This is a genomic window from Streptomyces sp. NPDC001902 (assembly GCF_042891295.1).
In the GTDB taxonomy this organism is placed as follows: domain Bacteria; phylum Actinomycetota; class Actinomycetes; order Streptomycetales; family Streptomycetaceae; genus Actinacidiphila.
The window spans coordinates 1-55829 of sequence record NZ_JBIATA010000011.1 but is presented as its reverse complement, the minus strand read 5'-3'; the positions used below and the strand labels follow the sequence as shown (position 1 = coordinate 55829).

Here is a 55829-nt window from a genome sequence, read left to right as displayed (position 1 = left end):
GGCCTGCTGCTCGTCGTCGTGAACGTGGTGCTGCTCGCGCTGGGCGTGGCATCGACCTTCTGGTTCTTCGGGCAGGACATCGGCATCGCGGGGCTGTCCGTGGCGCTGCCCGCCATGAGCCTGTGCACCTTCCTGGTGCTCTTCACCGACTCCCGCGACGTCCGCACCGCCGTGATGTCCGCCTTCACGGTCCTCTACTTCGGTTTCGTCGCGGCCTCGTTCAACGACGAGGTCGCACAGGCGATGGCGGACACCTCCGGCTTCCTCGACGACGTCTACGGCAGCTTCAACACCTTCATGATCGTGATGGTGGGCTTCTACTTCGGCGGCAAGACCGCGGAGAAGGTCGTCGAGAAGAAGCAAGCCGGCCGGCAGGCCCCCGCCGCCCCACCTGCGGAGCCCGCCGGGGACGAGCGCGGCACCGTCACGCCGCTGCCCGCGCCCGCCACGGCCGTGGACGCCAACCCGGCCTGACCGGCCCGGACGCCGCAGCCGGCTGCCGCCGCACTTCGGCGCGGAGCGTCAGCCGGGGACGATCAGGTCGATGCCGTAGGCCGCCACCGCCAGGCACGCCGCGAAGCACAGGGCCGCCACGGCCAGGGCCGTCTTCTCCTGGGCGTCGCGCGACTGCCCGTCGCGCGGGCCGCCGCCGCCGGCGCGGCCCCACGCGGCGACGCCCAGCGAGAACATCACCACGACGGCGATCGTGATGCCGAGGCTGGCCCCGAACACGCTGCCGAGGTTGCCCCACTGGATGTCCATGCGGATCCGCTCCTCACCGTTGCCCGGCCGAGTGGCCGGCGGGGCTCGGCGCCGGTGCACCGGGCCGCGTGTCGTTGACGTTCTCCGCGTTCACCGGGCGACGGCGCGACAGGAGGTAGAAGCCCGCGGCGGCGGCGACGGCCACACCCGCCACGAGCGCCACGCCCAGGTCGCCGTGGTCCGCGACCCAGGCCGCGACCCCGCCCACGGCCGCCGCCGCGGGGAGCGTCAGCACCCAGGACACGGCGATCCGCCCGGCGACCCCCCAGCGCACCTGGGCCAGTTTGCGGCCCAGCCCGGCGCCCAGGATGCTGCCGGTGCAGACCTGGGTGGTGGACAGCGCGAAGCCCAGGTGCGAGGACGCGAGGATCACGGAGGTCGCGCTCGTCTCGGCGGCGAAGCCCTGCGGGGACTCGATGTCGGTCAGCCCCTTGCCCATGGTGCGGATGATCCGCCAGCCCCCCACGTACGTGCCGAGCGCGATCGCCAGCCCGGCGCTCAGCACCACCCACCACGGCGGACCGGAACCGGGGGCGAGCAGTCCCCCCGAGATGAGCGTCAGCGTGATGACCCCCATCGTCTTCTGCGCGTCGTTGGTGCCGTGGGCGAGCGCCACGAGTGAGGCGGAGCCGATCTGGCCGGCCCGGAAGCCGCGCTTCACCTCGTTGCCGCGGGTCCGTCTGGTGATCACGTAGGCCAGGTACGTCGCCAGCATCGCCACCACGCAGGCCACGACGGGTGAGGCGACCGCGGGGATCACGATCTTCTCCAGGACCTCGCCGGCGTTGACCGCGGACGTGCCCGCGCCCACCCAGACCGCACCGATCAGCCCGCCGAACAGTGCGTGCGAGGAACTGGAGGGCAGGCCGAGCAGCCAGGTGACGAGGTTCCACAGGATGGCGCCCACCAGCCCGGCGAAGATCATGACGGCGGACACCTTGGCGTCGTCGACGATGCCGTTGGAGATGGTCTTGGCGACCTCCGTGGACAGGAACGCCCCCAGCAGGTTCAGCACACCGGCCACCGCCACCGCCACCCGTGGCGTGAGCGCGCCCGTGGCGATCGACGTCGCCATGGAGTTGGCCGTGTCGTGGAACCCGTTGGTGAAGTCGAAGGCGAGCGCCGTGACGATGACGATGACGATCAGAAAGGAGACAGTGGCCACCGCATACCTCCCACCCGGGTGCGGTGCAGTTCACCGGGCCCTTCGTAGCGATGTCGTGTCGGGATTCCAGGCTAGGCGAGGTGCCGGTGGGCCGCATGGCACGGGCCTCCGGACGGGCACGCCGCCGGAAAATGCCTGGCGGCGGGTGGCCCGTGGCGGGCACGATGCCCGCATCATGGAGAACACCGAGATGCCGTACCGCCTGATCAGGGCCGCGCACACCGAGGACGCCGTGACGGTCTATCAGGCGTACCGCCCCGAGATCGGTGACCACGCCGCGCAGCACGGGCGCTTCCCCGCGAGCTGGAGCCGCTCCCGGATGACGTGGGTCAAGCCGTCGTTCCTGTGGATGATGTACCGCAGCGGCTGGGGCCGCAAGGACGGGCAGGAGAGGGTGCTCGCCCTCGACATCAGCCGCGACGGCTTCGACTCGGCGCTCCGGCAGGCCTGCCTGTCGCACTTCGACCGCTCGGTTTACCCCGACCGCGAGACCTGGGCCGAGCGCGTGCGCACCACGCAGGTCCGCGTCCAGTGGGACCCGGAGCGGGACCTCTCCCTGCGTCCGCTGCCGTACCGCTCGCTGCAGCTCGGGCTCACCGGCCGGGCGACGCGCGACTACGCCGACCACTGGATCGTCCGGATCCGGGACGTCACCGCGCTCGCCCACCGCGTCCAAGGGCTCGTGCGCTCCGGCGACCACGAGGCCGCGAAGGCGCTGCTGCCGCAGGAGCGGCCCTATCCGGTCGACGCGGCGACCGCCGCCGTGATCGGCGCGAGGACCGGGCTCAGCGGCCGTCCAGCTCCGCGATGAGCCGCTTCGGGGCGACCACGCGGTAGCTCTCCTCCACCCAGTCGCACAGCACCTCGGCGGCCGGCGCCGCCCCGGTGAGGGGGACCGTGACCCAGCCGGCCCCGCCGAGGCCGTAGCCGGAGGGCTCGGCGCCGGGGACCGACAGGGCGTGCTCGTGGACCTGGGGGTCCTTGAGCTTGACGTTGATGCCGGGAGGATGGCTGCCGTCGCCGACACCGAGGAAGACGAAGACCTTCTTGTTGACCTTGACGACGCTCTCGCCCCAGGGGAACTCCTCGGCCGCGCCGGGCAGCGTGAGCGCGAAGGCGCGCACCTTCTCGCGCACGGCGAGCGGGTCGTGGACGGTGGTCACGGGGCCTCCCCGGGGCGGGCGCGGACGGCGGGCGACGGGCACGCGTACGCCCCGATCGTAGGACGGGGGCGGCCCGGATCCCGGGCAGGCGGGCCCCGCGACGCGCGAGGCGCCGCGGGGCCGGGCCGCGGGGGCCGTACCGGCCCGCTCATGAGCAGTACTGCGCCTCCTTGCCGATGGCGCGGTACATGCAGTCCGCGTTCTCCAGGAGCAGCAGCACCGCCTCGCGGTTGCGGCTGGTCTGGGCGGGGATCACCTCGTCGGGCGGGTAGAAGCCCGAGGAGCCGTTCGGGCCCGGGTACATCTCGAAGGTGTACGCCCAGATCCCCTGGTCGCCCCAGAGCCAGTCGTCGATCGACCCGTCGGTGATGTAGAGGTCGCTGGACTGCTCGGGGGTGTAGCCGTTGGTGGCGGCCATGGTGCGGCCGAAGGTGGCGAAGGTGTTGTACTGGTCGGCCGTCATGCCGGTGGTGGTGTTCGCGGTGGTGTAACCGAAGGGCCACAGCACGAGCTGGCTGTAGGTGTGGAAGTCGATGCCCGCCGTGATCTGCTGCCTGCCGCCGACGACCCGGCCGCGTACGAAGTCCGCGACGAGCCTGACCTCGGGTGCGGACTCGGGGGACGCGCCGCGGTAGGTCTCGCTCGACTTGGTGCCGGAGGAGCCGCCGCAGCAGCCCCACCGGTAGTTCCAGTTGCGGTTGAGGTCGGTGCCGACGGCGGAGGAGCCGGAGTTGGGCTGGCGGTTCTTGCGCCAGCTGCGGTAGGAACCGGTCGCGATGTCGTACTCGCCGCCGTCCGGGTTGAGGTCCGGGATGATCCAGATCTCGCGGGAGTCGACGACTCCCTTGATGCGGCTGTCGGTGGCGTAGGTGTCGCCGAACTGGTGCAGCAGGTAGAGCGCCATCTCGACGGTGAGGTGCTCACGGGCGTGCTGGTGGTGGGTGAAGAGCACCTCGGGCTCGGCCTCGTCGGTGCCGACGTTGTCGCTGATCTTGACGGCGACGATGTTCCGGCCGCCGTAGGAGGTGCCGATGACCTGCTGCCTCATGATGGCGGGATGTGCGGCGACCAGGGCGTTGATCTCCGCGGTCATCTCCGCGTGGTTGTGGTAACCGGAGTCGGAGCCGGGGAAGTCCAGCACCGAGGCGCCCCCGTCGGCGCCGCGGCCGCCGTTGCTCCCGGCGGGCGGACCGGGGAGCGCGGTGAGGCGGTAGCCCGCGGAGCGGAGCGCGGCCGCCTGGGCGGCGTTCGCGGTGACGACGGTGGAGTGGGTGCGGGCGGCGTCAATGGATACGCCATGGGCGGCGAGCGCGGTACGGGCGGCGACGGTGCCGGTGCCGGCCACATCGTACTGCCGGACGATCTCGTCGGCGGCGGCCGCGACGGGACGGCCGCCGGCGGTGGACGGCGAGGCGTCGGCCTGGACGGCGAGCGAGGTCGCCAGGGCGCAGGCGAGCAGTGCGGCGGTGACCGTCGCCCGTCGGCCCGTTCGGGGGATGTGCATGGACGTCCTCCTGGGTGTGGGGGTAGCGCAGGAGTTCGACCCGATCGTGCGGGCGTGGCATGCGCGCGTCAAGATGTCCACGGTGCCTTCGGCTGTGAACGCCCGGAACCCTCCGGTGGATTGGCCGGTGGCCCGCCCCGAGGGCCCTGCGCGACGCCGGTACGATCGGCGCAATGCCCGGACGTAGCGCAGAGGCAGGCGCGCCGTCTTGCCAAGACGCATCACGCCGGTTCGAATCCGGCCGTCCGGGCAGTCGGTGACGCATGGGGCCCGTAGGGCAGAGGCAGACCCGCCGCCCTCTCAAGGCGGATACGCCGGTTCGAATCCGGCCGGGCCCCCGATAGGATCATCGCAATGCCCGGATGTAGCGCAGAGGCAGGCGCCCCGTCTGCACAACGGGATCACGCCGGTTCGAATCCGGCCGTCCGGGCAGCCGGGGGCATATGGGTCCGTAGCGCAGAGGCAGGCGCCGCCGCCTCAGCAAGGCGGATACGCCGGTTCGAATCCGGCCGGATCCATCCCTCTTCGTCGCGGCGGGACATCGGGCAGGAGCCATGGGGGAGACGGGCGACATCACGGAGGCGGAACTCGCCGTCTTCGACGCGGTGGTGGGCAAGCTGCGCGCGCTGCCCGTCGACGATCCGGTACGGCTGAGGGCCGAGCAGGTGGCCGCGTCCTTCGCGCGTGACGGACGGCTGCGGCGCAGGAAGACCCGGCGGGACGGCCGGGCCATGGCGGACGCCGACGTCGTGGCGGCCACCGCGACCGGTGCGCGGGCACGCCGCGAGGACGCGCCCCTGGACGAGGTGACGCAGGGAGGCGCCGCAGGGGAGTTCGCCAAACCCCGCCGCTGCTACGTCTGCAAGTCCTTCTACCGGCAGGTGGATGCCTTCTACCACCTGCTCTGCCCTGCCTGCGCCACGGACAACACCGCACGCCGGCGCCTGCGTACCGACCTCGGCGGCAGGCGCGTGCTGCTGACCGGCGGCCGCGTCAAGATCGGCTTCCAGCTGGCCCTGATGATGTTGCGCGACGGGGCCGAACTCCTGGTCACCAGCCGCTTTCCCCGGGACACGCTGCGCCGCTTCACCGAGGCACCCGGCAGCGAGCAGTGGCTGCACCGGCTCACGGTCGTCGCCGTGGACCTGCGCGACCCCCGCCAGGTCGTCGGCCTGTGCGAACGGCTCCGCGAGACAGGTGAGCCGCTGGACATCCTGGTCAACAACGCGGCCCAGACGGTCCGGCGGCCACCCGAGTCGTACGCGGCCCTCACCGCGGGCGAGCGCGCGCCGCTGCCCGCCGGGGCGCGGCCCAAGGCCATGCTCACCGCTCCGGGTTTCGGCACCGCCCCCGCGCTGCCGGCGGCCGCCGGTCCCACCGCCGAACTCCTGCTGGCCGGGACCGACGAGGCCGGGCTCCTGCCCGACACCGCCCCGGAGAACTCCTGGTCGGCGGAGCTCGGCGGCCTCGACCCGGCCGAGGTGCTGGAGACCCAGCTCGTCAACTCCCTGGCCCCGGCACTGCTCTGCGACCGCCTGCTGCCGCTGCTGCTGGCCTCCCCGCGGCCGCGCCGCTACATCGTCAACGTCACCGCGGTCGAGGGGCGCTTCACGGTGCGCAACAAGACCGCCGGCCATCCGCACACCAACATGGCCAAGGCCGCCCTCAACATGCTGACCCGCACCAGCGGACCCGCACTCGCCCCACAGGGCATCCACATGTGCAGCGTCGACACCGGCTGGATCACCGACGAGAACCCGCTGCCGAAGAAGAACCGGCTGGCAGACCGGGGCTTCCGCACCCCACTGGACGTCGTGGACGGCGCGGCCCGGGTCTACGACCCGATCGTGCGCGGAGAGGCCGGGCACCCGCTCTCCGGCGTCTTCCTCAAGGACTACCAGGAAGCCGAGTGGTGAGATGACGGACGACCGGCCCCCGTACGCGGGCGTCCCCGAGATCGTGCCGCGCCCGCACGCCGACCTCGAGCCGCTGCTGGGCTGGCTGCGCGGCGGCGAGGGCGTGCCCGAACGCCGGGACTTCCCGGCCGGCACCGCCCTGCCCGATGGGCGCCTCGACCTGTGCAAGCAGGCGCTGGGCCCGGAGGGGGCGGCCGCCGTCGCCGAGGCGCTGCGTCAGGCACCCGCCACCGGTGCTGTACGCCACCTGCTGCTCGGCACCGACGGACTGGGCGACACGGGCGCCGCCGCCGTCACCGAACGCACCAGGGGCACCGGAGTCGAGACGCTCTACCTGGGCTGCAACGGCATCACGGCGGGTGGCGCCTGCCGCATCGCGGACAACCTGCGGGCCTCACCGCAGGCCGTCACCGGGGTCTGGCTGAAGCGCAACCCGCTCGGCGGCGGCGCGGGGGAGGCGGGTGCCGGACTCGTGGAGTCGGCACAGTCGTTGCGCACCCTTGACCTGGTGCAGACCGGACTCGACCCCGCGGGCCTCGCCGTGCTGGCCGACGCGCTGGTCGTCGCCGCCCGCTCGGGACGCGCCGTGGAGCGGCTGTTCGTCGGCGGCAACGCGCTCGGCACGGCCGGAGCCGCCTGCCTGGGGACCGTCATCACAGCGGGAGCCGTCGCCGAGTTGTACGTGTCGGCCGCCGGTCTCGGCGACGAGGGAGCCCTCGTGCTCGCCGAGGCCCTCGCCCGGGCGCCGCACGGCCGGCTCACCCGGCTCTCCGTGGCCAGCAACGGCATCGGACCGGTGGCCTGCGCCCGCCTGGTCACCGCCGCGACGGCCGCGGGTGTGGAACTCCTTGACCTGGGGCGGGTCAAGGCCGCCCGGGCCCTGGGCGCCGCGGACAACCAGGTCGACGTCGAGGCGGCCACGGCGATGGCCGCGGCACTGGCCTCGGCGCCGCACCGGCTGACCCATCTCGTGCTGGCCCACACCGGAATGCGCAGCGGGGAGGCGCACCGTCTGCTCGACGCCGCCCCGGCGGCGGCGACCGCGACCCGCTACGTCCTCGGCAAGGGCATCGCGACCAGCGTCCGGCGGCGGCTGGACGCGCTCAGCGCGCACCTGCCTTCGCCGGCCGTGCCCGAGGACGTCGCCGCCGTGCGCAGCGTCCACCGCACCCCGCGCTGATCAGCGGGGCATGCGGGCGAAGGTCTCGATCCAGAAGCGCTGCGTCTGCTCCGAGGCGCCCACCAGGTAGGTCGAGCGCAGCTTGGGCGGCAGCAACGCCACCAGCCGGGCGACGGCCTTGCGGTGCCGCTTGAGCTGGGACAGCTCCGCGTTGGCGATCACGTGGTGGACGACGTCGCTCTCGTCGTTGCCCTCCCCGGACTCCTCCCGGGCCCGTCGCAGCCGTGCCTCCCAGGCGTCCACGTCCCGCGCCAGTTCCCGCAGCCCGGTCACCGAGCGGTTGGCGAGCCGGTCGACCAGCGCGGTCAGCGGCACCGGGGCGTACTCGCCGTCGCCGAGGTAGACCGTGGCCATCTGCAGCGGCAGACCGCGTTGGTGGAGCTTGATCAGCCGCTCGATGGTGCGCTTGGTGATCCACGCGCGGCCGTCGTCGTCGATGTCGTGCTTCCACCACTCCAGCACGGTCTCGGCGAGGCCGCCGTACCGCGCGATCAGCCACTCGTTGGCCGGGATGTCGCCCGGTTCGACGGTGAGCGAAGCCGTGAAGCGGGTCGCCTGGGCGATGTTGTTGCGGGACACCATCAGCCGGCGGCCCAGATGGTACGGCGGGTTCTGCACCGCTATCTGGGCACGCAGGTTCTCGATCGGGCGCCCCGCCAGCGACCACTCCTGCGTGATCTCCATCAGCTTGGCGAACGCGGCCTTGTCCTTGGGCCGGTTGTACTCGTCCCAGACGATCGCCTTCGGCTCGCTCCCGGTGAACTTCTGCGCCAGCAGGGTGTCCAGCGAGCCGTCCCGGTCCGGGACGGGCGCGCACAGGTCCTCGACGTTGGTGACCGGCAGCGAGAAGTACAGCGGGTCACGGCCCAGGTCCTCGCGCAGCGTCTCGCGCACCACCTCGGTCTTGCCGCAGCCGGGCGGCCCCTGGAGCAGCACCGTCCACCGGTTGCGCAGCGCCGCCCGCACCACCGAGCGCACCGGGTCCGGCACGGTCGCCGGGTTGTGCACGCCGAGCTCCGTGGCGATCCGGTCCAGGATCTCCGACGTCCGGTCCTGCCCCGGCCTGCCGTCCGGCCGGGGCTCCGCCAGGCGCAGCCGCTCGCCGTTGACCAGCGGCAGCCCCCAGCGCAGCGGGAACCCCTCCCGCGCGTTGGCGAGGACGTGGTCGAGGGTGCGCGGGGAGAGCAGTTCGCGGACCGCCGGGCCGAGCGACGCCCACAGGGCGAAGACCCCGTTCAGGTCCCAGTCCCGGTACTTCTCGGCGAGCTTGCGCCGCCACGCCGTGTCGTTGGCGGTCACCCGCACCGTGACCATGCGGTCGAGGACGGCCAGGTCGCCGCGGCGCGCGGCCGTCTCGGACAGCGACTCGTTGTCGCTGAGGAACACCCCGACGCAGCCCAGCGCCCGCAGGTCGTACTCGCCGAGCGTCCAGTTGCAGGCGATCTGCATCAGTTGCGACTGGATCGTCTCGCCGGCCTGCAGCGAGTCGTCGATGAGCAGCACGAACGGGCGCCCCGGCCGCAGCTGGCTCATCACCAGCTGGCGCAGCACCAGTTCGTCCGAGTGCGGGTCACGGACCGGCGCGTTCACCAGGAGGTCGTCCGGGGTGAGGTTGGCGGCGGGCACGTAGACCAGCTCGGCGTGCGGATGGGCCTCGGCGACGTGCGAGAAGAACGTCGAGGTCTTGCCGATGCCGTGCTCACCGAAGACCTGCCCCGTCTGCCCCATGTCGATCATCGCGTCGATGAACGACTCCAGCCGGGAAGCCTCCGGCCGGCCCTCGGGCGGCCGCGGATAGGTGGCGTTGGCCCGCCAGGGCCGGGGGCCGGCCGTGGCGGTCGCCGCGGTGGTGGTCATCTCGCTCCTGTCGTGACGCGGTGGCAGGCCATGGGCGGGGTGTGGGCGTCGGGCCAGTCGTCGCCGCCCTCGGTGATCAGCCATATCCACTTGTCGGGCTCCTGCGGCGTGATGTGCGGGGCGTAGCCGTCGGTCAGCACGACCACCGCGTCCGGACGCTCCTCGAAGCGCCGCCCTCGGACTTCCGTACGCCCCTCCACGTAGTCGGCCACGGCCTGGAAGCTCGTGCCCCCGCCGCCGTACACCCGCTCGCCGGGGGCGAAGGGCATCACGACGCCGTCGAAGGAGAGCCAGTGGGCCTCCACGCCGTCGATCCGCCCGACGAGTTCGGTCAGCCAGGTGATGACGGAACCCGGCATGGACCCCGAGGTGTCGTAGGCGATGACCAGCACCTTGTCGCGCACGGGGCCGCGCCGCGACAGCATCGGGTCGTGGCCGAGCGCCGCCAGCAGCGCGCCCCGCTTCTTCGGGTAGACCAGCCGCTCGCCCTCGCGCAGCTTCGAGGCGACCACGTCGACCAGCCACCGCTGCCACCAGTCCACCCGCCGGGTCCTGACGGTCTCGCCGCGCAGCGTCCCGGCGCCCAGCTGTCCCCACAGCCGGGCCGTGCGCTCCGAGGCGCCCTCGGTGCGGCCCATGAGCTCCAGCAGCTCGCGCTCGGCTCCGGTGTGCCCGCGGCGCGCGGCCAGCAGCGAGTTCAGCAGGGAGGAGGAGACCAGTGCGTCGATGGTGCCCTGGTCGCCCGGTACGCCCTCAGCCTCGAGGTGCACGCACGACGACGTCAGGGGCACCGGTGGGTGCTTCATCCGCTTGAGCTCGGTGTAGACGCCCATGTCGGTCTCGACGAACTCCGCATAGGACAGGGCTGTCAGCCCCTGCTCCGTCAGATCCCGCTCGTACGCGGCGTGGACCTCGTGCGGATCGACCCCCGTCGGCCGGCCGTCCCGCAGCGGCAGGGCCTGCCGTCGCAGGCGGACCAGCGCCACGTGGTTGATCGCCACCTCCGCCGCGGTGGAGAAGACCGGGTCCTCCCGCAGCGCGGGCTCGGCGAACAGATGCCGGTGCACCACGTGCCGGGCCTCGTGGAAAAGGACGAACTTGACCCCGTCCAGCCCCAGGTCGACGAAGAACGCGGGGTTGTACAGCAGGAGGACGGAGCCGTCCCCCGAGGCCACCACCGCCGCGGTGTCCACGGCCGTGGTCGGGATCTGGTGCGGGCACTTGGCGTACAGCCAGGACGCGACCGCCGACTCGGTCAGCCCGAAGTCCAGCAGCGCGGCCTCCTTCAGCCGCTCGGCCTCCGCCACGACGACCGGATCCGCCGGATGCCACTGCTCCAGCGCCCGCCGGTCGGCGAGGTCGACCACGGGTCGTCGCCCGCGCTCGTCGAATCCCATGCAGGCCCCCCACGTTCGTGCCCCGGACCCTCCTGGCCCCTTGGTGACTCAGTGTTACCAGAGGCCACTGACAACGGGCCGTCGGCGCCCTCCCCGGCGCCCTCCCCGGCGCCCTCCGCGATCGCCCCCGCCGTCGCGATCAGCTCCGGCAGCGTGCCCGTGAACGTCGGCAGGAGCTGCGTCAGCACCGCCCACGCCTCGGTGTTGCCGCCCAGCTCCGTGCGCACCAGCGGCCGCAGCGCGTCGGCGGCCTCCGGCAGCAGCAGCGGGAACGCCCAGCGGCCCATGGCCAGGACGCGCAGGGCGTCGCGTGCCGGACGCGTGCCGGTCGCGTACGCCCCCGGGCCGTCCACGACGCCCGCGTCACGGAGCCGGTTGGTGAACTTGCGGTGCGTACCGAACTGCGTGCGCAGCGCCGGAGGGCAGTCGGGGCGGATCGCCAGTGCCCAGCGGGCGTATCCCGGCAGCGGCTGCTCGCGGTCGGCCCCGGCCACCACGGCCCAGTCGTCCCGCCCCACCGTCAACGCGGCGGCCCGGCCCTGGGACATGCCGGTGACGGCACGCAGCACCGCGGTCAGCGCCTGCGGGCCGGACGGCAGCGCGAGCTCCGGTGCCGGATAGTGCGAGAGGTCCGCGGGAACCTTCAGGCGGCGGGAGCGATCCGGTCCGTACGGGACGCCGTTGATGATGTCGTAGCGCATACGGTCGTCGGCCTGCGGGTGGTGGTACACCAGCGAGTTGACCCGGGGATCGTCCTCCTGCAGCATCCACCACAGCACCGACACCGGCAGGTCGCGCCACCACGGGCGGCCCCACGGCGAGTACTCAGGTGGCTCGGCCGCCGCCGCCGGATCCTCCTCCGGGACCCCCGTCCGGCTCCGCGCACGCGCCGCGGAATCCGGGTCGACCAGACCCAGCAGGAAGCCCAGTTCGCCGGCGGACACCGCCTCGTTCAGCATGCCGCGATCTTCTCACCCGCCACCGACAGGGGCGACTCAGATTCCGCGGCGCAGCACCCCGTCCAGGACCGCCGACCACTCGCGGACGATGCCCGCCCGGCGGGCGCTGTCGTCGCTGAGGAGGTTCGCCAGCCCCAGGCCCCGGGCCATGTCGAGGGTGGCCTGGACGGTCTCCCTGACCCCGGCCACCGCCTCGTCCGCGCCGAGCATCTCCACGGCGAGCCGGTGCGCCTCCCGCCCGATGCGCGCCTCCAGCGAGGTGACCCGGGGCCGCAGTTGCTCCTCGTTCGCCGCGGCGACCCACAGGTGCAGGGCGGCCCGGAAGATCGGCCCCGTGTAGAGGTCGACGACCATGCCGACCACGGCGTGCGTGCGGGGCACGCCCTCGCGGGGGAGGGCGTGCGCGTGCTCGCGCAGGGCGACCAGCCACTGTTCGGCGACGAACTCGATCGCCCCGGTGAACAGGTCCTCGCGGGTGGGGAAATGGTGCTGGGCCGCACCCCGCGACACCCCCGCGCGCTCGGCGACCACGGTCACCGTGCTGCCCGCCCAGCCGCGTTCGGCCAGGCAGGCGACGGCGGCCCCCAGCAGCCGCTGCCGGGTGGCGCGGCTGCGGTCCTGCTTGGGCGTACGGGTGCCGGCTCTCACAGCGCCCATGGTGCGGCCCGCCGTTCGAGGAACGCCCGCATCCCCTCCGCGGCCTCGGGCGAGCCGAACAGCCGGGCCGACTGCTCGGTCAGCGCCGCGGCGTCCCGGTCGAAGACGCGCAGCACGGCGGCCGTCGTCAGCGCCTTGGACTCCGCGAGCCCCTGCGGCGACGCCGCGCGCAGCCCGGCGAGGATGCCGTCCAGCGCCTCCTCCGGCGCGGCGACCAGGCCGGTGCGGACGGCCTCCGCGGTGTCGAAGACCTCGCCCGTCAGGTAGTGCCGCGCGGCGGACCGGGCGTCCATGCGCGGCAGCACGGTCAGCGAGATCACGGCCGGGGCGAGGCCGAGCCGTGCCTCGGTGAAGGCGAAGCTCGCCCCCGCCCCCGCCACCGGGACGTCACAGGCCGCCAGCAGCCCGAGGCCGCCCGCGCGCACGTGACCGGTCACGTGCGCCACGACCGGCTTGGGCAGTTCCACGATCGCGCGCAGCAGCGCCACCAGCCGCCGCGGCCCCTCCGGCGACGCCGCCTCCTTCAGGTCCGCGCCCGCGCAGAAGGTGCCGCCGGTGTGCGTGAGCAGCACCGCACGCGTGGCCGGGTCCTTGCCGGCCCGGGCCAGCGCGTCGGACAGCTCGTCGACCATGCGTGCGGACAGCGCGTTGCGGTTGTGCGGGGAGTCCAGCGTGAGCGTGGTGATCCCCCTGTCGTGCGCGCTCCGTACGCAGGGTGCCGCGGCGTCGTCGGTCATCAGGTGCTACCCCTTTCCCGGGCGCGCAGTTCACGCCGGAGGATCTTGCCGCTCGCGGCCCTCGGTATCGCGTCGGTGAACTCCACCCGGCGCACCTTCTTGTACGGGGCGACCTGCGCCGCCACGTGCGCGATCACGTCGTCCGGCGTGAGGCCGGAGCCCTGCTGCGGCACCACGTACGCCTTGGGGATCTCGTTGCCGTCCTCGTCCACCACGCCGATGACCGCGGCGTCGGCCACCCGCGGGTCGGTGAGCAGCACGGCCTCCAACTCGGCGGGCGGCACCTGGTAGCCCTTGTACTTGATCAGCTCCTTGACCCGGTCGACGACGTGCAGCCACCCGCCGGCGTCCACCCGGCCGACGTCGCCGGTGTGCAGCCAGCCCTCCTCGTCGATCATGGCGGCGGTCTCCTCGGGCCGTCCCAGGTAGCCCTTCATGACCTGCGGACCGCGGATGTGGATCTCCCCGGTGCCGTCGGCGGCGGCGTCCCCGCCCTCCTCGCCGAGCGGCACGATGCGCATCTCGGTGCCGGGCAGCAGTTTGCCGACCGCGCCGGGCGGCGCGTCCCGCGAGTCCAGCGGCACCACGTGCGTGCCCGGGGAGAGTTCCGTCATCCCGTACGCCTGCAGGATCGGCGGCAGTCCCAGCCGCTTGGAGCAGGCCTGGGCCAGTTCCGCGTCGAGCGGGGCCGCCGAGCACAGCACGTACTCCAGCGAGCTCAGGTCGTGCGCGGCGACCGCCGGGTGCTTGGCGAGCGCCAGCACGATCGGCGGGGCCACGAACAGGCCCTGTACGCGGTGGGTCGCCACCGCCTTCAGGAACTGCTCCAGGTCGAAGCGCGGCAGCACCACGACGGTGGCGCCCTTGCGCAGCGGGGCGTTCATGAGCGCGGTGAGCCCGTAGATGTGGAAGAACGGGAGCACGGCCAGGATGCGGTGCCCGGGGCCCATCGAAAGCGTCGGGTCCAGCTGGGCCAGGTTGGTGGCGATGTTGCGGTGGGTCAGCATCACGCCCTTGGGCACGCCGGTGGTGCCCGAGGAGTACGGCAGCGCGGCCAGGTCCTCGCCCGGGTCGAAGGCGATCTCCGGCTCGGGGGCGGTGGAGCCGAGCAGGTCCAGGACCGAGCGGTGGCCCTCGGCGCTGTCGCAGACGAGGATCTCCCGCACGCCGCCGGCCTGCTCCGCCGCCTTGCGTGCGGTCTCCAGCAGCGGCGAGACGGTGACGATCCACGAGGCGCCGCTGTCCCGCAGTTGCCGCGCGAACTCCTCGGCCGTGGCGAGCGGATGGACGGTGGTGACGGCCGCCCCGGCGCGCGTGGCGCCGTAGAAGACCGGCGGGTAGGCGATGGTGTTGGGGCTGTGCAGGGCGAGGACGTCGCCCTTGCGCAGGCCCGACTCGGCCAGCGCCGCGGCGATGCGGCGGGTGAAGGAGTCGAGCTGCGCGTAGGTGAGCGTCGTGCCCTCGACCCCGTCGACGAGCGCGGGCCGGTCGCCGAACTCGGCGGCGTGGCCCAGCACGGCCTCGTGGATCGGCAGGTCGATGGCGGGAACCGCGGGGTACTCGCTGTGGAACACGGCCGGCTGTGCCATGGCCGTTCCCCCCTCCTCGGTAGGACGTGCTCAGTAGGACTTGGGCAGACCCAGCGTGTGGTGCGAGACGTAGTTGAGAATCATCTCCCGGCTGACCGGCGCGATGCGACCCACGCGCGACGCCGTGAGGAGGGAGGCCAGCCCGTACTCGGCCGTCAGCCCGTTGCCGCCGAGGGTGTGCACGGCCTGGTCGACGGCCTTCGCGCCCGCCTCGGCCGCCGCGTACTTCGCCATGTTGGCGGCCTCGCCGGCCGCCATGTCGTCCCCGGCGTCGTACAGGAACGCGGCCTTCTGCATCATCAGTCGGGCCAGTTCCAGCTCGATGTGGGCCTGTGCCAGCGGGTGGGCGATGGCCTGGTGAGAGCCGATGGGGGCCTTCCACACCTGCCGGGTGCGGGCGTAGCCCACGGCGGCGTCGAGCGCGAAGCGGCCCATGCCGATCGAGAAGGCGGCCGTCATGACGCGTTCGGGGTTGAGGCCCGCGAACAGCTGCAGCAGCCCCGCGTCCTCGTCGCCCACCAGGGCGTCGGCGGGCAGCCGCACGTCGTCCAGGTAGATGTGGAACTGCTTCTCGGGCGCCGACAGTTCCATGTCGATCGGCCGGAACTCGAAGCCGGGCGTCTCGCGCTCCACGACGAACAGGCACGGCTTCAGCTTTCCCGTACGGGCGTCCTCGGTGCGGCCCACGATGAGCGTCGCGTCGGCGATGTCGACGCCGGAGACGAAGACCTTGCGGCCCGTGAGCAGCCAGTCCGAACCGTCCCGGCGGGCCGTGGTCGTCAGGCGGTGGGAGTTGGAACCGGCGTCGGGCTCGGTGATGCCGAACGCCATCCGGATCGAGCCGTCCGAGAGGCCGGGCAGCCACCGGCGCTGCTGCTCCCCGGTGCCGAAGCGGGCGATGACCGTGCCGCAGATCGCGGGGGAGACGATGAGCAGCAGCAACGGGCAGCCCGCGGCGCCCAGTTCCTCCAGCACGATGGAGAGCTCGGCCAGGCCGCCGCCCCCGCCGCCGTGCTCCTCCGGCAGGTTGACTCCGAGGTAGCCGAGCGCACCGGCCTCCTGCCACAGCTTGTCGGTGTGCCGCCCCTCGCGGACGGCGTCGAGGAAGTACGAACGCCCGTACCGGCGGCCCAGGTCGGAGACGGCCTTGCGCAGCGCGCGCCGTTCCTCGCTCTCCAGCAGGACGTTGTCGAAGGTGCCGGTCGGTCCGTGCACAGCGGGCGTACCGCTCATGGGGAATCCTCTTCCTGAACGACGGCGAGTACGGCTCCGACGTCGACCTGGCGGCCGGCCTCGGCGTGCAGTGCGGTGAGCACACCGTCCGCCGGGGCGGCGATGCGGTGCTCCATCTTCATGGCCTCCAGCCACAGCAGGGGCTGCCCCGCGGCCACCTTGTCGCCGACCGCGACGTCCGCGACGCGGACGACCGTCCCCGGCATCGGGGCCAGCAGCGAGCCGGGCGCGAGCTGGGCCTGCGGGTCGGGGAAGCGCGGCAGCGCGGTGAAGCGGTGGCCGCCCGACGGGCCGTCGACGCACACCTCGTCCCCGTAGACCGCCACCTCGAAGGCCCGGCGCACCCCGGCGACCTCCAGTACCACGTGTCCCGGCCCGTGCTCCAGCAGGCGTACGTCCGGGTGGCCCTCGGCGGCGAGGCCGTCGCGGCCGAGCCGGTAGCGGACCTCGTGCTCCGCGCCACCCGGCTCGGCGCGGTAGGTCTTGGACTGCGGCGCCGACCGCACGTTGCGCCAGCCGCCCAGCGGGTGGCGTCCCGAGGCGTCGGCGAGGGCGGCGGCCAGGGCCGACAGCCGCAGCGCGGCCCCGTCCTGCGCCGGCGCCGGGCCGAGCCGGTCGAGGAAGGCCGTCGACAGCCGCCCCGCGGCGAAGTCCGGGTCGCGCAGCACCCGTACGAGCAGGTCGCGGTTGGTCATCAGGCCGTGCACGCGGGCCCGCTCCAGGGCGTGCGCGAGCAGCCGCAGCGCCTGCGGGCGGGTGGGGGCGTGGGCGACGACCTTGGCGAGCATCGCGTCGTAGTGCACGCCGATCCGGTCGCCGTCGCCGAAGCCCGCGTCCACCCGCAGCCCCGGCGCCCGCGGCACCCGGAAGCGGTGCAGGACGCCGGCCTGCGGCTGCCAGTCGCGGGCCGGGTCCTCCGCGTACAGCCGGGCCTCGACCGCGTGCCCGGAGGGCGCCGGGGGAGCGGCCGGGAGCCGCCCGCCCTCGGCGACGTCCAGCTGGAGCGCGACGAGGTCCACGCCGAAGACGCACTCGGTCACCGGGTGCTCCACCTGGAGACGGGTGTTCATCTCCAGGAAGTACGGCCGGCCGTCCGCCGGCACCAGAAACTCCACCGTCCCCGCGCCGACGTAGCCGATGGCCCGCGCCGCCGCCCCGGCAGCCTCGTGCAGCGTCCGGCGCAGCCCGTCGGTGATGCCGGGCGCCGGGGTCTCCTCGACCACCTTCTGGTGGCGGCGCTGCACCGAGCAGTCGCGCTCGCCCAGCGTCCACACGGTGCCGTGCGCGTCCGCCAGCACCTGCACCTCGATGTGCCGGCCGTCCTCGACGTACGGCTCCAGGAACACCTCGCCGTCCCCGAAGGCGGACAGCGCCTCCGCACGGGCGGCGGCCAGCTCCCGCTCCAGGTCGGCCGCCTCGCGGACGACGCGCATGCCGCGTCCGCCGCCGCCCGCCGCCGCCTTGACCAGCACGGGCAGGTCGCCTGGACCGGCCTCCAGCACCGGGACGCCGGCCTCGGCCATCAGGTGCTTGGCCCGGGTCTTGGAACCCATCGCCTCGATGGCCTGCGGCGTCGGCCCGATCCAGGTCAGGCCCGCCGCGATGACGGACCGGGCGAACTCGGCGTTCTCCGACAGGAACCCGTAGCCCGGGTGGACGGCGTCCGCGCCCGCGGCGAGGGCGGCCTTCACGATGAGGTCGCCGCGCAGATAGGTGTCGGCGGGCGCGTCGCCCGGCAGCCGCACGGCGGCGTCCGCCTCCCGTACGTGCGGCGCGGTCGCGTCCGCGTCCGAGTGGACGGCGACCGTGGCGATGCCCAGGTCGCGGCAGGTACGGAAGACACGGCGGGCGATCTCGCCGCGGTTGGCCACCAGCACTGATGCGATCACGGTCAGGTGCTCCTCACATCCGGAAGACGCCGAAGCCGCCACGGGCGCCCTCGACCGGTGCGCTGTGGACCGCCGACAGGCACACGCCGAGCACCGTGCGGGTGTCGCGCGGGTCGATCACCCCGTCGTCGTACAGCCGCCCCGACAGGAACATCGGCAGGGACTCGGACTCGATCTGCTGCTCCACCATCGCCCGCAGCCCGGCGTCGGCCTCCTCGTCGAAGGGCAGGCCCCGGGCGGCCGCGGACTGCCGCGCCACGATGGACAGCACCCCCGCGAGCTGCGCCGGCCCCATCACGGCCGACTTGGCGCTGGGCCAGGCGAACAGGAAGCGCGGGTCGTACGCCCGGCCGCACATGCCGTAGTGCCCGGCGCCGTAACTCGCGCCCATCAGGACGGAGATGTGCGGGACCTTCGAGTTGGACACCGCGTTGATCATCATGGCGCCGTGTTTGATGATGCCGCCCTGCTCGTACTCGCGGCCCACCATGTAGCCGGTGGTGTTGTGCAGGAACAGCAGCGGGATGTCGCGCTGGTTGGCGAGCTGGATGAACTGCGCGGCCTTCTGCGACTCGGCGCTGAAGAGCACGCCCTGCGCGTTGGCGAGGATCCCGACGGGATAGCCGTGCACCCGCGCCCAGCCGGTCGCCAGGCTCGGCCCGTACAGCGGCTTGAACTCGTCGAACTCCGAGCCGTCCACGACCCGCGCGATGACCTCGCGGGGGTCGAAGGGGGTCTTCAGGTCGGCGGGGACGATGTCCAGCAGCCCGTCCTCGTCGTACAGCGGCGGGTCGTAGGCGGCGGCCGGGGCGGGGCCCTGCTTGCGCCAGTTGAGCCGGGCCACCACCCTGCGGGCGGTGCGCAGGGCGTCGGGCTCGTCCAGCGCGAAGTAGTCCGCGAGGCCGGAGGTACGGGCGTGCATGTCCGCCCCGCCCAGCGACTCGTCGTCGCTCTCCTCGCCGGTGGCCATCTTCACCAGCGGCGGGCCGCCGAGGAACACCTTGGAGCGCTCCTTGACCATGATCACGTGGTCGGACATCCCGGGGACGTACGCGCCGCCGGCCGTGGAGTTGCCGAACACGACGGCGACGGTGGGGATGCCGGCCGCCGACAGCCGGGTCAGGTCCCGGAAGAGCGCGCCGCCCGGGATGAAGATCTCCTTCTGGCTGGGCAGGTCGGCGCCGCCCGACTCCACGAGGTTGACCAGCGGCAGCCGGTTGGAGAGCGCGATCTCGTTGGCCCGTAGGGCCTTCTTCAGGGTCCACGGGTTGCTCGCGCCGCCGCGCACCGTGGGGTCGTTGGCGGTGATCACGCACTCGGTGCCCTCGATCACGCCGATTCCGGTCACCAGCGACGCGCCGACCGGGTAGTCGCTGCCCCAGGCCGCGAGCGGCGACAGCTCCAGGAACGGGCTGTCCTGGTCCAGCAGCAGCTCCACCCGCTCCCGGGCGGTCAGCTTCCCCCGCGACCGGTGCCGGTCCACGTACTTGGGGCCGCCGCCCGCGAGCGCCTTCTCGTGCTCGGCCTCCAGTTCGGCGAGGCGTTCCAGCATGGTCGTACGGTTCCCGGCGTTCACGCCGTTCCTCCCTCACGCGGCTCGCGGCCCCGCCCGGGCGGTCCCGCGAAGGCCTGGGCGATGTCCAGCCAGCGGTCGGCGTCCTTGCCCTCGGCACGTACGGCCAGGTCGGCGCGGTGCCGGCGGCGGGTCGCCAGCAGGCACAGGTCGAGCGCCGGGCCCGTGACGCGCTGAGCCGCGTCCTTCGGGCCGTACGCCCACAGCGTGCCGTCGGGGGCGGACAGCTCGACCCGGAACTCCTCGGCGGGCGCGGTCAGCCCGTTGACGAAGTACGCGTAGTCGCGGGCCCGTACGGCGATCCGCGCCACGTGCCGCAGCCGCGCGGTCGGCGGACGGCGGACACCGAGGGCGTCCGCGACGTCCTCGCCGTGCGCCCAGCTCTCCATGAGCCGGGCCGAGGCCATGGACGCGGCGCTCATCGGCGGCCCGAACCACGGGAAGCGCGTCCCGGGCGGCTGCGCCCGCAGCGCGGCCTGCAGCTCCGCCCGCCCCGAGCGCCAGCGCGCCAGCAACTCGGCGGGCGGCAGCGCCGCGCCCTCCTCGGCGCCGGCGTCGACGAAGGTGTCGACCGCGGCGGCGGCCTTCTCCACCACGGAGCCGAAGCCCTCCGGGTCGGTGACCGCCAGCACGGACTGCCGGTCGGTCCAGGCCAGATGGGCGATCTGGTGCGCGATCGTCCACCCCGGAGCGGGCGTCGGTGCCGCCCAGGCGCCCTCCGCGAGCGGGGCGACCAGGGCGTCCAGGCCCTCGCTCTCGTCCCGCAGATCGTCCAGTACGGGTGTGGGGTCGGACAAAGGTCCCCCTGAATGACGCAGCGTCAGCGAAGCCGTGCGCGTCACAGGCTGGCACCGCGGCAGGAAACAATCAAGCGTGCTTGCATGATTTTCCGCCCGGGCCCCGCTGCGGCGGCCACGCTGCTGTCCATGGCGACGCTCTCCGCCGCGGCCTGGGCCCTGGGCCCCGCCCACGGCTGACTCCCGTCGTCAGCGAACCGCCGCGACCAGGCGGCTCAGGGCGGGAAGCACGTCCCGCAGGTCCTCGCCGTCCACCGCGACGGTCGCCGCGGCCCGGGCGTCCGCCGAGGCGTTGAACGCCACGCTCAGCCCGACGGACGCGAACAGCGGCAGGTCGGAGCGGCTGTCGCCGACGGCCCCGCAGGCGCCGGGGGCCAGGGCCAGCCCTCGCGCGTGGGCGAGGGCGAAGTCCCTCTTGCCGTACTCGTCGAAGTGCCGGGCGACCCGGCCCGTGAACCGGCCGCCGGAGGTCTCCAACCGGGGGCCGCTGAACGCGTCGAAGCCGAAGCGCTCGCTCAGGTGGCCGCCGACCGGCGACCAGGCGAGGGTCGCCAGCACGGGCGCCAGTCCGTTCCGCCGGCACCAGGCCACCGTCTCCGTGATGCCCGTGACCAGGGGGAGCCCGTCGAGCCACCCGGCGACCCGTCCCTCGGGCACGCCCGCCCAGCCGGCGGCGTCCAGCTCGGAGACCTGCCGGTTGTCCATGGCGCCCCTGGCGTAGGCGTCCTCGGCCTCGCTCAACTCGTCCCGATGGCCGAGGAAGCCGGCCAGGAAGGCCGACGAGCTCGTGCCGGGCACGAGGGTGCCGTCGACGTCGAAGAACACCGCGCCCGCGCGACCGGAGGGGAACACCGCTCAAGGATGTCATCGGAGCCCACGCCCTTCCCCGGTGGGTCGCGGAGCCGGCCCGGGGCGGTCCGGCCTGCCGGGGGCGGAAAACCGATGACGCCGTGGCCTGCGCGCTGCCACGCTCGTGGCATGGAAGGTGTCGTGATCCGTCCGGCCCGCCCGCAGGAGCTGCCGTTCCTGGACGCGTTGGTCCTGAGGTCGAAGTCGCACTGGGTGGGCGGTCGCGTGGAGGACGTCCCCGACGTGACGCCGAAGCTCACGGCGGCGGACATTGCCTCCCGGTACGCCACCGTCGCCGAGAAGGACGGTGTGCCCGTCGGCTTCTACACGCTCAACGAGCACGAGGACTACCTGGGGATCGGTCTGCTGTTCGTCGACCGGACGTCCATCGGCACCGGGGTCGGGGGCCTGCTGTGGGGCCATCTGGTGCGGCGGGCGGTCGCGCTGGACGCACGACTGCTCGGGGTCGGCGCGGAGCCGCGGGCCGAGGGCTTCTACCTGCGGATGGGCATGGTGAGCCGGCACACGTTCGAGCACAACGGCGAACGCCTGATCTGGATGGTGGGCGAGGTCGCCGCGCTGGCGCGCTGACCGGCCCGCCGCGGTGGAACGCCTCCGGGGAGGCGCCCCACCGCGCACCGCTTCGTCAGGCGCGCGCGGCCCGCCGGGCCAGCAGGGCGTCCCGGCGCTCCTCGAACTTGCGTGCCTGGCTGTCCAGCTCGCCCATGAAGAAGCCCAGTTCCTCCTGTGCCTTCAGGCCCTCGGCGCCGAGCCCCGAGGTCTCCAGCACCTTCAGGTGCCGCAGTACGGGCTGGAGCACGTCGTCGTGGTGGATGCGGAGGTTGTAGATGCCGCCGATGGCGATCCGCGCCGCGGAGCGTTCGAAGCCGGGCATCCCGTGCCCCGGCATCCGGAAGCCGACGACCACGTCACGGATCGCCTGCATCGCCTGGTCCGGCGCCAGTTGCAGCGCCGCCGCCAGCAGGTTGCGGTAGAAGACCATGTGCAGGTTCTCGTCGGTCGCGATGCGCGCCAGCATGCGCTCGCACATCGGGTCGCCCGACTCGCGGCCCGTGTTGCGGTGCGAGATGCGGGTGGCCAGTTCCTGGAACGCCACGTACGCCACCGAGTGCAGCATGCTGTGCGCGTTGTCGGACTCGAAGCCCTCCGACATGTGGTGCATGCGCAGCCGCTCCAGCTCCACCGGGTCCACGGCACGGGTGGTGAGCAGGTAGTCCCGCATCACTATGGCGTGCCGGCCCTCCTCCGCGGTCCAGCGGTGGACCCAGGTGCCCCAGGCGCCGTCCCGGCCGAAGAGGGTGGCGATCTCGTGGTGGTAGCTGGGGAGGTTGTCCTCCGTGAGCAGGTTGACCACCAGCGATATCCGGCCGATCTCGGTGACCTTGGACTGCTCGGGCGCCCAGGCCTCGCCGCCCATCACACCGTCGTAGTCGCGGCCCTGGCTCCACGGGACGTACTCGTGGGGCATCCACTCCTTGGCCGCCTTCAGGTGACGGTTGATCTCGGTCTCGACGACCTCTTCCAAGGCGTACAGCAGCCTGGTGTCACTCCATGCTTCCGAACCGGCACTCTGGGACGGGGCAATGGTCACGCGGGGCTCCTGGCTGTTCGCTGAGAGTGCTTACGGAATCGTAAGTTACGAAACCGTAGGTTAGGTGCCACTGAAAAGGCAACCCGCCGTCAGGCGTACAAGTTCCGCAGGCGAACGGACAGGCAGGTCACGCATCCCTCGAGCTTCTCGAACTCACTGATATCCACTGATACGGGCTCATATCCCCTATCACCCAGCAGCTGTGCGCTCCTCGGCGCGCTCGCCGCCATCAGCAGCCGCCCGCCGCCGAGCAGCACCACGTGGGCCCCCGCCTCCTCCGGCACCGGCAGGAAGCGGGGGAAGACCGACGGGTCGTCAACCAGCGGCGGATACCCGATGACCGTGCCGTCGGGCAGCGCCGTCACCGCCGACTTCAGATGCAGCACCTTGGTGACGGGAACGGCGACCACCCGCGCCCCCAGCGGCTCGAACGCGGACCGCAGCTGCCGGACGCCCTCGGCGTTGGTCCGCCCGCCCCGGCCCACGTACACGGTGTCCCCCGTCTTCAGCACGTCCCCGCCGTCCAGGGTGCCCGGCTCGCGGACCCTGTCGACCGAAAGCCCCAGCGCTGCCACCGCCTCCCCGACCCCGGCCGTCTCCGGGCGCCGGGAGACGGCACCGGACCGGGCGAGCAGCGCGACGTCGCGGAAGACGACCACCGGGTCCTCCACGAAGACCGCGTCCGGGCAGTCGTCGGCGGCCGGCACCTCCACCGTCTCCCAGCCGTGGGCGCGCAGCGCCGCCACGTACCCCTCCCACTGGCGCGCGGCGAGGCCTGTGTCGACGGGGGAGCGCTCGACGTGCGTCACCAGCCCCTCGGCGAGGCGCGGACCCGGACGGCGGACGAGGGCCATCTTGCTCGGCACGGAAGGTTCCCTCCCTGGGATCGGGGACGGCCGGCGGCCGTCCCGGGTGCCACGCACGGGCCGCAGGGCGCGGGCCGGCGGGGCGATAGCATCGGCAGCCTGATGAGTGCCACTCTTGTCGTCAAGGATCTCGCCGCCGGCCACGGGGACCGCGTCCTCTTCTCCGGCCTCGACCTCGTCGTCGCCCCCGGCGACGTCATCGGCCTGGTCGGTGCCAACGGTGCCGGGAAGTCGACGCTGCTGCGCCTGCTCGCGGGCCTCAGCGCGCCCGAGCAGGGGCAGCTGCGGCTGAGCCCGCCCACCGCGACCGTCGGCCACCTCCCGCAGGAGCCCGAACGCCGCCCGGACGAGACCGTACGGGCCTTCCTGGCCCGGCGCACCGGGGTCGCCGCCGCCCAGGCCGAGCTCGACGCCGCCACGCAGGCCCTGGTGGACGGGGCGCCCGGCGCGGACGACGCCTACAACGACGGCCTGGAGCGCTGGCTCGCCCTCGGCGGCGCGGACCTCGAGGAGCGCGCCGAGGAGGTCACCGACTCGCTCGGGCTGACCGTCGGCCTCGACCTCCCGATGACCGCCCTGTCCGGCGGCCAGGCCGCCCGCGCCGGCCTGGCGTCCCTGCTGCTGAGCCGCTACGACGTCTTCCTGCTCGACGAGCCCACCAACGACCTCGACCTCGACGGCCTGGAGCGGCTGGAGGCCTTCGTCAGGGGCCTGAAGGCGGGCACCGTCCTCGTCAGCCACGACCGCGAGTTCCTCACCCGCACCGTGACCAAGGTCGTCGAACTCGACCTCGCCCAGCAGCAGGTCAACACCTACGGCGGCGGCTACGCCGCCTACCTGGAGGAGCGGGAGACCGCCCGCCGTCACGCCCGCGAGGAGTTCGAGGAGTACGCCGACACCAAGGCCGCCCTGGAGTCCCGCGCCCGGATGCAGCGCAACTGGATGGAGCACGGCGTCCGCAACGCCCGCCGCAAGGCGAGCGACAACGACAAGATCGGCCGCAAGCTGCGCTCCGAGTCCACCGAGAAGCAGGCCGCCAAGGCCCGGCAGACCCAGCGCATGATCGAACGCCTCGACGTCGTCGACGAGCCCCGCAAGGAGTGGGAGCTGCGCATGGAGATCGCCGCCGCGCCCCGCGCGGGCGCGGTCGTCGCCACGCTGCGCGGCGCCGAGGTCCACCGCGGCTCCGGGTTCACCCTGGGGCCCGTCGACCTGCAGGTCGACTGGGCCGACCGGGTCGCCATCACCGGCGCCAACGGCTCCGGCAAGTCCACCCTCCTGGCCGCCCTCCTCGGCCGCGTCCCGCTGGACGCCGGCGCCGCCCACCTCGGGCCCGGAGTCGTCGTCGGCGAGGTCGACCAGGCACGCAGGCTCTTCCTCGGCGGCGAGTCGCTGCTCGACGCCTTCTGCGCGGAGGTCCCCGACACGGCCCCCGCCGACGTCCGCACCCTGCTGGCCAAGTTCGGCCTCAAGGCCGCCCACGTGCTGCGCCCCGCCGCCACCCTCTCCCCGGGCGAGCGCACCCGGGCCGCCCTCGCCCTCCTGCAGGGCCGCGGCGTCAACCTCCTCGTCCTCGACGAGCCCACCAACCACCTCGACCTGCCCGCCATCGAGCAGCTCGAGTCCGCCCTCGCCGCCTACGACGGCACCCTGCTGCTGGTCACCCACGACCGCCGCATGCTGGAGGCCGTCCACACCACCCGCCGCATCCGGGTCGACTCCGGGCGGGTCACCGAACACTGACGTCACGCCGCGGTCATGCCGCGGACCCCCTCCCATGGGAAGATCGGCACCGTGACCGGGGTTGAACGGACGACCTGTGGTCCGTCCGCGCCCTAAACGAGGAGATCCGAACGTGAGCATCTACGACATCCCGCTGCGCACCCTCACCGGTGAGCCCGCCTCCCTCGCGGACCACCGGGGCAAGGCCCTGCTGATCGTCAACGTGGCCTCCAAGTGCGGTCTGACCCCGCAGTACGAGGGCCTGGAGCGGCTGCAGAAGCGGTATGCCGACCGTGGGTTCACCGTGCTGGGCTTCCCCAGCAACCAGTTCGCGGGCCAGGAGCCGGGCACGGCCGAGGAGATCGCGACCTTCTGCTCCGCGACCTACGGCGTGAGCTTCCCGCTCTACGAGAAGGCCGACGTCAACGGTGAGCAGCGGCACCCGCTGTACGCCGCGCTGACCGAGACCGCCGACGCCGAGGGCCAGGCGGGCGACGTCCAGTGGAACTTCGAGAAGTTCCTCGTCGGCGGCGACGGCCAGGTCGTCGGCCGGTTCCGCCCCCGCACCGAGCCCGAGGCCGACGAGATCGTCGCCGCCATCGAGGCGCAGCTCCCCGCTTGAGCCTGCGCGCGGCACTGACGCGCCTCGCCGTGCCGGCCGTCGTGGCCGGCACGGCGGCCGCGGTCCCCTGGTCGCCGCCCGCGCTGCCGGACCGCATGGCGGACACCGGCGGCGGCACCCAGCTGATCACGGCGGTCGCCGCCTCCCCGGAGGCCACCACCGGGACGCTGACCTGGTGGGACCGCCGCGACGGCCGCTGGGTCGCGGCGGGCTCCGCGGCCGCCCGTTTCGGCGGCGGCGGCCTCGTCGAGGGCGGGACCCGGGTGCAGGACACCTCGACCACCCCGACCGGGCTGTACGACCTCCCGTTCGCGTTCGGCACCGAGGCGCCGCCCCCCGGCACGACGACGCGGTACCTGCCGGTCACCGAGGACTCCTGGTGGTGCCAGGACAACGCCTCGGACTCCTACAACCGCTGGGTCGAACCGCTGCCCGAGGACTGCGCCCCCGAGGAGTCCGAGCACCTCGCCGACTTCGGCCGCCAGTACGCGCACGCCCTCGTCATCGGCTTCAACTACCGCCACCCGGTCCGCGAACGCGGCGCCGGGATCTTCCTCCACGTGAACGGCCGCGCCGCAACGGCGGGTTGCGTCTCGGTCCCGGCCGGCGCCATGCGCCGCATCCTGGCCTGGGCCGACCCCGGCCGTGACCCCCACATCGCGATCGGCACGGAACCGGGCCGCGGCGGGACCGCGGTCACGCGGTACTAGGCCGCGTCGTCACACGCCCTCCGCCAACCTTCGGCCGGGGGTGCCCCCACCCCGCGACGCTCCCCCAGCCGGCGCTGGGAGGTACCCCCACCCCACGCTGCGTTGTCGAATCGTCCGAGCAGCCCACTACGAGGACGGCTCTCCGCCTTGCGATGCCCCGCACCTGGGGCACCTCCCAGCGGAGCTGGGGGAGCTCCTTCGACGACACGGCCCAGGCCGGTGCCTGCTCACCCGCGGCCGATAGGCTGAGGTGGGGGAGGCGAGGGCCCGGAACCCTGCTGGCCTGCGTCTTTTCCCGACGCTGAGATCGTTCCCGTCCCGTGAGGATGCCCGTGCTGCCCCGTGGCCCCGGCCGCCGGCCCGTCGCCCTGCCGACCTGGCTGGCCCATCCGCTGCGCTGGCAGCGAGGGCCGGTGCCCTGGCCTGCCGTGCTGCGCGGGGCGCTGGCGGCCGGGCCCCTGCTCGCGCTGGGGATCGCGCTGGGACGCGTCGAGATCGGGGTGCTGGCCGGGCTCGGGGCCCTGTTCGCGGGCTTCAACGACCTTCCCGGCACCCGCAGGACGGGCGTCGTCCACATCGGGCTGCCCGCGCTCGTCGCCGCGCTCGGCGTGCTGGTGGGTGCCGCGACGCAGGACGCCCTGAGCGGGTGGTGGGGGCTGCCGGTGCTCTTCGCGGTGGGCGCGGTGTCGGGCGCGGTCAGCGTGATCGGCCCGGTCTGCTCGCGGGCCGGGATGCAGGGGCTGGCCGCCATGGTGATCGGTATGGGCCTGCCGCTGCCCGGCGGGCCCTGGTACAAGGCGCTGTGGTTCCTCGCCGGGGCGGGCTGCCTGCTCCTGCTGCGGCTCGTGCTGCGGCCGCCGCGCCCGTCCGGCGGGGCGCTGGAGGGCGAGCGCGCCTCGCTGGCCCGGATCTTCGACGCCCTCGCCGACGCTCTCGACGCCGTCGGCGGACCCGGGGCGGAGGCGGCGCGGCGACGGCTCAGCGCCGCCCTGGACCGCGGTGACGAGGCGGTCCGGCTGCGCCGGCTCAGCCGGCGTCTGCTGCGTACCCGCGTACGCCGCGACGAACTGCTGCTCGCCGAGCGCTTCGGCGTGGCCACCGAGCTGACCGACGCCGCCGCGGCCCTGCTCTGGGAGGCCCGCCCCCTGCCGCCCGGGACCGGCGACGGCCCGCGGCGGCTCGCGCGGGCCCTGCGGACCGGAACGCCGCCCGGCCCCCTCCCGGCGCCCGGGCAGGCCACCCCCGCCCGCGCCGCCTTCGACGCGATGCTGCTGCACGCCGCCGTCGTCTTCGCCCGCACGGTCCCGGACACGGACCGGCCCGAGGAGGCCGCGCCGCTCCCCGCCCGCCGCCCGGCGCCGCTGCTGCGCCGCCGCGTCCTCGGCCCCGTGGGCCGTGAGTACGGGCTGAAGGTCGCGGTGTGCGTCACCGCCAGCGCGGCCGTGGCCCTGGCCCTACGGGCGGACCACTGGTACTGGCTGCCGCTCACGGCGGCGTTCCTGGTGAAGCCGGACATCGGCCCGCTGTTCTCCCGGGTCGTCAACCGCTGCTTCGGCACGGCGCTCGGCGTGCTGGTCTTCGCCGCGGTGGCCGCGGTCCTCGGGGGCGGGATCTGGTGGACCGCGGTCTGCGCCTCGGTGGCGGGCGCGCTGCTGCCGTTCGCGGCCCGCCACTTCGCGCTGCAGACCTCCGCCGTCACGATCATGGTGCTGGCGTTCGTCTGGGCCGGCGGCGACACCCAGGCAGCCCTGTCCCGCCTGCTGGACACCGCGATCGCCTGCGCGATCGTCGTCGTCGTGGGCCACCTCCCGCGGCTCGCCGACCCCACCGCGCGGGTCGGCCACCTGGTGGCCGTCGCACAGCGGCGCACCGGGGACTACCTCGACCACGTCCTGACCGTGCCCGCCGGCGACCGGCCCGAGGAACGCAGGGTGCTGCGGCGGGCGGCCTACAGCGCCCTGGGCGAGGCCCGCGTCGCCGCCGAGACCCTGGCCGCCGAGCTGCCCTCGCGGCACGGCGGGAACGGCGACTGGTTCCGGGTGGTCGCCGCCTCCGAGCGGATCGTGGACGCGGCCACCGCCTGCGTCGTCCGAATGGAGCAAGGGGCCCCGCGTCCGTCGGCCCGCGAGGGGGCGCAGGTGGCCGCCGCGCTCACGGCGGTCGCCGACACCCTGGACGGCAGGGCCCCCGCCGCGGGCCCTCCGGAGCTCCCGGCGGCCCCCGAGTGCGAGACGCTCGCCGACGTCGTAGCCGAGCTGCACTTCATCCGCGCCATCGTGGCGGGCCTGCCCGTGCCCGCGCGGGGCAGGCGCACCACACGGCATCCCGCCGCGACCGCCGCGACGGCCTCGACCGCCGCGGCCGCGGGCCGGGAGCCAGAGGCGGACAATCGTCGCGATCAAGACGGGTGAGGGGCTAAGGTCGGGCCAGTCGGCGACACCGGGAGGTTGACGAGGTGGCCGTATTCCTGCTCGGGGTGGGGGCCGCTTGCTGTCTGGGGCTGGGCTTCGTGCTCCAGCAGCTGGCCGCCCAGCGTGCCCCGCTGTCCGACTTCCTCTCCTTCAGGCTGCTGCTGGACCTCATGCGCATGCCGCAGTGGCTGCTCGGCGTCTTCCTGATGATCTGCGGCATGCTGCTCAGCGCCCTCGCGCTCACCAAGGGCGAGGTCTCGCTCGTCGAACCGCTGACCGCGACCAACCTGCTCTTCGCGATGGCGCTCTCCCGCCGCCTCACCGGCCAGAGACTCGGGTGGCACGGCTGGTCGGGCGTGGCGCTGCTGGCGCTCGGCGTGACGGCGTTCATCGTGGCCGGTCGGCCCTCGGGCGGCGGACCGCCCGCAGGGGCGCTGCGGCACTGGCTCGTGGTCGGCGTCGTCGTCGGCCTGGCACTGCTCCTGGTGGGCTGCGCGCGGCGGCTGCGCCCGTCGCCCGAGGCCACGGTGCTGGCGCTCGCCGCGGGCCTGCTCTACGGCCTCCAGGACGCCCTGACCCGGATCTCCGGCCAGGTGGCCGAGGACGAGGGCGTCGGCGCGCTCCTCATGCACTGGCAGCCGTACGCCGTCGTCGCGATGGGCCTGACGGGGCTGATGCTCGTGCAGAGCGCCTTCGAGACGGCCCCGCTGCGCATGTCGCTGCCCGCGCTGACCGCCGCCCAGCCGCTCGCCGGGATCGCCTGCGGCGTCGGCTTCCTGGGCGACCGCGTGCGCGTCACGCCGGGCGCGCTGGCCTGGGAGGCGGCGGGGCTCGCGGCGATCGCCGTGGGCGTCGTGCTGCTGGGCCGGCACCCGGCGATGCCCTGCGCGCACGGCACGTCCCGGAAGGACGCGGCCGGCGTCGGCGGATCCGGCGAGGAACCCGTCAGGATCGTCCACTGACCACGTGACCACGTGACCACGTGACCACCGCGGTCGCCCGGCGCGCTCACCCCGTGAGCAGCCGGGCGACCGTCGCGATCGGCGGCCACGACCACTGACCGGCGCGTGCCACCAGGAAGTGCCGGCGCGTGCCGACCAGCGGGTCCAGCGGACGGGTCACCACGTCGTCGCGCTGCCGCTCCACCCCCGACTCGGCGAGCAGCGCCACACCGAGCCCCGCCCCGGTCAGCAGGTTCACCAGGTGCAGGCTGTCGACCCGGTGGACGATCCGCGGGGTGAAGCCGGCCATCGCGCACACCCGCTGCACCAGCTCGTCGTCGTCACTGCCGCGGGAGTTGGTGATCCACCCGGCCCCGGACAGCCGGCTCAGCCCGGACAGCGGCACCGGCCCGCCCGGCCCCGGGTCGCCGGTGTGCCCGGACGGCAGCAGGAGCACCATCGGCTGGGTGGCGAACTGCCGGGCGCTGAGGCCGTCCGGCACCGGCCGCGGCACCAGGCTGTAGTCGTAGACGATGCCGAGGTCGACGTCCCCCGACAGCAGCAGCGCGAGGGTCTGCTCCGGCTCGTGCTCGTACAGCTGCACCTCGACGCGCGGGTGCTCCGCGCGGAGCCGGCCGAGCGCGGGCACGACCGTGGGCTCCACGGCGCTGACGAAGCTCGCCAGCCGTACCCGGCCGGCCGGGCCGGACGCCCCGCGCAGCTCGGCCCGGGCCTCCTCGACCGCCGCGAGGATCCCCACGGCGTGCCCGACCAGGCGCTCGCCCGCCGGGGTGAGCCGCACCCGGCGGCCGACCGGGGTGAGCAGCCTGGTGCCGACCTCCTGCTCCAGGACGGCGAGGTGCTTGGAGACGGCGGAGGTGCCGTAGCCGGTGCGCTCGGCGACGGCGGCCATCGTGCCCAGGCGGCTCAGCTCGACCAGCAGGCGCAGCCGGCCGAGGTCGGGGAGCTGGTCGGACGCCTCGATCATCCACCGATCGTAAACAATGCGTCCGCCAATGACGCGTGGACAGAAACAACGGGTGGCGTGTCCAATGGGGGCCGTGTCCGAGCCGCATACCTTTACGACCCGCCGCATACCTGGCGCCGTGCTGATTCTGGCCGCGATGACGGTGCTGCACACTGGAAGCGCCCTGACGACGGAACTCTTCGACGAGATCGGCCCGGCCGGCACGACGTGGCTGCGCGTCGGCTTCGCCGCGGTGCTGCTGCTCGCCTTCACCGGCCGGTCGCTGTGGCCCGCGCTGCGCGCCGCCCCGCGCCGGGACCTGGCGGCCGTCGTCCTGCTCGGCGCGGTCAGCGGCGGCATGATGCTGCTCTTCTCGGAGGCCGCCGACCGCATCCCCCTGGGCACCGCGACCGCGCTGGAGTTCCTCGGACCGCTCGCCGTCGCGGTCGCCTCCTTGCGGCAGCGCCGTGAACTCGCCTGGCTGCTGCTCGCGGCGGCGGGCGTCCTGTGCCTCACCTCCCCGTGGCAGAGCGGCGCCGACCTGGCGGGCGTCCTGTTCGGAGTCGCCTCCGGCGCGTGCTGGGCGCTGTACGTGATCGGCACCCAGCACGTCGGCAGCCGCTTCTCCGCGCAGCACGGCCTCGCCGTCTCGCTGGGCGTCGCCACGGTGTTCACCGCGCCGTTCGGCGCCCCGGGCGTGGTGGCGGGCGCCACGTGGTCGGTGCTCGCGGCGGTGGCGGGCATCGCCGTCCTGATGCCGCTGGTGCCCTTCCTGCTCGAGATGAAGGCCCTGCAGCGGATCGGCAAGACCGCCTACGGCACCCTCGCGGGCATGGAACCCGCGGTCAGCCTCCTCGCCGCGATGGTGCTGGTCTCCCAGGTCCCGACCGCCCTCCAGGCGGCGGGTACGGCCCTGGTCGTGGTCGCCGGCATCGGCGCCGCCCGCGGCGAGAAGCGCGCGGCGGGCCGCTCCGGCCGCGAGGTCACCCGCAGCGAACCCCCCACCCCCGCCCCGGCCGCCCCGGCCCCCACCCCCTGACGGCGACGGACGGCCGGACGAGGTGGGGGTTCGTGGGAACCGCACCGCAAGCGGGGCGCGGAGGACGTCCCCTCAGTCCTTGCCGAAGTGCTGCAGCGGGAAGCCGCCGTTGCTCAGGACGCGGTGGGTCAGGGCGCCCGCGAGGGAGGTGAGGCGGTCGACGGCGGCCGCGCCGAGGTGTTCGTAGGGGGCGCGGTCGAGGCGGTCGGTCACGCCCTCGATCTCGCGGCGCAGTTCTACGCCGCGGTCGGTGAGGTCGCCCGCCGCGTCGAGGAGGCCGCGCTCCCGGAGCCGGTCCTGGGCCGCGGCCCAGTCCTGCGCGGACCAGCCGCGGCTGCGCTGCACGAAGCGCGGGGTGAAGCTCTTGCCGGTGGCGGTGTGGGTCACGAGGGCCTCCAGACCGTCGAGGCCTGCGGCGGCGAGGGCCGCGAGGTGACCGTCTCCGCGGTGCTCGCGCAGCAGGGTGGCGGCGTGCCAGAGCGCGAGGTGGGGCCGGTCCGGCACCGGCAGGTCCGCGTTGGCGGCGTAGAGGGGCCTGGCCCCGCGCGTGCAGGCCTCGGCGGCGCGCAGTGCCAGGTGCGCGGCGTCGGCGAGGTCGGCGGAGGCGATGACCTCCGGTCCCAGCAGCCGCGTCAGTACGGCGTCGGCCACCCGCAGCCGGGTCCCGACGATCGCGTCCGGGCTCGCGATGTCCCAGGCACGCGGGATGACCGGGGCGACGATCGCGTGGTTGAAGTTGTAGAACGTGGCGGTGACCGTCCCCGCCGCGACGGCGCCCAGCGGGGCGGCCCGCCCGGCGAAGTAGGCCATGGCGCCTCGCTCCAGGCCGAGCGCCGAGAGTTCGTCGTCGTACTCGGACGAGAAGTACACGACCGAGTGCAGGGGGTTGAGGGCGTTGTGGCAGCGCCGGCCCGCGCGCGGTTCCAGCGCGGGGGCGGGGACGGTGGCGGTCATGGGCAGCAGGTTACCGACCGGTCGGCATGTCGCCGAGACCGGGACCGCCGAAACACGGATTCCGTCGCCCGAACGGCCATCGCCACCGATTCCGTGGAACACGTGGCGCTGAGTTGCTCATATGACTAGTCTCGGCGTCCTGTAGCCGCGAACCCTTCGGAGGCCGCCCGTGCCAGCCGCCGACCGTACGCTTCCCGTGACCGGGCGCACCCGGCACCGCCGCCTCCGGGAGCAGGGCAGTGTCTCCCGCGACGACCTGGACGCCGTGCTGGGCGCGGGGTTCGTGTGCCACCTCGCCGTCGTCGTCGACGGCACGCCGCTGGCGGTGCCCACCGCCTACGGGTACGACGCCGCCACCGGCACCCTCTACCTGCACGGCTCCGTGGCGAGCCGCAGCCTGCGCCCGGCCCCGGGCGCCCCGGTGTGCGTCACGGTGACGCACGTGGACGGCCTGGTCCTGGCCCGGTCCGTCTTCGAGCACGGCGTCAACTACCGCAGCGCGATGGTCCTCGGTACGCTCCGCACCGTCACCGGCCCCGAGGAGAAGCTGCACGGCCTGCGGGTGCTCACCGAGCAGTGCGCCCCGGGGCAGTGGGACCACGCCCGCCGGCCGGACCGCCGGGAGCTCGCCGCGACGACGCTGCTGGCGCTGGCCACCGACGAGGCCTCGGTGAAGCTCCGCACCGGCCCGCCCGAGGACGGCGACGGGCCGGACGCCGCGCTGCCCGTGTGGGCGGGCGTCCTGCCGCTCACCACCGCGTGGGGCACGCCCGTCCCCGACCCGGCGCTGCGCGACGGCGTGCCGCTGCCGCCGCACCTGGCGGCCCTGACGGGGCTGACGGGGCTGACTACCGGTCCACCGTCCACGTGAAGCGGGGCTCGCGGCCCTCCAGGAACGCGGCCACGCCCTCCGCCGTGTCGTCGCTGCCCTCCGCCTGACGGGCCCAGTGCCCGGCCCGCTCGGGGTCGGATCCGGGCGCGGTGAACTCCTTGGCCGCCGCCTGCGTCAGCAGCGACCGCGAGGCCAGCACCCCGGCGAACTCCTCGACCCGCTTGTCCAGCTCGTCCTCCGCCAGCACCTCGTCCACCAGTCCGGTCCGCAGCGCCCGCTCGTGACCGATCAGCTCCGCGGAGAACAGCAGGTGCTTCGCCGTCGACGGCCCGACCAGCCCCGTCAGCCGCCGCGTGGAGGACGCGGGGTAGACGATGCCCAGCCGCGCCGGGGTGACCCCGAAGCGCGAGCCCTCCGCGGCGAACCGCAGGTCGCAGGCGGCCGCGAGCTGGCATCCGCCGCCCACGCAGAAGCCGCGGATCACGGCCAGCGTCGGCTTGGGGAAGGCCGCGAGCGCCTCCTCCGCCTCCACGGCCGCGGTCTGCGCCGTGCCGGAACCGCTCGCCGGATCGCGCAGGTCGGAGATGTCCGCTCCGGCGCAGAAGGTGCCGCCGGCGCCGGTGAGCACCAGGACGCGCACGGCCGGGTCCGCGGCGAGGCCGTCGAGCAGGCCGGGCAGCTCCCGCCACATCGCCACGGTCATCGCGTTGCGCTTGGCCGGATTGCTGATCGTCACGGTGGCCGTGGCGCCCGCCGTGTCCACCCTCAGGCCGGGCCCGGACGGCTCGGACATGCCCGCATCCCTCATCTCGTCGTCGACCCGGCTGCCCGGAGATCGCGGCGGCCGCCGGACGGGGATCCTATCCCGGTCCGTGCCACGGCAAATCGGGTATATGAGCAGTAGCTCCCGACTGGCTCCCGACGCGCGCGAGGAGGCGACGGCCATGACCCCGTTCAAGGGACGCAAGAAGCATCCCGAGCCCCCTGAGGCCGGGATCAAGCGCAGCTTCGGCTGGGTCGCCGCCCTCGGGGCGGTCCTCGTCGTGGGCGGCCTGGTCGGGCTGTTCTACGTGGGCTTCGCCACCATCACCTCGATGCTGCTCTTCGGCTGGCTGCTGCTGGTCGGCGGCGTCGTCGGCCTGGTCCAGGCGGTGCAGAACCGCAACACCAACTTCTTCTGGCTCGCCCTGGTCGTCGCGGCCCTCTACATCGCCGCCGGGGTCGTCGTGATCCGCAACCCCGAGCAGACGGCGGCCGCCCTCACCATGTTCGCGGCCCTGCTCTTCCTGACCGGCGGGATCTTCCGCCTCTTCGGCGGGCTCGTGGTGCGTGGGCCGCACATGGTGTGGACGCTCATCCAGGGCGCGATCGGCATCCTGCTGGCGGTCCTGGTCCTGGCGAACTGGCCGGAGAGCAGCCTCTACGTCATCGGCGCCTTCTTCTCCCTGGCGCTGCTCTTCGACGGGCTGGGGCTGCTCGGCGCCGGCCTCGGGGGCCGCCGGATCGTCGGAATGGTCGCCGATGCCCGGGACGCCCCGCTGACGCGTCAGTGAACCGGAAGCACCAGATCAGTAGGGGCTCACGGGCCCGACACGTCCGATCGCCTTGAGTCGGAGGTGGTCGAAAGGTGCGGATTTACGGTCAGCGGCTCGGGGTGGACCCGTCGGCTGCCGACACTCGATCCGTGAGGCGGACCTCGCCGCCGCCGTGGGCGGCCCGCGGGGGCCGCGGGGTGCATCGCGAATGCAAGGGTGAAGACCGCCATGGACGTACGCGGGAGCGTCCCGCCCTCCGATCCGGTGCCCCCGATGGCGCCGGATGTCCCGCGCCCTTACGAGGGCGTGTGGCGCTTCACCGCCCCCGCGCTGGACTCCTCGGTGCCGCAGGCCCGGCACGCGGTACGGGACCTGGTCGTCCGCCAGGGCGTGCCGGTCAGCGAGGAACTGCTGCACGGCCTGCTGCTGATCGTCTCCGAGCTGGTCACCAACGCGGTGCGGCACGCCGCACTGCTGTCTCCTGAGATCGCCGTGGAACTCGCCGTCGGAGTGGACTGGGTACGGGTGGCCGTCGAGGACAACCACCCGTACCGGCCCAAGGCCCTGCAGGTCGACGACGCCGACACCGGCGGGCGCGGCCTGCTGCTGGTCAAGACGGTCACCGCCGAGGCGGGCGGGATGTGCGACGTCCAGCAGACGACGACCGGCGGCAAGGTCATCTGGGCCGCGCTCCCGCTGCCGTCCGGCCTGGTGCACTGACCGCACCGACCGCACCGACCGCACCGACCGCACCGACCGCACCGACCGCGGCCGGCCGCAGCGGCCGGGGCTACCAGCCCGCGTCCCCCGTCAGCTCGCGCACCGCCGGCAGCGCGGCATCGAGCACGGTCGGGAACCAGGCCGAGAACGGCCCGGCGGCGCGGAGCGCGGCGAGCTCGGCGGGCGACACGAACGCGGTCTCGTCGATCTCCTCCGGATCCGGGTGCAGGGGTGCGGTCACCAGGCCGACGAAGAGGTGGTTGTACTCCTGCTCGACCAGCCCCGACGCCGGGTCCGGGTGGTTGTAGCGGACCGTGCCGGCCTCCCGCATCAGGGCGGGCGCCACACCGAGCTCCTCGCCGGTGCGGCGCGCGGCGGCGACGAAGGGCGGTTCGCCCGGGTAGGGATGGCCGCAACAGGTGTTCGACCACACGCCGGGGGAGTGGTACTTCCCCGCCGCCCGGCGCTGCAGCAGCAGTCTTCCCTCGCCGTCGAAGAGGAAGACCGAGAACGCACGGTGGAGCCGCCCCGGCGGCAGGTGGGCCGACAGCTTCTCCGCGGTCCCGATCGTCACCCCGGTCTCGTCGACCAGCTCGAGGAGGATCGGCGCCGGGGCACCGTTGGAGGAGGGGTCCGCGGCGGGTGTGCGGGGCCGGTCGGCGGCGGGGCTCGTGGGCATGGCCATCCTTTGCTTCGACGACAAGACCTCAGTTTGCCTCACGCGGGGACACGCCACGTGGTTGCAGCGCGCTCAGGCTTCGTGACACTGCGTCGTACGGCGCGGCGTGCCGTCAGTGGCACAACCGCGCCTCGTGCTCCGCGTGTCCGACCGGCTCCAGCTGGAAGGTGCAGTGCTCCACGTCGAAGTGGGTGCCGAGGCAGCCCTGCAGGTCGTGCAGCATCTTCTCGTGGCCGACCGCGTCCAGGACGTCCCGGCTCACCACGACGTGCGCGGAGAGCACCGGCATCCCCGAGGTGATCGTCCACACGTGCAGGTCGTGCAGCCCGGCCACGCCGGGCAGCGCCAGGATGTGCGCCCGCACGTCGGCCATGTCCACGTCCTTGGGCGCGGCCTCCAGCAGGACGTCGATCGCCTCGCGCAGCAGCTTCCACGTCCGCGGGACGATCATCAGCCCGATCAGGATCGAGGCGACCGGGTCCGCCTGCTGCCAGCCGGTGGCCAGGATCACCAGCGCCGCCACGACGACGGCCAGCGAGCCCAGCGCGTCCGCCATGACCTCCAGGAACGCACCCCGGACGTTCAGGCTCTCGCGCTGCCCGCGCATCAGCAGCAGCAGGGACACCGAGTTCGCCACCAGGCCGATCGCACCGAAGACGACGGTGAGCCCGCCCTCCACCTCGGTGGGGGTGATGAGCCGGCGGACCGCCTCGTAGAAGATGAAGGCGCCCACGCCGAACAGCAGCACCGCGTTGGCCACCGCCGACAGGATCTCGGCGCGCGCCAGCCCGAAGGTGCGGCGCTCGCTCGGCGGGCGGTTGGCGAAGTGGATGGCCACCAGCGCCATCGCGAGGCCCGCCGCGTCGGTCGCCATGTGCCCGGCGTCGGCCAGCAGGGCGAGCGACCCGGTGAGCGCGCTGCCCGTGACCTCGGCCACCAGGATCAGCAGCGTGATGCCGAGTGCCATGCGCAGCCGCCCGCGGTACGCGGCGGCCGCGGTGCCCGTCGGTACGGAACCCGGCCCGTGCGAGTGGCCGTGGCCGTGCGCGTGCCCTGCGCCCATCGCCCGACGCTCCCGTCCGCCGCCTCCATGCGACGGCGTGCCCGCGCGCGGAGACCGGCGTGCCCAGTGAACAACGGTCACCTTCCGTGGGCAACTCGCCGACGGTGGCCGCTGTCAGGTGCTGTCAGCCGCGGTGACCTGCGGAGATGGGGAGCGTGACGGCCGCGGGGGGAGTGCCCGTGGTCAGGCGCGGCGCGCCTGCGGGTGGTTCAGGCACCAGCCCTCCCACGCGGACTCCACCATCTCGCGGATGCCGCGGCTCGCCGTCCAGCCCAGTTCCCGGCGGATCAGCGCGGACGAGGCGACCACGCTCGCCGGGTCGCCCGCGCGCCGCGGCAGGATCACCGGCGTGACGTCCTTGCGGCCGGTGACCTCGAGGACGACGTCGATCAGCTCCCGGACGGAGACGCCCTCGCCGCGTCCGATGTTCACCGTCAGGTCCGTGCCGCCGTCGCGCCCGCCGACCCAGCGGGCGGCCGCGAGATGGGCGTCGGCGAGGTCCTCGACGTGGATGTAGTCGCGCACGCACGTGCCGTCGGGGGTGGGGTAGTCGTCGCCGAAGATCTGCGGGGCCTCGCCGCGGGTCAGCTTGTCGAAGACCATCGGGACGATGTTGAACACCCCGGTGTCGGCCAGCCGGGGCTCGGCCGCCCCCGCGACGTTGAAGTAGCGCAGGCAGGCGGTGGAGATCCCGTGCGCCCGCCCGGCCGCGCGGACCAGCCACTCGCCGGCCAGCTTGGTCTCGCCGTAGGGGCTCAGTGGCAGGCACGGCGTGGACTCGGTCACCAGCGGCACGTCGGGCAGGCCGTACACGGCGGCGGAGGAGGAGAAGACGAAACGGCCGATCCCCGCGTCCGCCACCGCCTCCAGCAGCGTCCCGAGGCCGCCGAGGTTCTCCCGGTAGTAGCGCAGCGGCTGTTCGACCGATTCGCCGACCTGCTTCCTGGCGGCCAGGTGCACGACGCCCGTGACGCCGTGCTCGGCGATCGCGCGGTCCAGCACGGCACGGTCCAGGACGGAGCCGGTCACCACGGGGACGTCCGCGGGCACCCGGGCCGGCACACCGGCCGAGCCGTCGTCGAGCACGACCACGCGCTCACCCGCGCCGCTCATCGCCCGCACCACGTGAGATCCGATGAAGCCGGCCCCGCCGGTGATCAACCAAGTCATGGCGCCACCCTAGTGGTTCGGCGCGGGAGCGGGTCCGCCGCCGTCGGCTCGCGGAACACCGGGTCGAGGAACGCGGAGGGACGGACGGACGGGCGCCGGGCCGGCGCCGGGACCCGGCGACGTCCCGGTCCCACCACGCACCCCCGGGCCGTTCGAACGGCCACCCGGCACCCCTCCCGGAGCGGCCACTCATCTGCACCCACAGTGACCCTCGTTCCACGGGGCGTACCGGGCGGTTGTCGACGCCCGTGCGATCGACCATGATGATCACGCCCAGCGGCCCACCGCAGGGGAAACGGCCGGTGAACGGAGCCTTCCGGGAATCCGATAGCCTCTGCCGACACGGCCCCGCGGCGCGTCGCACCCTGTGGCGGCGGCGTCCCCGGCAGGCGCCGAGTACTCACGCACGTCCAGGGAGATGAGTCCTTCTGTCGACCGCCATCCTCACCGGTACGCCGGTCGCGATGTCGCCGATCGAGGGCGACCTGCGGACCCTCGGGTTCGAGGTCGTCACCGCGGAGGACGCCGCCTCGCTCGCGACGAGCCTCCGCGCCGCCCCGGCGGCCGACCGCGTCGCCGTGGTCGACCCGTGCTTCGTCGGGCACCTGCACGCGCTGCGCCTGGGGCTGGTCGATCCGCGTTTCGACGTCTCCGCCGTGCCGGGCGCCGTGTCGGTGCGGCCCGCCGCCCGCCCCGCCCTCGTGCGAGCCCTCGCGGAGACCGGGGACGAGGGCGCGGACGAGGGGGAGACCCTCGCCGACCGGCTCGCCGGGCGCATGGAGAAGGACGGCGTCCGCGTGCACCGCCCTGAGCTCGGCGTCCTGATCGCGACCGTACCGGCCGACGCCGCGGGGCGCGTGAGCGCCGAGGCGGCCGTCGCCGCCGTGGACGACGAGGCGGTGCGGCTGCGCAGCGCCGTCAAGTCCCGTGACGGCTTCTTCACCACGTTCTTCATCAGTCCCTACTCCTGCCACATCGCGCGCTGGTGCGCCCGCCGCGGACTCACCCCGAACCAGGTGACCACCGCCTCGCTGCTGGTGGCCCTGGTCGCGGCCGGCTGCGCGGCCACCGGCACCCGGCCGGGCTTCGTCGCCGCGGGCGTGCTGCTGCTGACGTCCTTCGTCCTGGACTGCGCCGACGGCCAGCTGGCCCGTTACTCGCTGCAGTACTCCACGCTCGGCGCCTGGCTGGACGCGACCTTCGACCGCGTCAAGGAGTACGCCTACTACGCGGGCCTCGCGGTCGGCGCGGCCCGCGGCGGTGACGACGTCTGGGCGCTGGCGCTCGGCGCCATACTGCTGCAGACCTGCCGCCACCTCGTGGACTTCGCCTTCTCCGAGTCCGCCCAGGACGGCGCGACCGGCGCCGGCGCGGCGGCGCTGTCCCGGAAGCTCGACCGCGTCGGGTGGACCGTGTGGCTGCGCCGCATGATCGTGCTGCCCATCGGCGAACGCTGGGCGCTGATCGCGGTGCTCACTGCGGCGACCACACCGCGCATCACCTTCACCGTGCTCCTCGTCGCCTCCGGACTGGCCGCCTGCTACACGACGGCGGGCCGCGTGCTGCGCTCGGTGCGCGGGGCGACGCACTGCGGCGACGCCGCGGCCCGGGCACTGGCCGACCTCGCCGACACCGGCCCGCTCGGTGAGGGCCTCGCGCGCCTCTTCCGGGGCCACGGCATCCCGGCGGCCGCCCTGGTGGGCGCGGCAGTGATGATCGCCACGTCGCTGCTCGCGCCGGCCGGCAGCCCGTGGCCGCTGGCCGCCGCCGGCTGCTACGCCGTGACGTCGGCCCTCGCCGTCTCCCGGCCGCTCAAGGGAGCCCTCGACTGGATCGTGCCGCCGGTCTTCCGCGCGGCCGAATACGGAACCATCCTGGTGCTCGCGGCGGTCTCCGATGTGAACGGAGCATTGCCCGCGGCTTTCGGGCTGGTGGCCGCGGTCGCCTACCATCACTACGACACGGTCTACCGCATCCGCGGCGGGAGCGGTGCGCCCCCGCGGGGCCTGGTCCGCGCGACGGGCGGTCACGAAGGCCGGGCACTGCTGGTCACGGCGGCGGCCGCGGCCCTGGCGCACAACACGATTTTCACGGTCGCGCTGACGGCTCTCGCCGTGGCGCTGGCGGTGGTGGTGCTCACCGAGAGCATCGGCTTCTGGGTGTCATCACATGCACCCGCTGTACACGACGAAACTGGAGGACCTGCATGATCGGCCTCGTGCTGGCGGCCGGCGCCGGACGGCGACTGCGCCCCTACACCGACACCCTGCCGAAGGCCCTGGTGCCCGTGGACCCGGCGGGTGAGGGGACCACGACCGTGCTGGACCTCACGCTGGGCAACTTCGCCGAGGTCGGCCTGACCGAGGCCGCCATCGTCGTGGGATACCGCAAGGAGGCCGTCTACGAGCGGCAGGCCGAGCTGGAGGCCAAGTACGGCCTGAAGCTCCACCTCGTCGAGAACGACAAGGCCGAGGAGTGGAACAACGCCTACTCCCTGTGGTGCGCCCGTGACGTCATCAAGGAAGGCGTCATCCTCGCCAACGGCGACACCGTGCACCCGGTCTCCGTCGAGAAGACCCTGCTCGCCGCCCGCGGCAACGGGCAGCGCATCGTCCTCGCCCTCGACACGGTGAAGCAGCTCGCCGACGAGGAGATGAAGGTCATCACGGCCGAGGGCAAGGGCGTCCAGCGGATCACCAAGCTGATGGACCCGGCGTCCGCCACCGGTGAGTACATCGGCGTCACCCTCATCGAGGGCGAGGCCGCCGCCGACCTCGCCGACGCGCTGAAGGCCACCTACGAGCGCGACCCGCAGCTGTACTACGAGGACGGCTACCAGGAGCTGGTCAACCGCGGCTTCCAGGTCGACGTCGCCCCCATCGGCGAGGTCTCCTGGGTCGAGATCGACAACCACGACGACCTGAACCGTGCCCGGGAGATCGCGTGCCGGTACTGACGAGGCTCATCCCCTCGCCGGTCGTCGTCGACATCCGTGCCGGAGCCCTGGACGACCTGGCGACCGTACTCGCCGACCAGCGCATCTCCAGTTCCGGCAGGCTGGCCATCGCGATAAGCAGCGGTTCGGGGGCCCTCCTGCGGGCGCGGCTCGCCCCGGCGCTGCCGGGCGCGGACTGGTACGAGGTCGCGGGCGGTTCCATCGACAGCGCGGTGAAGCTCGCCGACGCCATGCGCGGCAACCGCTACGACGCGGTGGTCGGGCTCGGCGGCGGCAAGATCATCGACGCCGCCAAGTACGCCGCAGCGCGCGTCGGCCTGCCGCTGGTGGCGGTGGCGACCAACCTCTCGCACGACGGCATCTGCTCGCCGGTGTCCACCCTGGACAACGACAACGGCCGCGGCTCCTACGGCGTGCCGACCCCGATCGGGCTCGTCATCGACCTGGACGTGATCCGCGAGGCCCCGGTCCGCTACGTGCGCTCCGGCATCGGCGACGCCCTGTCCAACATCTCGGCGATCGCGGACTGGGAGCTGTCCCACCGCGAGACCGGTGAGCCGATCGACGGGCTGGCCGCCGCCATGGCGCGCACCGCCGGCGAGTCGGTGCTGCGGCACCCCGGCGGCACGGGTGAGGACGAGTTCCTGACCGTGCTGTCCGAGGCGCTGGTGCTCACCGGCATCGCGATGTCGATCAGCGGCGACAGCCGCCCCGCCTCCGGGGCGTGCCACGAGATCAGCCACGCGATCGACCTGCTGTACCCCAAGCGGGCCGCCGCCCACGGCGAGCAGGTCGGCATCGGCGCCGCCTTCGCGATGTTCCTGCGCGGCGCCGAGGAGGAGGCCGGCCTCTTCGCGGAGGTGCTGCACCGCCACGGGCTGCCCACGACGCCGGGTGAAATCGGCTTCACCGAGGCCGAGTTCGTCACGGCCGTCGAATACGCTCCGCAGACCCGCCCCGGGCGTTACACGATCCTGGAGCACCTGGAGCTCTCCACCGACCAGATCAGGGACGCATACGCCGACTATGCCAAAACCATCGGTAGCTGAGCTGCGGCCGGTCGTTCACCCCTCGGGGCTGAAGGACCGGCGCAGCGGTGAGCACTGGGCCGGGCGCATCTACATGCGGGAGATCTCGCTGCGCTGGACCCGGCACCTCGTCAACAGCCGGGTGACCCCCAACCAGCTCACGTACCTCATGATCGTCGCGGGCATCGCGGCCGGCGCGGCGCTGCTCGTGCCCGGCCTGCCCGGCGCCGTCGCCGGCGCGCTGCTGATCCAGCTGTACCTGCTGCTGGACTGCGTCGACGGAGAGGTCGCGCGTTGGCGCAAGCAGACCTCGATCACCGGCGTCTACCTCGACCGGGTGGGGCACTACCTGTCCGAGGCGGCGCTGCTGGTCGGCTTCGGGCTGCGCGCGGCCGACCTCTTCCACCGGGACGGCGCCACCACCCAGTGGGGCTGGGCGTTCCTGGGGACGCTGGCCGCGCTCGGCGCGATCCTGATCAAGGCCGAGACGGACCTGGTGGACGTGGCCCGCTCCCGCAGCGGTCTGTCCGCCGTCCAGGACGAGGCCTCCGTGCCCCGGTCCTCCGGACTGGCGCTGGCCCGCAAGGCCGCGGCCGCGCTGAAGTTCCACCGGCTGGTGGGCGGTGTCGAGGCCTCGCTGCTGATCCTCGCCGCCGGTGTCGCGGACTTCGTCCACGGCGACCTGCTCTTCACCCGCATCGCCGTCTGCCTCCTGGCCGCCATCGCCGTGCTGCAGACGCTGCTGCACCTTGTGTCGATCCTCGCATCGAGCAGGCTGAGGTGAGCGCCGTGGGGACGTCGGCCGGAACGATCCGCCTCGGCGCGGTGATCATCACCATGGGCAACCGCCCCGAGGAACTGCGCGACCTGCTGGACTCGGTCGCCAAGCAGCGCGGCCCGGCGATCGAGGTCGCCGTGGTCGGCAACGGTTCACCGCTGCCCGAGCTGCCCGCCGGGGTGCGGGCCGTCGAGCTGCCCGAGAACCTGGGCATCCCCGGCGGCCGCAACGTCGGCATCGAGGCCTTCGGTCCCGGTGGCGGCGAGGTGGACGTCCTGCTCTTCCTGGACGACGACGGACTGCTGCCGAACGAGGACACCGCGGAGCTGGTCCGCGAGGCCTTCGCCGCGGACCCGCGGCTCGGCATCGTCAGCTTCCGGATCGCCGACCCGGAGTCCGGGACCACCCAGCGCCGCCACGTCCCCCGGCTGCGGGCCTCCGACCCCCTGCGCTCCTCGCGCGTGACCACCTTCCTCGGCGGCGCCAACGCGGTGCGCACGGAGGTCTTCCGGCAGGTCGGCGGCCTGCCGGACGAGTTCTTCTACGCCCACGAGGAGACCGACCTCGCCTGGCGGGCCCTCGACGCGGGCTGGATGATCGACTACCGCGCGGACATGGTGCTGTTCCACCCGCTGACCGCCCCGAGCCGGCACGCGGTCTACCACCGGATGGTGGCCCGCAACCGCGTGTGGCTGGCCCGCCGCAACCTGCCCTGGGTCCTGGTCCCCGTCTACCTCGGCGTGTGGATGCTGCTGACCCTGCTGCGCAGACCGTCGGGCCCCGCGCTGAGGGCGTGGTTCGGCGGTTTCAAGGAGGGCTGGACGACCCCGAGCGGCCCGCGCCGGCCCATGCGGTGGCGGACCGTGTGGCGCCTCGCCCGACTGGGCCGGCCCCCCATCATCTGACAAGCTCGGAAATGAGTGACCCCGCGCGACGGGCCCGGCCCGTGGCGCGCCAAGAGGACGAAAGTGTCAACTGTGAGCGAGACAACGCACGGCGGTGCGGTCGCCGTGGGCCCGGTGCCCCCGGCGGGCGGCGGCCTCACGCCGTCCCAGCTGGCGGCCAAGTACGGCCTGTCGGTCAGTGGTGCCAGGCCGGGTCTCGCCGAGTACGTACGGCAGCTGTGGAGCCGCCGTCACTTCATCTCGGCGTTCGCCCGGGCCCGCGTGTCGGCCCAGTACACCCAGGCCCGGCTGGGCCAGCTGTGGCAGGTGCTGACGCCGCTGCTCAACGCGGCCGTCTACTACTTCATCTTCGGCCTGCTGCTGGGCACCGACCGCGGTGTCGACAACTTCATCGCCTTCCTGGTCACCGGCGTCTTCATCTTCACCTTCACCCAGTCCTCGGTGCTGGCGGGGGTGCGCGCCGTCTCGGGCAACCTCGGGCTGATCCGCGCGCTGCACTTCCCGCGGGCGAGCCTGCCGATCGCCTTCACCCTGGTCCAGCTGCAGCAGCTGCTGATGTCGATGTTCGTGCTGCTGGCCATCGTGCTGATGACCGGCGAGGTGCCCGGGCCGTCGTGGGTCCTCGTCGCGCCCGCGCTCGTCCTGCAGTGCGTCTTCAACGCGGGCCTGGCGCTGGTGATGGCGCGGCTCGGCAGCAAGATGACCGACCTCGCGCAGCTGATGCCGTTCATCCTGCGGACCTGGATGTACGCCTCCGGTGTCATGTACAGCATCAGCCACTTCGCGGCGGCCGCGCCGACCGCGGTCAAGATCGCCCTGGACGTCAACCCGGCGGCCGTCTACATCGACCTCATGCGCTTCGCGCTGATCGACAGCTTCACCGCCGAGCAGCTGCCCCCGCACGTGTGGGCGCTGGCGCTCGGCTGGGCCCTGGTCATGGGCATCGGGGGCTTCGTCTACTTCTGGAAGGCCGAGGAGAGGTACGGCCGTGGCTGAGCACAACGAGACCGCCGAGGGCGGCGAGCGCGTCCCCACCGTGATCGTGGACGACCTGCACATCGTGTACCGGGTGCACGGCGCCGGCAGCAGCAAGGGCAGTGCCGTCGGCGCCCTGTCCCGTCTGGTCACCCGCAGGGGCGATCCGAACGTCCGCAAGGTGCACGCCGTGCGCGGCGTCAGCTTCACCGCCTACCGGGGCGAGGCGATCGGGCTGATCGGCTCCAACGGCTCGGGCAAGTCCACCATGCTGCGCGCCATCGCCGGCCTGCTGCCCGCGGAGAGCGGCAAGGTGTACACCGAGGGCCAGCCCTCGCTGCTCGGCGTGAACGCCGCCCTGATGAACGACCTGACCGGCGAGCGCAACGTCATCCTCGGCGGTCTCGCGATGGGGATGTCGCAGGACGAGGTGCGGGAGCGCTACGAGTCGATCGTGGAGTTCTCCGGCATCAACGAGAAGGGCGACTTCATCTCCCTCCCGATGCGCACCTACTCCTCCGGCATGGCGGCCCGGCTGCGCTTCTCGATCGCCGCGGCCAAGAGCCACGACGTGCTGATGATCGACGAGGCGCTCGCCACCGGTGACCGATCGTTCCAGAAGCGTTCCGAGGCGCGGATCCGCGAGCTGCGCAAGGAGGCCGGCACGGTCTTCCTGGTCAGCCACAACAACAAGTCGATCCGCGACACCTGCGACCGCGTGCTGTGGCTGGAGAAGGGCGAGCTGCGCATGGACGGCCCCACGGACATCGTGCTGAAGGCGTACGAGGAATTCACCTCGAAGTGACCCCGCAGGCCGGCCCGCGCCCCCGACAGGAGGCGCGGGCCGGCGCACGTCCCGGGCGGTCCGCCGAACTCTCCCGCTCCCGCGTGGTGTTCGCCCGCGCTCGGCCGCGGCTGCGGCGGCGGCCGTCCACCCGGCGCCGATCCCTTCGTCCGGGACGCCGGCGGGTCCGCGTACGGATACGCCAAGTGAGTGGGCGCGCGCCCGGCGCATCCGCGGCGCGCGGACCACGGGGCGAATGAGGCCGATGATTTTCCCGGGATTTTGCGAGACACCGGGGACAGGAACCCACGGTTCGTGCGTTGCTGCTTTCGGATCGACATCGGTCCGCCCCCCGGCGCACGCCGGAGCGGGTCTGCGCCGTAAGCTGTAGCGGTACTCAATCGCCGGATCTCGGGCGATACGTCCAAAGAGTCGGTTCGAGTGCCGGGACGGCCAGGAGCAGGAATTATAGGAGCGGCGTGTCCGAAATTGGGTGTAATGGGCTATCGGTGTAGAACGGGGGATGTGACGGCAATGGCTCTGTGGACCCCTGGGGAGAAAACACCCACCGCCCGCACACCGGGACGTCCACGGTGACCGGTCTCAAGCCCGAGGCGCGGGCTGGCACGGCGCCGGATCCCCATTCACGTGCCGTCCTCGACAAGGCGGCCCGCGAGAACTTCCCCGTCGCACCCTTCTTCGTCCCCCGTTCCTGGCGCGCCGACCTGATGGCCGTCTACGGCTTCGCTCGGCTCGTCGACGACATCGGCGACGGGGACCTGGCCGACGGCGGCCGCACGGACGCGGTACGCCTGGGGCTGCCCGCGGAGGCGGCCGAGGACCGCCTCGCCATGCTTGACGCCTTCGAGGCGGACCTGCGCCGGGTCTTCGACGCAGGCCCCGACGACGTCCGCCACCCGCTGCTGCGCGCCCTGCAGCCCACCGTCCGGCGCCATGGCCTCACGCCCGCGCCCTTCCTCGGCCTCGTCGAGGCCAACCGCCAGGACCAGGTCGTCCGCCGCTACGCCACCTACGAGGACCTCCTCGCCTACTGCGAGCTGTCGGCGAACCCGGTCGGCCGGCTCGTGCTCGGCATCACCGGCACCGCCACACCCGAGCGGATCCGCCGCTCGGACGCGATCTGCACCGCACTGCAGATCATCGAGCACCTCCAGGACGTGGCCGAGGACCTCGGCCGCGACCGCATCTACCTGCCCGCCGAGGACATGAAGCGCTTCGGCGTCACCGAAACCGATCTCACCGCCGCGAACGCAGGCGCACCGGTGCGCGCACTGGTCGCGTACGAAGCGGAACGCGCCCGAGACCTCCTGAATGAAGGCACCCCCTTGGTGGGTAGCGTCCACGGCAGGCTCAGGCTGTTGCTCGCCGGGTTCGCCGGAGGAGGCCGCGCCGCCCTGCGGGCGATCGCGGACGCGGGGTACGACGTGCTGCCGGGTCCGCCCAAGGCGGGCACGTTCAGCCTGCTGCGCGAGGTGGGGTCGACATTGCGAAGAGAGGGGTGAGCCGGACCGTGAACGGCTCCGATCGCATGTCCGGCCCGGTACTGGCGGCCTACCGCTACTGCGAGGTCGTCACCGGCCACGAGGCCCGGAACTTCGCCTACGGCATCCGGCTGCTGCCCACCCCCAAGCGACAGGCCATGTCCGCCCTGTACGCCTTCTCCCGGCGGGTGGACGACATCGGCGACGGCGACCTCGACCTCCCCGAGAAGCAGCAGCGGCTGGACGGGACCCGGGCCCTGCTCACCCGGGTCCGGGAGGGCGCCGTCACCGAGGACGACACCGACCCGGTGGCCGTTGCGCTCGCCGACGCCGCCCGCCGCTTCCCGCTCCCGCTCGGCGGGCTCGACGAGCTGATCGACGGCGTGCAGATGGACCTGCGCGGCGACACCTACGAGACCTGGGACGACCTCGCCTCCTACTGCCGGTGCGTCGCCGGCGCCATCGGCCGGCTCTCGCTCGGCGTCTTCGGCACCGTGCCCGGCGCGCCCGGCCGGGAGCGCGCCGCGGAGTACGCGGACACCCTGGGGCTCGCCCTGCAACTCACCAACATCCTGCGGGACCTGCGCGAGGACGCCTCCAACGGGCGCACCTACCTGCCCGCCGAGGACCTCGCGAAGTTCGGCTGTTCGGGCGGGTTCCTCACCGACACCCCGCCGCCGGGATCCGACTTCGCGGGCCTGGTCGAGTTCGAGGTCAAGCGGGCCCGCGCCCTGTTCGCCGAGGGGTACCGGCTGCTGCCCATGCTGGACCGCCGCAGCGGCGCCTGCGTCTCCGCCATGGCCGGCATCTACCGCCGTCTCCTGGAGCGCATCGCCGCCGACCCCGAGGCCGTCCTCCGCGGCCGGGTCTCGCTGCCCGGTCACCAGAAGGCGTACGTCGCGGCGCGCGGCCTCGCCGGTCTCGACGCCCGACGTGCCGCCAGGAGGCGCGTGTGACGCCCGCTCCACCGGCCGCGGGCGCCTTCCCCCGCACCGGCAAAAGCACCGCAACCGGCACGGGAGCGGCAGCCTCGCGGAAAACCGCCGTTTTCCGCCGCCGTGAGGCAACCGCCGCCGTGCCGGAGGCGTCACTGTCGGCAATGGTGCGCCGCGCCGCGCGCGGCGGCACCCGGGGGAGGACGCATGGCTGAGCGCACGGCCGTCGTGATCGGCGGCGGGCTCGCGGGCACGACGGCGGCGCTGGCACTGGCCGACGCCGGGCTCCGCGTCACCCTGCTCGAGGCCCGGCCCCGGCTCGGCGGGCTCGCCTTCTCCTTCCGGCGCGGCGACCTGACCGTCGACAACGGCCAGCACGTGTTCCTGCGGTGCTGCGTCGCCTACCTGCGGTTCCTGGAACGCATCGACGCTGCCGACCTCGTCACCCTCCAGGACCGGCTCGACGTGCCGGTGCTCGACGTGGCCACCTCCCGGCCCCGGCTCGGCCGGCTGCGCCGCGCGGGGCTGCCCGTACCACTGCACCTGGCCGCCAGCCTGGCCACCTACCCGCACCTGTCCCTGGGTGAGCGGGCGTCCGTCGGGCGGGCCGCGCTCGCGCTGCGCTCGCTCGACCCCACCGACCCGGCGCTGGACGCCGTCGACTTCGGCAGCTGGCTGCGCGAGCACGGCCAGTCGGCCCGCACCGTCGAGGCGCTGTGGGACCTGGTCGGCGTCGCGACGCTCAACGCCACGGCCGACGAGGCGTCACTGGGCCTGGCCGCCATGGTCTTCAAGACCGGGCTGCTCTCCGCACCGGGTGCGGCGGACATCGGCTGGGCCGCCCGCCCGCTCGGCGAGCTGCACGACGACCGCGCCCGCACCGCCCTGGACAAGGCGGGCGTGCGCACCCTGCTGCGCACCCGCGCCACCTCGCTCACCCGCACGGACGCGCCCGAGCCGGTACGGTCCGCCGACGGCGGCCCCGGGGAGGGCGGACCGGTCTGGGAGGTCGAGGCCGAGACCGGACCCGGGCGCGCCGAGCGCTTCACGGCCGACGCCGTCGTGCTGGCCGTGCCCCAGCAGGAAGCCCACGGGCTGCTGCCCGCCGGCGCCCTGGCGGACCAGGACGCGCTGCTGCGCATCGGCACCGCGCCGATCCTCAACGTGCACGTCGTGTACGACCGCCAGGTCCTGCGGCAGCCCTTCCTCGCCGCCCTCGGCAGCCCCGTGCAGTGGGTCTTCGACCGTACGGAGCACTCCGGCCTGACCGGGGAAGGCCGGTACGTCGCCCTGTCCCAGTCGGCGGCCCAGGAGGAGATCGACCTCCCCGTGGCCGAGCTGCGGGCGCGCTACCTGCCGGAGCTGGAGCGGTTGCTCCCGGCCGCGCGTGAGGCCGCCGTCCTGGACTTCTTCGTCACCAGGGAACGGACCGCGACCTTCGCGCCCGCCCCCGGTGTCGGCGCCCTCCGCCCGGGTCCCCGTACCCGCGCGCAGGGCGTCTGGCTCGCCGGTGCGTGGACCGCCACCGGCTGGCCCGCGACGATGGAAAGCGCGGTCCGCAGCGGTTTGCAAGCCTCCCGCGCAGCTTTGACCGCACTCCGCCACCCCTTCGACCCACGTACCTTCGCAATCGAAGGCCTGGAGCCGGTATGAGCATGACCAGTGCAATCAGAGGAGAGAATGTGACCGCTGGCAACGAGCAGATGACCGCGGGCGTCGACAGAGAGACCGTGACCGTGCTGCTGGAGCGCGGCCGCGAGCTGTCCACGCCGGTGCTGCGCGCCGCCGTGGACCGCCTCGCACCCCCGATGGACACCGTCGCCGCCTACCACTTCGGATGGATCGACGCCGCGGGCAACCCGTCCCACGGCGACAGCGGCAAGGCCGTGCGCCCCGCACTCGCACTGCTGTCCGCGGAGGCGGCGGGCGCCGCCCCCGAGGTGGGCGTCCCCGGCGCGGTCGCCGTGGAGTTGGTGCACAACTTCTCCCTGCTGCACGACGACCTGATGGACGGTGACGAGCAGCGCCGCCACCGCGACACGGTCTGGAAGGTGCACGGCCCCGCCCAGGCCATCCTGGTCGGCGACGCGCTCTTCGCCCTCGCCAACGAGATCCTGCTGGAGCAGGGCACCGTCGAGGCCGGCCGGGCCACCCGCCGGATCACCACCGCGACCCGCAAGCTGATCGACGGTCAGGCCCAGGACATCTCCTTCGAGCACCGCGAGCGGGTCACCGTCGAGGAGTGCCTGGAGATGGAGGGCAACAAGACCGGCGCCCTGCTGGCCTGCGCCTGCTCCATCGGCGCGGTGCTGGGCGGCGCCTCGGAGGCCGACGCGGACGCCCTGGAGGAGTACGGCTACCACCTCGGCCTGGCCTTCCAGGCCGTCGACGACCTGCTGGGCATCTGGGGCGACCCGGCCGCCACCGGCAAGCAGACCTGGAGCGACCTGCGCCAGCGCAAGAAGTCCCTGCCGGTGGTCGCGGCGCTGGCCGCGGGCGGCTCGGCCTCGCAGCGCCTGGCCGAACTCCTGGCCGCGGATGCGAAGGCCGCGGATTCATCGGACCGTAATGACATCGAGTCCTTCGACGAGGAAGAGTTCGCGACGAGGGCGGCGTTGATCGAGGAGGCCGGTGGCCGGGAGTGGACCTCCCGGGAAGCCCGCCGGCAGTACGCCACCGCGATCGCCGCACTCGACAAAATGGACATGCCGGGAGAAGTTCGCCGTAAGCTCGTGGGCCTGGCGGATTTCGTGGTGGTTCGCGAGAAGTAGGGAAACAACTGGAGCGCAGTACGTCGCCGGCCGGGCGCGCGTGACGGCCGACGGCAGCCCCAACACCGCAGACGGAACGACTGTGCAAAGGGGAAGCCATGACAGCGACGACCGACGGCGGTCCCGGGGGCGAGGCGGCCCGCGGGACACCCTCGGCCAGAACGAAGACCGCGGGCGCGATTCCGGAACCGGCGTCAGTTCCCCGGCCCGGCGGCAGCACCGGGACGACCGAGGAGCTCGCGGCCGAGGCCGCGCGCCGGGCCACCGGCCACCTGCTGGCGCGTCAGCATCCTGACGGCTGGTGGAAGGGCGACCTCGAGACCAACGTGACGATGGACGCCGAGGACCTGCTGCTCCGTCAGTTCCTCGGCATCCAGGACGAACGGGTCGTCGAGGCCGCCGCCCGCTGGATCAGGTCCCAGCAGCGCGACGACGGCACCTGGGCCACCTTCCACGGGGGGCCGCGCGACCTCTCGGCCACCGTCGAGGCCTACGTCGCGCTGCGGCTCGCCGGTGACGCCCCCGAGGAGCCGTGGATGGCCGCCGCCTCGGCCTTCGTCCGCGAGCAGGGCGGCATCGCGCGGTCACGGGTCTTCACCCGGATCTGGCTCGCGCTGTTCGGCTGGTGGCGCTGGGACGACCTCCCGGAGCTGCCGCCCGAGCTCATCTACCTGCCCAAGTGGGTCCCGCTCAACATCTACTCCTTCGCCAGCTGGGCCCGGCAGACCATCGTGCCGTTGACGATCGTCGGCGCCCACCGGCCCGTACGGCCCGCCCCGTTCACCCTCGACGAGCTGCACACCGACCCCGCGCGGCCCAATCCGCCGGTCCCGCGGGCACCGCTGTCCAGCTGGGACGGGTTCTTCCAGCGGGTGGACCGGGCCCTGCACGCCTACCGTAAGGTCACCGTCCGTCCGCTGCGCCGTGCCGCGATGCGCTCGGCGGCGCGCTGGATCATCGAACGCCAGGAGAACGACGGCTGCTTCGGCGGCATCCAGCCGCCCGCCGTGTACTCCGTCATCGCGCTCCACCTGCTCGGCTACGACCTCGACCACCCCGTGCTGCGCGCCGGACTCAAGGCGCTGGACGACTTCGCGGTCTGGCCGGACAAGGACACGCGGATGATCGAGGCGTGCCAGTCCCCGGTCTGGGACACCTGTCTGGCGACCATCGCGCTGGCCGACGCCGGCGTCCCCGCCGACGACCCGGCGCTGGTCAAGGCGGCGGACTGGATGCTGGGGGAGCAGATCACCAAGCGCGGCGACTGGGCCGTGCAGCGGCCCGGCCTGCCCTCCGGTGGCTGGGCGTTCGAGTTCCAGAACGACACCTACCCCGACATCGACGACACCGCCGAGGTGGTCCTCGCCCTGATCAGGGTCGACCACCCGGACCCGGAGCGGGTGAAGGCCTCGGTCGACCGCGGGGTGCGCTGGAACGTCGGGATGCAGTCGAAGAACGGCGCCTGGGGCGCCTTCGACGCCGACAACACCAGCGCCTTCCCCAACCGGCTGCCCTTCTGCGACTTCGGTGAGGTCATCGACCCGCCGTCGGCCGACGTCACGGCCCACGTGGTCGAGATGCTGTCCGCCCTCGGCCTGGAGCACGACCCGCACACCCGGCGCGGGATCGACTGGCTGCTCGCCGAACAGGAGCGCAACGGCGCATGGTTCGGCCGCTGGGGCGTCAACTACATCTACGGCACCGGATCGGTGGTCCCGGCCCTCGTCGCGGCCGGCCTCCCGGCGGGCCACCCCGCGATCCGGCGGGCGGTGGGCTGGCTGGAGTCCGTCCAGAACGAGGACGGGGGCTGGGGCGAGGACCTGCGCTCCTACTCCTCCGACGAGTGGGTCGGCCGCGGCGAGTCCACCGCCTCGCAGACGGCCTGGGCCCTGCTGGCCCTGCTGTCGGCCGGCGAACGCGAGGGCGAGGCCGTACGGCGCGGGGTGCGCTGGCTGGCCCGGACCCAGAAGGAGGACGGGTCCTGGGACGAGCCGTACTTCACCGGCACCGGCTTCCCCCGGGACTTCTCCATCAACTACCACCTCTACCGGATGGTCTTCCCGCTCACCGCCCTCGGGCGCTACGTGCACGGCGAGCCGCTCGGCGGGCTACGGAAGGGGGCCTGATGGGGCCGGCCGGCCCACCTCTGCTCATCGTCTGCGCGCTACGGGTGGAACGGTTCGCCCTGCGCGGCGGCGACCGCAGCCACGCCGCGGGCCCGATCGCCTTCGTGCGCACGGGCATGGGGCCCCAGGCCGCGGAACGCGCCGTCGCCGCCGCGCTGCGCGACCCCGCCCTGGACGGGGCGGCGGTCCTCACCACCGGCTTCTGCGCCGGGCTGGCCCCCGGGATGCGGCCGGGCGACGTGGTCGTCGCCGACGAGCCGCGTGACGGGGAATCACTCGCCGCCGCCCTCAAGGCGGCGGGACACACCGTGCACGTCGGCCGGCTCGCCGAGTCGGACCACGTCGTACGGGGCCCGGAGCGGGCGGCGCTCCGGGCCACCGGTGCCGTCGCCGTCGACATGGAGTCGGCGGCGATGATGCGGGCCGCGCTCGCCCGGGGTCCACGCCCGGTCGCCGCGGCCCGCGTGGTCGTCGACACGCCCGAGTTCGAGCTCGTGCGGGTCGGCACGCTCCGCACGGGGATCACCGCTTTCCGCGTGCTGAGGGACCTGCTTCCTGCCTTTCTCGATTGGCACCGCTCTACCACGCTCCCCTGGAGGTGAGCTAGATGGCCATGCCACTCCGACAGTCCATCAGGGTCGGCACCTACCTCTTCGAACAGAAAATGCTCCGCAGGCGCGAGAAGTTCCCGCTCATCGTCGAGCTCGAGCCACTCTTCGCGTGCAACCTGAAATGCGAGGGCTGCGGAAAGATCCAGCACCCGGCGGGTGTGCTGAAGCAGCGCATGCCGGTGGCGCAGGCCGTCGGCGCCGTCATCGAATCGGGCGCGCCGATGGTGTCGATCGCCGGCGGCGAACCGCTGATGCACCCTCAGATCGACGAGATCGTGCGGCAACTGGTGGCGAAGCGGAAGTACGTCTTCCTCTGCACCAACGCCATGCTGCTGCGCAAGAAGATGGACAAGTTCACCCCCTCGCCCTACTTCGCCTTCGCCGTGCACATCGACGGACTGCGCGAGCGGCACGACGAGTCGGTCGCCAAGGAAGGCGTCTTCGACGAGGCGGTGGAGGCGATCAAGGAGGCCAAGCGGCGCGGATTCCGGGTCACCACCAATTCGACCTTCTTCAACACCGACACCCCGCAGACCATCATCGAGGTGCTCAACTTCCTCAATGACGACCTGCAGGTCGACGAGATGATGATCTCGCCGGCCTACGCCTACGAGAAGGCTCCCGACCAGGAGCACTTCCTGGGCGTGGAACAGACCCGGGAACTGTTCAAGAAGGCCTTCTCGGGCGGCAACCGGAAGAAGTGGCGGCTCAACCACAGCCCCCTCTTCCTGGACTTCCTCGAAGGCAAGGTCGACTTCCCCTGCACCGCCTGGGCGATCCCCAACTACTCCCTGTTCGGCTGGCAGCGCCCCTGCTACCTGATGAGCGACGGTTACGTGACCACGTACAAGGAGCTCGTCGAGGACACCGACTGGAGCAAGTACGGCCGCGGCAAGGACCCGCGCTGCGCCAACTGCATGGCGCACTGCGGCTACGAGCCGACCGCCGTCCTGGCCACGATGACCTCCCTCAAGGAGTCCATCAGGGCCACCCGGGAGACCATCGCCGGCAACCGCGGGAAGTGACGTCGCGATGACAGCTGTCGAGCCCGTCCAGCTCGGCCTGCCCTCCGTCCCGGCCCGGCCGCTCGCGGAGCGCCGCCGTTCGCGGCGCATCCAGGTCGGGTCGGTGGCGGTGGGCGGCGACGCCCCCGTCTCCGTCCAGTCCATGACGACCACGCTCACCGCCGACGTCAACGCGACCCTGCAGCAGATCGCCGAACTGACCGCGGCGGGCTGCCAGATCGTCCGGGTCGCCTGCCCTTCGCAGGACGACGCGGACGCGCTGCCGCAGATCGCGAGGAAGTCGCAGATCCCGGTGATCGCGGACATCCACTTCCAGCCGAAGTACGTGTTCGCGGCGATCGACGCGGGCTGTGCGGCGGTGCG

The 55829-nt window shown here is 73.3% G+C and carries 52 protein-coding genes and 4 tRNA genes (1 of these 56 running past the window's edge); 33 read left to right on the top strand and 23 right to left on the bottom strand.

Annotated elements, in window-relative coordinates; all coding sequences use genetic code 11:
* Window positions 1–474, top strand: the 3' portion of a protein-coding gene (locus tag ACFYYN_RS19525) for a hypothetical protein (RefSeq protein ID WP_500546813.1). The gene continues 69 nt to the left of window position 1, outside the view; the window shows 474 of its 543 coding nt (coding positions 70–543); its start codon lies off the left edge, out of view; its stop codon occupies window positions 472–474.
* A 48-nt stretch (window positions 475–522) separates the two neighbouring features.
* Here ACFYYN_RS19525 and ACFYYN_RS19520 read toward each other — a convergent pair whose 3' ends face one another.
* The gene (locus ACFYYN_RS19520; protein ID WP_500323819.1) at window positions 523–762 is read right to left on the bottom strand and encodes a hypothetical protein; all 240 of its coding nucleotides are present in this window, start codon (window positions 760–762) and stop codon (window positions 523–525) included.
* 13 nt (window positions 763–775) lie between these two features.
* Window positions 776–1927 (bottom strand): inorganic phosphate transporter, encoded by a 1152-nt coding sequence (locus ACFYYN_RS19515; RefSeq protein WP_500546812.1) that lies wholly within the window; start codon window positions 1925–1927, stop codon window positions 776–778.
* Between the two features lie 175 nt (window positions 1928–2102).
* Between ACFYYN_RS19515 and ACFYYN_RS19510 the strand changes: the two genes are divergently transcribed.
* Window positions 2103–2738 carry a DUF4291 domain-containing protein gene (locus ACFYYN_RS19510; protein WP_500546811.1) on the top strand — a complete coding sequence of 212 codons (636 nt, stop codon included), beginning with the start codon at window positions 2103–2105 and terminating at the stop codon, window positions 2736–2738.
* Here ACFYYN_RS19510 and ACFYYN_RS19505 read toward each other — a convergent pair.
* Both ACFYYN_RS19505 and ACFYYN_RS19500 read right to left on the bottom strand, forming a co-directional pair.
* A complete protein-coding gene (locus ACFYYN_RS19505; RefSeq protein WP_500546810.1) occupies window positions 2713–3090 on the bottom strand; it encodes an MmcQ/YjbR family DNA-binding protein in 378 nt (125 codons plus the stop codon). The two genes, ACFYYN_RS19510 and ACFYYN_RS19505, sit on opposite strands and share 26 nt — an antisense overlap.
* A 148-nt stretch (window positions 3091–3238) precedes the next feature.
* Window positions 3239–4594, bottom strand: coding sequence for a M14 family metallopeptidase (locus tag ACFYYN_RS19500; RefSeq protein WP_500546809.1), 1356 nt, complete (start codon window positions 4592–4594; stop codon window positions 3239–3241).
* Window positions 4595–4771: 177 nt separating this feature from the next.
* Here ACFYYN_RS19500 and ACFYYN_RS19495 point away from each other — a divergent pair.
* The 6 genes from ACFYYN_RS19495 (at window position 4772) to ACFYYN_RS19470 (ending at window position 7690) form a co-directional block, all read left to right on the top strand.
* Window positions 4772–4844 (top strand) — tRNA-Gly (locus tag ACFYYN_RS19495).
* A gap of 16 nt (window positions 4845–4860) precedes the next feature.
* Window positions 4861–4932 (top strand) — tRNA-Glu (locus ACFYYN_RS19490).
* A 20-nt stretch (window positions 4933–4952) separates the two neighbouring features.
* Window positions 4953–5024, top strand: a tRNA-Cys gene (locus ACFYYN_RS19485).
* A gap of 15 nt (window positions 5025–5039) precedes the next feature.
* Window positions 5040–5112 (top strand) — tRNA-Ala (locus ACFYYN_RS19480).
* Between the two features lie 36 nt (window positions 5113–5148).
* Window positions 5149–6510 (top strand): SDR family NAD(P)-dependent oxidoreductase, encoded by a 1362-nt coding sequence (locus ACFYYN_RS19475; RefSeq protein WP_500546808.1) that lies wholly within the window; start codon window positions 5149–5151, stop codon window positions 6508–6510.
* Between the two features lies 1 nt (window position 6511).
* Window positions 6512–7690 (top strand): leucine-rich repeat domain-containing protein, encoded by a 1179-nt coding sequence (locus tag ACFYYN_RS19470; RefSeq protein ID WP_500546807.1) that lies wholly within the window; start codon window positions 6512–6514, stop codon window positions 7688–7690.
* On the opposite strand, the gene ACFYYN_RS19465 is transcribed toward ACFYYN_RS19470, so the two are convergent.
* From ACFYYN_RS19465 to ACFYYN_RS19415, 11 genes are all read right to left on the bottom strand, one after another.
* On the bottom strand, window positions 7691–9547 hold the full coding sequence (locus ACFYYN_RS19465) for an ATP-binding protein (protein WP_500546806.1): 1857 nt from the start codon (window positions 9545–9547) through the stop codon (window positions 7691–7693).
* Entirely contained in the window at window positions 9544–10944 is a 1401-nt protein-coding gene (locus tag ACFYYN_RS19460; RefSeq protein WP_500546805.1) for a vWA domain-containing protein, read from the bottom strand. Before ACFYYN_RS19460 ends, ACFYYN_RS19465 begins: the two co-directional genes overlap by 4 nt.
* On the bottom strand, window positions 10833–11903 hold the full coding sequence (locus tag ACFYYN_RS19455; RefSeq protein WP_500546804.1) for a hypothetical protein: 1071 nt from the start codon (window positions 11901–11903) through the stop codon (window positions 10833–10835). The genes ACFYYN_RS19460 and ACFYYN_RS19455 overlap by 112 nt, the downstream gene beginning before the upstream one ends.
* 36 nt (window positions 11904–11939) lie before the next feature.
* The gene (locus tag ACFYYN_RS19450) at window positions 11940–12560 is read right to left on the bottom strand and encodes a TetR/AcrR family transcriptional regulator (protein WP_500546803.1); all 621 of its coding nucleotides are present in this window, start codon (window positions 12558–12560) and stop codon (window positions 11940–11942) included.
* Window positions 12548–13297 carry an enoyl-CoA hydratase family protein gene (locus ACFYYN_RS19445; protein ID WP_500546802.1) on the bottom strand — a complete coding sequence of 250 codons (750 nt, stop codon included), beginning with the start codon at window positions 13295–13297 and terminating at the stop codon, window positions 12548–12550. The genes ACFYYN_RS19450 and ACFYYN_RS19445 overlap by 13 nt, the downstream gene beginning before the upstream one ends.
* On the bottom strand, window positions 13297–14886 hold the full coding sequence (locus tag ACFYYN_RS19440) for a 4-coumarate--CoA ligase family protein (protein WP_500546801.1): 1590 nt from the start codon (window positions 14884–14886) through the stop codon (window positions 13297–13299). Before ACFYYN_RS19440 ends, ACFYYN_RS19445 begins: the two co-directional genes overlap by 1 nt.
* Before the next feature lie 30 nt (window positions 14887–14916).
* Complete coding sequence (locus tag ACFYYN_RS19435) at window positions 14917–16119, bottom strand: acyl-CoA dehydrogenase family protein (protein WP_500546800.1); 1203 nt, start codon at window positions 16117–16119, stop codon at window positions 14917–14919.
* Window positions 16116–18008: an acetyl/propionyl/methylcrotonyl-CoA carboxylase subunit alpha gene (locus ACFYYN_RS19430; protein ID WP_500546799.1), complete on the bottom strand. Its 1893-nt coding sequence runs from the start codon at window positions 18006–18008 to the stop codon at window positions 16116–16118. The genes ACFYYN_RS19435 and ACFYYN_RS19430 overlap by 4 nt, the downstream gene beginning before the upstream one ends.
* Window positions 18009–18021: 13 nt before the next feature.
* Window positions 18022–19560: an acyl-CoA carboxylase subunit beta gene (locus tag ACFYYN_RS19425; protein WP_500546948.1), complete on the bottom strand. Its 1539-nt coding sequence runs from the start codon at window positions 19558–19560 to the stop codon at window positions 18022–18024.
* Between the two features lie 20 nt (window positions 19561–19580).
* Window positions 19581–20378, bottom strand: a complete 798-nt coding sequence (locus ACFYYN_RS19420) for a TIGR03084 family metal-binding protein (protein ID WP_500546798.1) — start codon at window positions 20376–20378, stop codon at window positions 19581–19583.
* 189 nt (window positions 20379–20567) lie between these two features.
* Window positions 20568–21230, bottom strand: a complete 663-nt coding sequence (locus ACFYYN_RS19415) for an HAD family hydrolase (protein ID WP_500546797.1) — start codon at window positions 21228–21230, stop codon at window positions 20568–20570.
* 126 nt (window positions 21231–21356) lie between these two features.
* Here ACFYYN_RS19415 and ACFYYN_RS19410 point away from each other — a divergent pair, with 126 nt between their 5' ends.
* A complete protein-coding gene (locus ACFYYN_RS19410) occupies window positions 21357–21818 on the top strand; it encodes a GNAT family N-acetyltransferase (protein ID WP_500546796.1) in 462 nt (153 codons plus the stop codon).
* A gap of 55 nt (window positions 21819–21873) precedes the next feature.
* Here ACFYYN_RS19410 and ACFYYN_RS19405 read toward each other — a convergent pair whose 3' ends face one another.
* Together ACFYYN_RS19405 and ddaH are read right to left on the bottom strand one after the other, a co-directional pair.
* Window positions 21874–22839 carry an acyl-ACP desaturase gene (locus tag ACFYYN_RS19405; protein WP_500546795.1) on the bottom strand — a complete coding sequence of 322 codons (966 nt, stop codon included), beginning with the start codon at window positions 22837–22839 and terminating at the stop codon, window positions 21874–21876.
* An 89-nt stretch (window positions 22840–22928) separates the two neighbouring features.
* A complete protein-coding gene (ddaH, locus tag ACFYYN_RS19400) occupies window positions 22929–23705 on the bottom strand; it encodes a dimethylargininase (RefSeq protein ID WP_500546794.1) in 777 nt (258 codons plus the stop codon).
* A 102-nt stretch (window positions 23706–23807) separates the two neighbouring features.
* Between ddaH and ACFYYN_RS19395 the strand changes: the two genes are divergently transcribed.
* The 5 genes from ACFYYN_RS19395 (at window position 23808) to ACFYYN_RS19375 (ending at window position 30132) form a co-directional block, all read left to right on the top strand.
* Window positions 23808–25448, top strand: a complete 1641-nt coding sequence (locus ACFYYN_RS19395; RefSeq protein ID WP_500546793.1) for an ABC-F family ATP-binding cassette domain-containing protein — start codon at window positions 23808–23810, stop codon at window positions 25446–25448.
* A 112-nt stretch (window positions 25449–25560) separates the two neighbouring features.
* Complete coding sequence (locus ACFYYN_RS19390; RefSeq protein WP_499515182.1) at window positions 25561–26049, top strand: glutathione peroxidase; 489 nt, start codon at window positions 25561–25563, stop codon at window positions 26047–26049.
* Window positions 26046–26759, top strand: a complete 714-nt coding sequence (locus ACFYYN_RS19385; RefSeq protein WP_500546792.1) for a L,D-transpeptidase family protein — start codon at window positions 26046–26048, stop codon at window positions 26757–26759. The genes ACFYYN_RS19390 and ACFYYN_RS19385 overlap by 4 nt, the downstream gene beginning before the upstream one ends.
* A 326-nt stretch (window positions 26760–27085) precedes the next feature.
* A complete protein-coding gene (locus ACFYYN_RS19380; protein WP_500546947.1) occupies window positions 27086–29170 on the top strand; it encodes an FUSC family protein in 2085 nt (694 codons plus the stop codon).
* Window positions 29171–29214: 44 nt separating this feature from the next.
* Window positions 29215–30132, top strand: coding sequence for a DMT family transporter (locus tag ACFYYN_RS19375; protein ID WP_499515183.1), 918 nt, complete (start codon window positions 29215–29217; stop codon window positions 30130–30132).
* A 46-nt stretch (window positions 30133–30178) separates the two neighbouring features.
* Here ACFYYN_RS19375 and ACFYYN_RS19370 read toward each other — a convergent pair whose 3' ends face one another.
* Window positions 30179–31099, bottom strand: a complete 921-nt coding sequence (locus ACFYYN_RS19370; protein ID WP_500546791.1) for a LysR family transcriptional regulator — start codon at window positions 31097–31099, stop codon at window positions 30179–30181.
* A gap of 118 nt (window positions 31100–31217) precedes the next feature.
* On the opposite strand from ACFYYN_RS19370, the gene ACFYYN_RS19365 reads away from it, so the two are divergent.
* Window positions 31218–32117, top strand: a complete 900-nt coding sequence (locus tag ACFYYN_RS19365; protein WP_500546790.1) for an EamA family transporter — start codon at window positions 31218–31220, stop codon at window positions 32115–32117.
* Window positions 32118–32189: 72 nt separating this feature from the next.
* On the opposite strand, the gene ACFYYN_RS19360 is transcribed toward ACFYYN_RS19365, so the two are convergent.
* Window positions 32190–33071, bottom strand: a complete 882-nt coding sequence (locus tag ACFYYN_RS19360) for an SCO6745 family protein (RefSeq protein ID WP_500358961.1) — start codon at window positions 33069–33071, stop codon at window positions 32190–32192.
* 196 nt (window positions 33072–33267) lie between these two features.
* Between ACFYYN_RS19360 and ACFYYN_RS19355 the strand changes: the two genes are divergently transcribed.
* Window positions 33268–33942 (top strand): pyridoxamine 5'-phosphate oxidase family protein, encoded by a 675-nt coding sequence (locus ACFYYN_RS19355; RefSeq protein WP_500546789.1) that lies wholly within the window; start codon window positions 33268–33270, stop codon window positions 33940–33942.
* On the opposite strand, the gene ACFYYN_RS19350 is transcribed toward ACFYYN_RS19355, so the two are convergent.
* Window positions 33920–34696, bottom strand: a complete 777-nt coding sequence (locus ACFYYN_RS19350; protein WP_500546788.1) for an enoyl-CoA hydratase/isomerase family protein — start codon at window positions 34694–34696, stop codon at window positions 33920–33922. The two genes, ACFYYN_RS19355 and ACFYYN_RS19350, sit on opposite strands and share 23 nt — an antisense overlap.
* A 151-nt stretch (window positions 34697–34847) precedes the next feature.
* Between ACFYYN_RS19350 and ACFYYN_RS19345 the strand changes: the two genes are divergently transcribed.
* Complete coding sequence (locus ACFYYN_RS19345) at window positions 34848–35456, top strand: HdeD family acid-resistance protein (protein ID WP_500323846.1); 609 nt, start codon at window positions 34848–34850, stop codon at window positions 35454–35456.
* A gap of 210 nt (window positions 35457–35666) precedes the next feature.
* Window positions 35667–36158 carry an ATP-binding protein gene (locus ACFYYN_RS19340; protein WP_500546787.1) on the top strand — a complete coding sequence of 164 codons (492 nt, stop codon included), beginning with the start codon at window positions 35667–35669 and terminating at the stop codon, window positions 36156–36158.
* A 70-nt stretch (window positions 36159–36228) separates the two neighbouring features.
* On the opposite strand, the gene idi is transcribed toward ACFYYN_RS19340, so the two are convergent.
* The 3 genes from idi to galE form a co-directional block, all read right to left on the bottom strand.
* Window positions 36229–36837, bottom strand: coding sequence for an isopentenyl-diphosphate Delta-isomerase (gene idi / locus ACFYYN_RS19335; protein ID WP_500546786.1), 609 nt, complete (start codon window positions 36835–36837; stop codon window positions 36229–36231).
* Between the two features lie 112 nt (window positions 36838–36949).
* Window positions 36950–37900, bottom strand: a complete 951-nt coding sequence (locus ACFYYN_RS19330; RefSeq protein ID WP_500323849.1) for a cation diffusion facilitator family transporter — start codon at window positions 37898–37900, stop codon at window positions 36950–36952.
* A 183-nt stretch (window positions 37901–38083) separates the two neighbouring features.
* Complete coding sequence (gene galE / locus ACFYYN_RS19325; protein ID WP_500546785.1) at window positions 38084–39070, bottom strand: UDP-glucose 4-epimerase GalE; 987 nt, start codon at window positions 39068–39070, stop codon at window positions 38084–38086.
* Window positions 39071–39498: 428 nt separating this feature from the next.
* On the opposite strand from galE, the gene ACFYYN_RS19320 reads away from it, so the two are divergent.
* The 15 genes from ACFYYN_RS19320 to ACFYYN_RS19250 all read left to right on the top strand — a co-directional run.
* On the top strand, window positions 39499–41280 hold the full coding sequence (locus ACFYYN_RS19320) for a DUF5941 domain-containing protein (protein WP_500546946.1): 1782 nt from the start codon (window positions 39499–39501) through the stop codon (window positions 41278–41280).
* Window positions 41277–42026 carry a phosphocholine cytidylyltransferase family protein gene (locus ACFYYN_RS19315; protein WP_500323851.1) on the top strand — a complete coding sequence of 250 codons (750 nt, stop codon included), beginning with the start codon at window positions 41277–41279 and terminating at the stop codon, window positions 42024–42026. The genes ACFYYN_RS19320 and ACFYYN_RS19315 overlap by 4 nt, the downstream gene beginning before the upstream one ends.
* Window positions 42014–43075, top strand: coding sequence for an iron-containing alcohol dehydrogenase family protein (locus tag ACFYYN_RS19310; protein ID WP_500358958.1), 1062 nt, complete (start codon window positions 42014–42016; stop codon window positions 43073–43075). The genes ACFYYN_RS19315 and ACFYYN_RS19310 overlap by 13 nt, the downstream gene beginning before the upstream one ends.
* The gene (locus ACFYYN_RS19305) at window positions 43053–43838 is read left to right on the top strand and encodes a CDP-alcohol phosphatidyltransferase family protein (protein WP_500323853.1); all 786 of its coding nucleotides are present in this window, start codon (window positions 43053–43055) and stop codon (window positions 43836–43838) included. Before ACFYYN_RS19310 ends, ACFYYN_RS19305 begins: the two co-directional genes overlap by 23 nt.
* 53 nt (window positions 43839–43891) lie before the next feature.
* Window positions 43892–44737, top strand: coding sequence for a glycosyltransferase family 2 protein (locus ACFYYN_RS19300; RefSeq protein WP_500323958.1), 846 nt, complete (start codon window positions 43892–43894; stop codon window positions 44735–44737).
* 72 nt (window positions 44738–44809) lie between these two features.
* Window positions 44810–45733 (top strand): ABC transporter permease, encoded by a 924-nt coding sequence (locus ACFYYN_RS19295; protein WP_500323854.1) that lies wholly within the window; start codon window positions 44810–44812, stop codon window positions 45731–45733.
* Window positions 45726–46517: an ABC transporter ATP-binding protein gene (locus ACFYYN_RS19290; RefSeq protein ID WP_500323855.1), complete on the top strand. Its 792-nt coding sequence runs from the start codon at window positions 45726–45728 to the stop codon at window positions 46515–46517. Before ACFYYN_RS19295 ends, ACFYYN_RS19290 begins: the two co-directional genes overlap by 8 nt.
* A gap of 572 nt (window positions 46518–47089) precedes the next feature.
* The gene (gene hpnC / locus ACFYYN_RS19285; protein ID WP_500323856.1) at window positions 47090–48019 is read left to right on the top strand and encodes a squalene synthase HpnC; all 930 of its coding nucleotides are present in this window, start codon (window positions 47090–47092) and stop codon (window positions 48017–48019) included.
* A gap of 26 nt (window positions 48020–48045) precedes the next feature.
* Window positions 48046–48954 carry a presqualene diphosphate synthase HpnD gene (hpnD, locus tag ACFYYN_RS19280; RefSeq protein WP_499515199.1) on the top strand — a complete coding sequence of 303 codons (909 nt, stop codon included), beginning with the start codon at window positions 48046–48048 and terminating at the stop codon, window positions 48952–48954.
* A 186-nt stretch (window positions 48955–49140) separates the two neighbouring features.
* Window positions 49141–50586, top strand: coding sequence for a hydroxysqualene dehydroxylase HpnE (gene hpnE, locus ACFYYN_RS19275; RefSeq protein WP_500546784.1), 1446 nt, complete (start codon window positions 49141–49143; stop codon window positions 50584–50586).
* On the top strand, window positions 50583–51704 hold the full coding sequence (locus tag ACFYYN_RS19270) for a polyprenyl synthetase family protein (RefSeq protein WP_499515201.1): 1122 nt from the start codon (window positions 50583–50585) through the stop codon (window positions 51702–51704). The genes hpnE and ACFYYN_RS19270 overlap by 4 nt, the downstream gene beginning before the upstream one ends.
* A 98-nt stretch (window positions 51705–51802) precedes the next feature.
* Window positions 51803–53830, top strand: a complete 2028-nt coding sequence (gene shc, locus ACFYYN_RS19265) for a squalene--hopene cyclase (RefSeq protein ID WP_500546783.1) — start codon at window positions 51803–51805, stop codon at window positions 53828–53830.
* Window positions 53830–54432, top strand: coding sequence for a phosphorylase family protein (locus ACFYYN_RS19260; protein ID WP_500323859.1), 603 nt, complete (start codon window positions 53830–53832; stop codon window positions 54430–54432). The genes shc and ACFYYN_RS19260 overlap by 1 nt, the downstream gene beginning before the upstream one ends.
* Before the next feature lie 5 nt (window positions 54433–54437).
* Window positions 54438–55466, top strand: coding sequence for an adenosyl-hopene transferase HpnH (hpnH, locus tag ACFYYN_RS19255; protein ID WP_500323860.1), 1029 nt, complete (start codon window positions 54438–54440; stop codon window positions 55464–55466).
* 7 nt (window positions 55467–55473) lie between these two features.
* On the top strand, window positions 55474–55829 hold a 356-nt coding region (locus ACFYYN_RS19250; RefSeq protein ID WP_500438200.1), incomplete at its 3' end, for a flavodoxin-dependent (E)-4-hydroxy-3-methylbut-2-enyl-diphosphate synthase.

Bases quoted from the DNA above. Each gene is read 5' to 3' on its own strand.
- ACFYYN_RS19520 (WP_500323819.1), bottom strand. From the start codon at position 762: ATGGACATCCAGTGGGGCAACCTCGGCAGCGTGTTCGGGGCCAGCCTC.
- ACFYYN_RS19510 (WP_500546811.1), top strand. From the start codon at position 2,103: ATGGAGAACACCGAGATGCCGTACCGCCTGATCAGGGCCGCGCACACC.
- ACFYYN_RS19500 (WP_500546809.1), bottom strand. From the start codon at position 4,594: ATGCACATCCCCCGAACGGGCCGACGGGCGACGGTCACCGCCGCACTG.
- ACFYYN_RS19475 (WP_500546808.1), top strand. From the start codon at position 5,149: ATGGGGGAGACGGGCGACATCACGGAGGCGGAACTCGCCGTCTTCGAC.
- ACFYYN_RS19470 (WP_500546807.1), top strand. From the start codon at position 6,512: ATGACGGACGACCGGCCCCCGTACGCGGGCGTCCCCGAGATCGTGCCG.
- ACFYYN_RS19465 (WP_500546806.1), bottom strand. From the start codon at position 9,547: ATGACCACCACCGCGGCGACCGCCACGGCCGGCCCCCGGCCCTGGCGG.
- ACFYYN_RS19460 (WP_500546805.1), bottom strand. From the start codon at position 10,944: ATGGGATTCGACGAGCGCGGGCGACGACCCGTGGTCGACCTCGCCGAC.
- ACFYYN_RS19455 (WP_500546804.1), bottom strand. From the start codon at position 11,903: ATGCTGAACGAGGCGGTGTCCGCCGGCGAACTGGGCTTCCTGCTGGGT.
- ACFYYN_RS19450 (WP_500546803.1), bottom strand. From the start codon at position 12,560: ATGGGCGCTGTGAGAGCCGGCACCCGTACGCCCAAGCAGGACCGCAGC.
- ACFYYN_RS19445 (WP_500546802.1), bottom strand. From the start codon at position 13,297: ATGACCGACGACGCCGCGGCACCCTGCGTACGGAGCGCGCACGACAGG.
- ACFYYN_RS19440 (WP_500546801.1), bottom strand. From the start codon at position 14,886: ATGGCACAGCCGGCCGTGTTCCACAGCGAGTACCCCGCGGTTCCCGCC.
- ACFYYN_RS19435 (WP_500546800.1), bottom strand. From the start codon at position 16,119: ATGAGCGGTACGCCCGCTGTGCACGGACCGACCGGCACCTTCGACAAC.
- ACFYYN_RS19425 (WP_500546948.1), bottom strand. From the start codon at position 19,560: ATGCTGGAACGCCTCGCCGAACTGGAGGCCGAGCACGAGAAGGCGCTC.
- ACFYYN_RS19410 (WP_500546796.1), top strand. From the start codon at position 21,357: ATGGAAGGTGTCGTGATCCGTCCGGCCCGCCCGCAGGAGCTGCCGTTC.
- ACFYYN_RS19395 (WP_500546793.1), top strand. From the start codon at position 23,808: ATGAGTGCCACTCTTGTCGTCAAGGATCTCGCCGCCGGCCACGGGGAC.
- ACFYYN_RS19380 (WP_500546947.1), top strand. From the start codon at position 27,086: ATGCCCGTGCTGCCCCGTGGCCCCGGCCGCCGGCCCGTCGCCCTGCCG.
- ACFYYN_RS19370 (WP_500546791.1), bottom strand. From the start codon at position 31,099: ATGATCGAGGCGTCCGACCAGCTCCCCGACCTCGGCCGGCTGCGCCTG.
- ACFYYN_RS19360 (WP_500358961.1), bottom strand. From the start codon at position 33,071: ATGACCGCCACCGTCCCCGCCCCCGCGCTGGAACCGCGCGCGGGCCGG.
- ACFYYN_RS19350 (WP_500546788.1), bottom strand. From the start codon at position 34,696: ATGTCCGAGCCGTCCGGGCCCGGCCTGAGGGTGGACACGGCGGGCGCC.
- ACFYYN_RS19345 (WP_500323846.1), top strand. From the start codon at position 34,848: ATGACCCCGTTCAAGGGACGCAAGAAGCATCCCGAGCCCCCTGAGGCC.
- ACFYYN_RS19340 (WP_500546787.1), top strand. From the start codon at position 35,667: ATGGACGTACGCGGGAGCGTCCCGCCCTCCGATCCGGTGCCCCCGATG.
- idi (WP_500546786.1), bottom strand. From the start codon at position 36,837: ATGCCCACGAGCCCCGCCGCCGACCGGCCCCGCACACCCGCCGCGGAC.
- ACFYYN_RS19330 (WP_500323849.1), bottom strand. From the start codon at position 37,900: ATGGGCGCAGGGCACGCGCACGGCCACGGCCACTCGCACGGGCCGGGT.
- galE (WP_500546785.1), bottom strand. From the start codon at position 39,070: ATGACTTGGTTGATCACCGGCGGGGCCGGCTTCATCGGATCTCACGTG.
- ACFYYN_RS19315 (WP_500323851.1), top strand. From the start codon at position 41,277: ATGATCGGCCTCGTGCTGGCGGCCGGCGCCGGACGGCGACTGCGCCCC.
- ACFYYN_RS19305 (WP_500323853.1), top strand. From the start codon at position 43,053: ATGCCAAAACCATCGGTAGCTGAGCTGCGGCCGGTCGTTCACCCCTCG.
- ACFYYN_RS19300 (WP_500323958.1), top strand. From the start codon at position 43,892: ATGGGCAACCGCCCCGAGGAACTGCGCGACCTGCTGGACTCGGTCGCC.
- hpnD (WP_499515199.1), top strand. From the start codon at position 48,046: ATGTCCGGCCCGGTACTGGCGGCCTACCGCTACTGCGAGGTCGTCACC.
- hpnE (WP_500546784.1), top strand. From the start codon at position 49,141: ATGGCTGAGCGCACGGCCGTCGTGATCGGCGGCGGGCTCGCGGGCACG.
- ACFYYN_RS19270 (WP_499515201.1), top strand. From the start codon at position 50,583: ATGAGCATGACCAGTGCAATCAGAGGAGAGAATGTGACCGCTGGCAAC.
- shc (WP_500546783.1), top strand. From the start codon at position 51,803: ATGACAGCGACGACCGACGGCGGTCCCGGGGGCGAGGCGGCCCGCGGG.
- ACFYYN_RS19260 (WP_500323859.1), top strand. From the start codon at position 53,830: ATGGGGCCGGCCGGCCCACCTCTGCTCATCGTCTGCGCGCTACGGGTG.
- hpnH (WP_500323860.1), top strand. From the start codon at position 54,438: ATGGCCATGCCACTCCGACAGTCCATCAGGGTCGGCACCTACCTCTTC.